Genomic DNA, 54,688 nt, shown 5'->3' with positions numbered 1-54,688 from the left:
TTTCTGCCGTGCCCGCCACGCCGGTGGGTGAGCGCCGTGCATCGGCAGGTCGGCCGCTCAGCGGCCAGAGTCAGCGGCCGGGCGGTGACTCTTCCTCGTCCTTAATGCGTCGTTGGATCGCCTGCACGGTGCGGTCTTTCGGGATGTGCTCGGGCCACAGGATCACGGCCAACAGCACTGTCAGGGGCAGGCCGACCGCGGCCACCCACCCGAGTGTGATCCATCCGCCGCTCATGGAATCGCGTTGTCCCGCACCGAGATCGGCTCTACATCGATCACTGGCATGGACACAGCGGCAATCGCTGACAGGGCATCGCCTCGAAGTTCCGTGTATTCGTCGGGGGTGACTGGCCATCCGTCTGGGCCGACCAGCGACCACGTGCCGTCGGAGTGCTGAAGGTAGCGCGGCCCGTCGCTCTTCGGTGCCAGCGCCAGCTTTTGGAGGTCTTCGTTGTCACGTCGTGCGGGAAGGTCCACCACACGCCCCCTTCGATTGCCGATTGATGAGCGTCCGCCGCCGGGGGCACGGGGCACCGTGCCTACTCGGTGGCGGGGGACGACCGATGACCGGATTGGGCTGGTCTCCCTGCACACAGCGTCTCGTCGATCATCGGGACGACGGAACCTCGTACGTTTCCCACTTTGGGACGTCCCGACTGGTGTACAACGTCCCTATGTCGAACGAGCGGCTACGCGCCGCCATGGCGGCGCGAGGATGGACCCACGCCGATTTGGCCGAGGCAGCGGGTGTGGACCCGAAATCGGTTGAACGATGGGTGAACCTCGGCCGAGTCCCGCGGCGGCGTACCGCAATCCAAGCTGCCGAGTGTTTGGGTGAGGATGTCAATGCGCTGTGGCCTGCTCTACAGCAGGCGCGTACAGCCCGCGCTGTCAGCCCCGAACTTGTTGCCCTCTACGACCAGAGAGCCGACGTTCCGGCATCGATGTTCGTCAACTTGTTCACGGCAGCGCGAGACCACATCGACGTCCTGGTCTACGCGGCCGTCTTCCTCCACGAGGCGTATCCGCGGCTCAACGATCTGTTGATCGAACGGGCCGAGGTGGGCTGCGCGATACGGATAGCCGTGGGTGACGCCGACAGTGCCAACGTTCAACAACGGGGGAGAGAAGAGAAATTCGGGTACGGCATCGAGTCCCGCTGCCGTCTGGCCCTGATGCACTACCGGGCTCTGCAAGCGACGCCGGGTATCGAGCTGCGGACCCACGCCACGACGCTTTACAACAGCATGTTCCGCGCCGACGAGGAGATGTTGGTCAATGCCCACGTGTGGGGTGTGAACGCGTACGGTGCACCCGTTTGGCATCTGCGCCGTACCCTCGACGGTGGCTTGTTCGACACCTACACCGACAGTTTCGACGCGGTCTGGCAGACGGCCCGACCGGTGGAAGGTTAAGCCGATGGCGCGCACCGAGTTCTACGACGATCCAGCCGCACCAGAGCCGAACAGTCTCGTCGTCGCGGCTTCCGCCGTGGTGCACGACGACGAGGGCCGCATCCTGCTTCAACGGCGCGCTGACAGCGGGCTATGGGCACTGCCCGGTGGCGGTATGGAGATGACCGACAGCCTCCCCGGCTGCGCTGTCCGAGAGGTCAAGGAAGAAACCGGTCTCGATATCGAAATCACCGGGCTCGTAGGCACTTACACCGATCCCCGCCACATCATCGCCTACAGCGACGGCGAAGTCCGACGCCAATTCAACGTGTGCTTCCTAGCCCGTGTCATCGGGGGCGATCTCGCCATCTCCGATGAGTCCACTGAACTACGGTTCGTAGCCCCGGCCGAGCTGGACAGCCTTGACATGCACCACACGCAGCGACTCAGGCTGACCCACTACCTCGAGGGGCGATCCACGCCATACCTCGGCTGAAGATTCGACGCAGGCGGATGGCACGTGGTGGGCGGCACTTCTTCCGCTCTGAGGGCGATTTCGCACGATGCGCGTGGGCACATTTTGGGCACAATCGGACGGAAAAGTGGGTGATTCACCGTGACTTACAGTGATGTGTTTTCGCAGGTAGAACCCGGATCAAACCCTCGGTTAGGGGCCTAATCCGGGTTCGATTCCCGGCAGCTCCACTCGCTACGAGGCCGATGCCCACTGAGGGCGTGGGCCTCGGCTCGTTTCGCGTGTTTTGTGAGGGCGAAGCCCCCACACCCCGCCCGGCGGGCTTCGCCCCCGGACCCCCTCCTCCGTTTGCCAATCCGCAGACGCGGACCGCGCCGGCAGCCGTTCAAGTCGGAGGCCGAGTCTCGGGTAGACGCTTGGATGTCCTTGGCCTCGATCTCGATCGTTGGCCACGGCGAAATGCGAACTGCGACCTTGATGTTCCGAACCGACGAGTCAGAGATCTTGGCGAGAATCGCAATCGTCAGCCAGCCTGCCCCAGCAATCAGAATCAACGTCAGAACAACGACGAACCATGGTCCACCCGAATACAGGACAGTCACAGGAACCAACTCCTTGACCGCCCAGGTGAATTGGATTCGTGAAGCCCCCCGGACGCGGCGGTCCTGCGTGTACGTACAGACTACCTCGACACCTACACCGACAGTTTCAACGCGGTCCGGCAGACGGCCCGACCGGTGGAAGGCTGAGCCGATGGCGCGCACTGAGTTCTACGACGACCCGGCCGCGCCGGAGCCGAACAGTCTCGTCGTCGCGGCCTCCGCCGTGGTGTGCGTATCACCGGGGGCGACCTCGCCATCTCCGACGAGTCCACTGAACTACGGTTCGTAGCCCCCGCCGAGCTGGACAGCCTTGACATGCACCACACGCAGCGACTCAGGCTGACCCACTACCTCGAGGGGCGATCCGCGCCGTACCTCGGCTGAGGATCCGGCGTAGGCAGAATTGCGTGTGGTGAGTCAAAGTCCGATATACCGTCCTGCTCTCCAGACCATGTGTTGGAACTCGCGAGGGGCAATGAGTTGCCGCGCAGGGACGTCCGACCCGGGAGGGGGGTAGGGCCAGTAGACACCGCCGCAGCGGTGGCAGTAGAAGCCACCATCCCAGAGGGCGCGAGCGGCGGGTCGGCCTCGATGGATTCGGTCGTTGTACCTGGTCCGCAGGGCGACCACGAACAGCGCGATCAATGCAGGGATTGCTGCGCAGAACAGTATAAAAACGGCGAAAAGGACGGTGCCGATCTTGTCGCCGGTCGAATTTGTGGGGTCTTCGAGCTCGGCGTTGGTGATGAGAAAGACGCCTGGAAGGACCGGAACCACGAGAAGGAGGAGCGCCAGCGCGATGGCGACCAAGCACCCGGTGGGGCGCAGAGTCGGTTCCGGGGCGGTGAAGGCCGCCAGCGCCGAAGTGTGGGTTTCATAGCTGGTGGCGGCGCCGAAAACCGGTACCGCACCATATGCGGTGAAGCCGATGGCGCTGTGCCGGGCAGTGCGCTCGACGGAGCGAACGCCGGTAGCTTGGATTGCGCGCATACTCTGCACCTGATCGGGCAGGTGGCAGCCCGGGCACGAGATGTCAATAGTCATCAGCCGCAACCTCTTTGCTCGTAGTCATGGAGCACGAACAAGGGGTGAGTTTAGGGTCGTTACTGCGACTCGCGCAGCGCATTGGTTGCCGTCGGGCAACTTCGCGGCAATCCATCGTGTGCGAGCTTTGGAGACGGTGGCCGAGGCTGGTGGAGTTCATTCGGTCTCGACGATGTCGAACAATAACCACAACCAGTACGAGCGGAGGCTTCGATGAGTGGAGCTGGGGCAGATGCGGTTCCAGGGGCAAAGTCGCGGCGGCACATGATGACCGGCGATGTGTACCTGGTACTTCGCCGTGGTGACAGCGTGTTGTTCGGTCGGCGCCGGAACACTGGTTTCGAGGATGGGGCGTGGCATCTTCCTTCTGGGCATCTCGAGTCGGGCGAATCCGTTGTCGTGGCGGTTATTCGGGAGGCAGGTGAGGAGATCGGGGTGACGATCAGGCCGGAAGATGTGCGGTTCGGTCATGTGATGCACAACGCCTCGTCCGGTGGGCGGGTGGTGTTCTTCTTCACCGTGGAGACATGGCAGGGCGAGCCTGACAACCGCGAGCCGGAGAAATGTAGTGAGCTGGCGTGGTTTTCGCGCGATCAACTGCCGGATCGCATGATTGCCTACTGTCGCGTGGCGATGCAGTCCATCGCAGAGGGCGAGAACTTCTCGGTATACGGCTGGTAGAACCCTGGTGCTCTAGTTCCGCCCAGAAGTGTGGCCGGCTGAGTTCGGTAATTCAACGGCGCGCCGACAGCGGGCTATGGGTACTGCCAGGTGGCGGCACGCAAACCGGCACGGGAACGAGCGCTGAGCTCAAGGCTCAGGCCTATGCTGCCGCGGATGCATTCTGGGCAAAATACATCGCCAACGGAGGAAAGTGAGCGCGTTGAGTAAATTCGAGGTCGACGACGTATTCAGAGTAAGCTTCCAAAAGCTGCCCATCGTTACCGGATTTGTCGACGGGGAGTTCACGGTCGGACAGGAAGTGGAGCTCGACAAGCTCGATGGCCGGGTTTACCGCGGGGTGATGACGGGGATGCATATTCACACATCATCGATCGCCCCGAATCACTTCTCGATCATTTTTTTCGAACCGATCTCGGACAACGTAGAGCCTGGCGATGTCATCACCACGATCGATCCCGATGGTGAGCAGCCCTGACGTGGAACCAAGCAAGTAACTTCGTACGTCCGGATAATCTGTAATATTTTTGGCCATTTCTTTACATGTCAGTACGTCTGTGGGATGGTTTGCATCATGTCCAACTGGAGCCCTGAGGTCCCATACAACGAACTTCCGCTCCCGCCCGCGGTGGACGAACTCGAGACGAAAGCCGTGCTCAAGGCTGCTATCGGTGCGAACGCAGCATTGGCCCAACTTGACCAAGCTGTCGTGTCGATCCCGAACCCCACAGTGCTGATCAACACGATCCCCTTGCTGGAAGCGCAGGCAAGTTCCGAGATCGAGAATATTGTGACGACTACCGACGCACTGTTTCAGCACCTCGCGGATGACGCGGGTGCGGACCCGGCGACGCGGGAGACGTTGCGCTACAGAACTGCGTTGCGGGTCGGTTTCGAGACGACTCTCGATCGTGGCCTAACCGCCGCAACGGCCGCAGCAGTGTGCAGCACCATCAAGAATCGCGAGATGAAGGTCCGCGCGATGCCGGGAACGCGGATCGGTAACACGGCTACGGGAAAGATCGCCTACAGCCCGCCAGAAGGCCAGGATCTGATCATTGAGAAGCTCAGCGAGTGGGAGCGGTTCATCCACGCTGACGACGGGATGGACGCGCTTGTTCGTATGGCGGTGGCGCATTACCAGTTCGAGGCGATCCACCCGTTCAGCGACGGCAATGGCAGGACGGGCCGAATCCTCAACGTGCTCATGCTGGTAGAGGCGGGATTGCTGCGTATGCCTGTCCTGTACCTGTCCCGATACATCATCGACACCAAGCAGGACTATTACCGACTCCTGCGCAGTGTGACTGCCGAGGGCTCGTGGGAAGAGTGGATTCTGTACGTCCTGACCGGAATCGAACGGACGTCACGCGCGACTCTGCGGAAAATTGATGCGATCCGCTCGCTGCAGGATGAGTTCAACCAGCGGGCTCGTGCAGCCTCGAAGGGCGGTTCCAACTCAGAGTTGCAATCGATCCTGTTCGAGCAGCCCTACTGTCGGATCAAGACCGTGGTTGAGCGCTGCAAGGTTTCACGACCGACCGCGACCGCTTGGCTGCAAGACCTTGTGACAGCAGGCCTGCTGCAGGACAGGAAGGTCGGCCGCGACCGGCTGTTCATCAACCGCGATTTCCTGAAACTGCTGGTCAGGACCGAGCTTGCTGACTAGAAAGCATATGGAAAGAAACTTCGCATGAGGGGCCAGACGTGTGAAGTTTCGGCCCAATTCCTTGCATGACAGCTAGGGAGTGTTTTGAAAGTCGGGTCAGCGTCGCCCCCTGGTTGTTGGCGGTGATGTGCATGGCGGCCGGACAGCGGACGGCAATCGAATCTGGTTGCGACGGAGTGGTTTTGCTTGAGCTGGTTGATATTGCGTTTGACGGCAAGGAGCGCCCACGTCTCGGCGACCCACACCCTGCGGTGGATCGCGCAGCGGTTCGCGGGGCATTTCCGATGCTCGTTGTCACCCATGGACGCGAGATCAGTCAGCACACCGACAGAAACCGTGACGTCGCTGGTTCCGTCTCAGTCTCCAGTCCTGCGGGCCGAGTTGCTCGCCGCGATTCGTTGCGATGCCAGGAAAGGGGTTGTGGCCGAGCAGATCCGGGGTGAGCACGGTGTCAGTTAGGCTGGCCCTGTGTTCGAACCGGCGGAGTCGGATGTGGATTGCACGAGGTGGGCAGGCTGTTGACCGATACGACGACCGAAGACGAGTTGTCCGTGCCAGACGAGGCGGACAGCGGTACGGATCGGGTGCTTCGCCGGCAGCGGATCATACGGATATCCGCTGTCCTTGCGCTTTTCGTGGCAGGAATCGCGGCAGTGCCCGCATGGTTTCTGTCAGGCCGCTTCTATCGATTCGACTGGATCCCGGTGTGGGCGCTGGCGGCGTGCTGGACGGCCGCTGTGGTGCTCCTTGTCCTGCCGTGGCTGGGTCGGCGCGGCACACCGGGGTGGGTTGCACTCGCTATCGCCCTGGGGGTGGTGATGATGCCGGTGTGGGGCGTTTCGATGTTCGTGACCTCGCTTGTCGCCGAGGACAGCGAGGTCGTGGCCATCGAGGTGAGTTCCGGCGGGCGCCACGAAGTCGTCACGGAATCGTACAAGATCTACAACAACCCTCCCGGTTGCCGCGTCTTGCTTCGTGAGCGTGGTGGGCTGTTCAGCAGACAGGCCACTGTGTGGAACGAGGACGTTTGCCCGCAGCGCGTGTTCTTCACGGGCGACACCACGATCAGCCTCACCCAGCCGGGCTCCGGGAAGCTCAAGACGACGACCTTCGACGCCGACCCGATGGAGGTAGCGCAGATCTTTTCTTCTGGTATCCACGGCTGATCGGCTGACACGAACAACTTTCGAACACGGCCGAGCCGCGGGCATCATGCTCCGGGCGTGGTGATGTTAGAGCGGTGCGACCAAGCAAAACCTTGAATACCGGAGACCTGGTGACCAGCGTATCGGTCGCGGGGCGTGCGGATCTGACCGATGCCCAGTGGGCACGGTTGGAGCCGTGGCTGCCCCGTGGTGTGAAGGCGGGCCGTCCGCCGAAGTGGACGAAGCGGCAGCTCATCGACGGGATCCGGTGGCGGACCCGCACCGGAACGCCATGGCGAGACGTGCCGGTGCGGTATGGGCAGTGGCAGACGGTCTATGGGCTGTTCCGGCGCTGGCAGCGTGGCGGGAGGTGGGCGTTGATCCTGAAAATGTTGCAGGCCTTCGCTGATGCCGTGGGTGCGATCATCTGGCAGATCGGCGTGGACTCCACCATCATGCGAGCCCACCAGCACGCCGCTGGCGCCCGCCGCGACGGTGATGGGCAGAAGCATCCACCCGGCGGGGGCGAGGTCGAACCCGCCGACCACGCGCTGGGTCGCTCGCGTGGAGGATGGACCACAAAACTGCACCTGGCCTGTGAGCAGGGCATGCGGCCGCTGGCGCTGCTACTGACCGGCGGCCAAGCAGGTGACAGTCCGCATTTCACCGCCGTGCTCACCTCTATCCGGGTGCCACGCCTCGGACTGGGCAGGGCGCGGGTCCGACCGGATCGGGTGCTGGCCGACAAGGCTTACTCGTCCCGCGCCAACCGTGCCTACCTGCGGCAGCGCGGGATCAAAGCCACCATCGCGATCCCGGGTGATCAGGCGACTCACCGCCGCAACCGTGGCAAGGCCGGTGGTCGGCCACCGGCCTTCGACCCCGAGGCTTACCGAAACCGCAATGCTATCGAACGCGGCATCAACCAACTCAAGCAAAACCGCGCTGTCGCAACCAGATACGACAAACTCGCCGTCCGCTACCTGGCCACGATCCACATCGCCGCTATCAATCAATGGCTCCGATGCCCCGACTTATGAAACAGGCCCTAGCTGTGCGGTGGCCGTGCTGATGCGGCACAGTCCGCGCAGCGGCGAGCGGATCCTTGAGGTGGTGCATGTCCACCGCCAAGGCCGGGTTCACACGGACCCGGCTTTTTCGTTCCGGGCGCGGCGCTCGGGCGACTGATACAACCAAGAGCTATTGTCCCAAACCTAAAGTGCCGCAATGGAAGACGGGGAAATTCGCGGGCTGTAAGCTGCTTGCGCCGACAGCGACGGTAAGGGGGATGCAATGGTCGATCCACGGGGTGTAGCGGTCGTCATCCGGGGGAAGGAAGACTGGGTTCCCCAGGACAAGACTCTGGAGATCAGTCGATTCGAACCAGGACCGACGCGGGTCCGAGTGTGGTTCGGCGGGGCCAGGGAGTACCCGTTCGGGTGGGATCGAGTCACGATTCTCCAACGGCCTGCGCCGGCGTCGTTGGGTGCGCACGTGGTGTTGTTCGTGGACGGATCCCCGGCGAATGTGGCCGAGGCGTACCTGTTCACTGGTCCGCCGGACATCGGTTCGTGGTGGCACGTGCTGACCAGTACTGGCGTATGGAAGGCCTACAGAGCGGATCGGGTGCAGGTGCTGCCAAATGCCGCCACCACCCCCGGTACTCAGGATGTGCTGACGTACTGGCGCACAGTGGCGGAAAAACTGACCGGCGATTCCGGTGTCTTGCTCCGTAACCATCAGGGCCTGAGCTTCATTCATCCCGCAAGCGCGTTGTCCCGGATTCTCGAGCAGGCACCGAGCGAGCCCAGGGCGGACGACGAGATACCGCTGGCGGTATATCCGTTCCGCACCAACATCAGCCAGAGTGCGGCGGTGCTCAATGCCTTGCGGTTTCCGATCTCGGTGATCGACGGCCCGCCAGGAACCGGGAAGACGCAGACGATCCTCAACATCATCGCCTCGGTGATCTGCCGGCCTGGCGCGACGGTGGGGGTGGTGTCGTTCAGCAACTCGGCCGTCGACAACGTTTTCGAGAAGCTGACCAAGGAAGGCTTCGGGATGGTGGCGGCCAATCTGGGGCGCCGCGACAAACGAGAGGAATTCTTCGCCGGCCAGCCGCGACGCAACGCCGAGGTCGATGTGCTGCTGCGCGCTGACACCTCGGCCACCACCGCCACCGCGGAGGAACTCGGCAAGGTGAACCGCCGCCTGGCCATGCTGCTGGAACAGGATCGCCTGCGCGCTCAGGTGCGCCAGCAGGTGCACGCCTATCGGCTGGAGCAACAGCACTTTCAGTCATACTTCGACCGCCACGAGGTGCCTGGCGACCTGCCGCTGTTGCGCCGCTACAGTGCGGGCAAACTGCTCGATTTCATCGCCGAAACCGATCCGCAGTGGATCCGTGACACGGGTTGGGGTCGACTGGTCGACACGATGAACCGGTACTTCAAATACCGGGCGCTGCGCAAGGTCGACGCCAGCGACACCGACGTGGTGCTGCGCATTCAGCGTCTGTACTACCAGAAGAAGATCGCTGAACTCGACCGGAAGCTCGAGCACCTGACCAAGACTCTGGAAAACAAGAAGTTCGCCGCGCTGGTGGCGGAGCAGGAGGGGCTGTCCCAGCAGCTGCTCCGCGACGCGCTGAGCACACGGTATGGCTCTTTGTCCCGGACGATTTACTCGCAGCAGTACAAGCAGCAGTTCGGGCAGTTCACCCGCGATTACCCACTGATCCTGAGCACCTGCCATTCGCTCCAGAACAGCATCGGGCGCTCGGCCCTCCTGGACTACCTGATCATCGACGAAGCATCACAGGTGGACCTGGTTACGGTGAGCCCGGTTTTGGCATGTGCGCGAAACCTCATCGTTGTCGGCGATCTGGAACAGCTCCCGCCGGTCACGAAGGACCTCGCTGATTGTCCGCCGGCGCCCGATCCGGTTTTCGACTACCGGCGCAGCGTTCTGTCCTCGATCATCGAACGGTTCAGCGATCAGGCGCCCCGGGTGATGCTGCGCGAACACTATCGGTGCGATCCGGACATCATCGAGTTCTGTAACCGGAAGTTCTATGGCGGCAAGCTGATTCCGTATACGCGCAGTACGCCGGGATTCGCCCCGATGACAGTGGTGCGGACCGCACCTGGCAACCACATGCGGCGCCGTTACGGCGACGACGATCCGAAGTCGAACGGCCGCAGCAATCAGCGCGAGATCGACGTGATCCAAAACGAGGTCCTGCCTTGGGTTTCCGCCGATATACCGCCGCACGCGGTCGGGGTCACCACTCCCTATCGTCGTCAGGCCGACAAGGTGACCGACGCCCTGATCGAGTCCATCGAATCCGACACCGTGCACAAATTCCAAGGGAGGGAGAAGGCCGCGGTCGTCATGACCACGGTCCTCGACGACACCCTCAGTAGCCGAGCCGCATTGCAGTTCGCCGACGACCCCAAATTGATCAATGTGGCCGTCTCCCGGGCGATGCGGTTGTTCGTCCTGGTCACACATCCATCCGAGTTGCCGAAAAGTCGGCATCTGCGCGATCTGATCGGCTATATCCGGTACCGAGACCCGGACAACGCGATCGTAGACAGCGATGTGGTATCGATCTTCGACCTGCTGTACACCGACTACGCCGAGCGACTGCGCACCCACCCGCATATCCGCTGGGGACGAACCGAGTGGCATTCGGAGGACATCGCCCTCGCGATGCTGGAGGAAGTGCTCGCCGAACCCGGCTACGGTCACCTCGCGATCCACCAGCAGGTCCTGCTGCGAAATGTGTTTCCACGCAGCCTGGACCGGCTCGACGGTCCACAGCGCGAATTCGCCCGGCGCCGATCGTCATTCGACTTCGTCGTCTACAACCGAATCACCAACGCGAACCTGGGCGCCATCGAGGTGGACGGCTATAGCACCCATGAAGCAAACCCGGTGCAGCTTACCCGCGACGCGTTGAAGGACGAGATCTGCGGTCGCTACGACTTCGAGCTGCTGCGCCTGCCGACTACCGGAAGCAGCGAAGCCGCGAGGGTCCGCAGGTTCCTCGACCGGCTGCCATGAACGCAGCAGTCCATCGTCGCAGTTGCGGCGAAGTTATCCGAATCCGACCCGGAGCCCGTACTCCGTGCCGCAATGCGGAGCTGGTAGCCCTGCTGGTCACTGCTCTTCTGCTGCCATCAGCGTTTCACAGCGTCCCGAATGTCGTTGGCGGCCTGCACGAATGCCTGGACCCTCTGGGTGAGTCCGGTGGTGAGCCAACCGAGGCCGAATTCCAAAGGCGGAGCGTCGTGGACGGGGACATAGGTGACGTCCGGGCGGAGATAGAACTGCGGCGCTTGTTCAGTGGTGATCCCGGGCGATGCCACCGGAACATATCGGGCCGAGGCTCGGGACACTCCCATCGCCGATGCCAACGGTGAAAGTCGCATCAGTGTCGGTGATTACGCCTTCGCCATTGTCGACGCACTCCAGAACGGGTCCTTCGTCCGTCAGCGCTTCACCGTCTCGTACTGAACCCGACGCCTGTCCGTGTGAACGGACGGGCGCTTCGGCGACCGCCGCGCCGCTCGTGACTGTTGATGTGTTGTGATTCGACGGACATTCGACGTGGGCAACGGCTGGAGGTAGGGGATGGCGGGAGCAGGCTTCGAGACCGCACTGAGTCGCCGCGCTGTTCTCGCCTCGGCCTTGGCTGCCGCAACCTTGGTGCTGGCGGATTGTTCTTCGGACAATAAGCGCCGGGACGCGGCGGGAGATCCCGCACATACCGACGTGTTGTTCGTCGGCGCGCATCCGGACGATGAATCGAGCAACCTCGCGACCTTCGGCCAGTGGCACGAAGATCTGGGTTGGACCACCGGCGTCGTCACCGTCACGCGTGGCGAGGGTGGCGGCAATGCGGTAGGTCTGGCGGAAGGACCCGAGTTGGGCCTGATTCGCGAAACCGAGGAACGGAAAGCGACCGCCCTCGCCGGGATCGAGAACATCTACTATCTCGACAAGCCGGACTTCTGGTACACCCTCTCCGCGCCGCTGACCGCACGCATCTGGGACGAGCAGGACACGTTGGCCAGACTGGTGCGTCTGGTCCGCCTGACGACCCCGCACACGATCGTGGTGATGGATCCTCGACCGTTCAATCAGCATGGTGGCCACCAGCTTTCGGCTCGCCTCGGGATCGAGGCGTTCCGGCTGGCCGGCGACCCGCACGCATACCCCGAGCAGATCACCGGCGAGGGGCTGGCACCGTGGCATCCCACCCGGCTCCTTGCTCAGAACTACGGGTTCGACTCGTTGCTCGGACCGGACGCAGCCGAACAACGGCGCACCGATCCGACGTCCGGGTTGCCGGTGATGGGCGTGTGGTCCGGTGTCCGCTCGCGGCGATACGACATGACCTGGGCACAGGTCGGGCGCGACGCGACTCGCCTATATTTGACACAGGGTTTCGCGGCGAAGCCCGCGCAGATGCCGACGGATCCGCAGCAGCTCGCTTCCGACTGGTTCACCGTGCTGGCCGAGGACGGCAGGTACGTCGAGGTGCCGGTGCAGCGGCAAACGGGACTGAAACCGCTGTACGCCGAGTTCGCTGACTGGGCCGACCGGACCGGGTTGCCCTGGTTGGCCAACCGAGTGCAGCCGGACTACCCGCCGAACCCGACCACCACGATCCCGGCCGTTGCGACCGCGCCGGTCCTGAACGGCATCGAGGGGCCGGGAGAGTATCCGGGACCTGAACTGCCGCTTGCGGTTTGGCAGGGCGGCGGTAGTTGCTCGGCGACCGCGAAACTGGCGAGGCACGACGACGACCTTTACGCGTTGGTGAACGTGACCGACGATCGAAAGGGAGCCGAACTGGCGGCCGACGACATCAAAAGGCATTGGCGCACAGACTCGGTCGAGATCGCCCTCGATCCACGTGGTGAATCCGACGACACCTCAACCACTTTCAAAACCGGCATCCTGCCGTACACCCGAAACGGCCCGGTGGCCGAGCGCGACGCCGACAACCATCAGGGCGCGACGCCGCCGGGGATGCAGGTGGCCGCGAACGTCACCGAGCCGTACCGGGGCTACTCGGTCGAGGTGAAGATCCCGCTCACCGCGCTGCCCGCACCGGTCGATCCCGCCAAGTTCGCGATGAACATCCTCGTCTACGACTCCGATACCGACGACAAGACCGGCCAAAGCCGTCTCGCCTGGTCACCATTCGGCAGCGCCCAAGCGGATCCCTACGTATGGGGCACCGCGACACTCGCTGACTATCGGCCGCCGCCGACAGCCGAAATACTGCCCGCCATACCGCAAACCGCCGCGCGCAGCGCCGACTCCCCTGCCTCGCTTGCCCAGGCCAAGCGCACCGGAGTCCCGATCGCGGGCAACCCTCGGCCCACCCGCTAGGTCGGCTCGCGTCACCTGAACCCGGTACCGTGAAAACACCGCCGAGTAAGGGATTTTGGTACGTCATGACTGAGCAGCAATCATGTGTCGTCGACATCGAGACGATGCCGCGCGGCGGCCCGCGCGCCTCATGGCTGGACCGGCGGATGCAGACCGACGTGCTCGAGTACATCGACCGCTACGACGTGCCGGACCACATCAAACAGGTGGTCATCAGCGAGCTGGACCGTCAGGACTGGCATGAGGACAACGCCCGCACCGCGCTGGCATTGGTCGCCGACATCGACAGTCCGCGAATCCTCGAACTCGGTGCGGGCCACGGGAAACTGTCGGCGAAGATCCTCGAACTTCACCCCACCGCCACGGTGACCATCACCGATCTGGACCCCACCTCCGTCGCCAACATCGCCGCGCACCAACGCGCCACCACTCGGGTGATGGACGCCACCGCCATCGACGCCCCCGAAAACAGCTATGACCTAGTCATTTTCGCGATGTCGTTCCACCACCTACCCCCGGCGCAAGCCTGGCGCGCCATCGCCGAAGCCACCCGCATCGGCACCAAATTCCTGGTGATCGACCTCGCCCGACTACCAACCCCGATGCTCCCGCTGATCCCCGCGCTGGGACTCGTCATCGCGGCGCCGGGCGCATTCCGCAAGGGCCCGTTGACGATCCTGCCGTTCCTGCACGACGCGATCATCAGCATGCTCCGCGCCTACCGCCCGCAAGCGCTGACCGCCCTCGCCGCAGCCGCCGACTCGGCGATAAAGGTCGAATTCCTACCAGCACGTCCCCCACTCGTACGTGCAGTATTTTCTCGCCCATGATCGAGTGCCGGCACGGTCTCTTGCTCGAAACTCCTTCCACGCCACGCGGTCAGCTTGCTGGGAGGTCGGGTTTCGAGACCCAGTCGGTGGGTTGGAGGAAGCGGGCGGTGTCGGCTTCCGGGGTGTCGGGTGCAGGGGTGGTGTGGGACTGCCAGGTGGCGATGGGTGGGAGGGACATCAGTACCGCTTCGGTGTTGGCGTGGGTTTGCAGGCCGAAGCGGGTTCCTCGGTCGTGGACGAGGTTGAATTCGATGTAGCGGCCGCGGCGGAGTAGTTGCCAATCTCGTTCCCGTTTGCCGTAGGGGATAGGGCAGCGGCGGCGGAGGATCGGTAGGTAGGCGGGGAGGATGGTGGTGATGCCGTCGGTGATCAATGCCAGGAGCGGGTCGAATTCACCGGTGAGGCGGTCCAGGAAGACTCCGCCGATGCCGCGCATCTCGCCGCGATGAGGGATCTGGAAGTACTTGTCGCAGGCGGCTTTTCCTGTCGGGTACCAGTTGGGTCCGTGGCGAGAGCACCAGTTCTGGAGGGTGCGGTGGAAGTGGATTGCGTCTTCGTCGAATCCGTAGGCGGGGGTGAGGTCGCAGACGGCGCCGAACCACCATGTGGTGGCGTCGATTTCGAAGTAGCGGAAGTTCGCGTGGAAGGATGGCGCGAAAGGATTGGCCGGATGCAGGACCAATGAGATGCCGGTTGCGGTGAAAGGCCTTCCTGCGATATCCGATCCGGTGACTTCCGGCAGACCTTTGCCGCTGACCAATGAGACGTTCACGCCGGCCCGTTCGAAGACCTGACCGTCCGCTAAAACGCAGGCCAGTCCGCCGCCGAGTTCCGGGCGTTGCCAGGGCGCGGGGCGGAATCGTCCTGTCTCATCGAACTTTTCGAAAGCCGCCACCAACCGTTGCTGTTCCACCAAGAGTCGATCGGCGATGTGTCGCGCGCGTGAATTCCCCACCCGGCCTCCTCGGTCTCCCATCCGCTTCGGCTCGTATCCAGCATCGCACGGGATGAGGATGTACGTGACACCCGAATTCTCGTGGCATCAGCCCACGTGATCGGCTCGACGCGGTGACTGCCGGAGGCTAGGCCAGTCACGCAACCCTCCGTCGTAGACAGCTCGCCCGTCGCCACCGGTTGTTGCGGAAGCGGGGATAACGGCCCAGGCGTGATGTACGCCATAAATCGGTTGTTGAATCGTGGATCACCGGCTCCAACCTGGACTGGTCGGGTGTCCAAATGGTTAACGAGTGGTCACGGCGGCTATTAGACGCAACCTGGTGGTTGCCAAATGTTAGCTACATGAGTTTTCCTTGACTCGGAGGGGAACGCCGCGCTGCCTGATTTGGGCTGAAACTCGACGTGACAAGGATGGATTTAGATGAACAGGGTTGCGTTTCAGCGAAGCGGTGTCGCGGCGGTGCTGTGCACCAGCTCGATAACAGTGGGATTGCTAGCCAATGGGCAGGGAGTCGCGTCGGCGGACGCTGTCGCAGACAAGGCGCGTGTCGTCGCGACCGATGACGGTTGGACGTTGACAGTCACCAAGACCGCGGAAACCCTGGACCGCTACCCGAACCTGGCCGCGACGATGTTCACCCGCGAAGGGTTCGTGTCGTTGAAGGCGATCGCCGAAGTCACCGGCAAAGGCACTCAACCCGTCAAGGCCGCGGTGGTCAGTTTCGGCTACCAAATCGGCTGCCAGATAGACGTTTCCAGCGGTCTGACCACAAGCCTGGGAATGTCGTTCGGCCCCAACGCTTCCCTCAACATCTCCTACCCACCCAGCGTCAGCCTCGGCGTCAATGCCTCGGTCTCGCCGAATGTTTCGACGACCCTCAAGCCCGGCTCGATCGCGACCGTCGAATTCGGCAAGAAAGCCTTGGCTTCCGGCCGCGCCTCGATCGCCATGGACCAGGTCGAGGTCAAGGTCGATGCCTGCATGGGCCCGGTCTCGTTGCGCTCCTTCGCCACCGCGACCATGTCCACCCCCACCGCGGACAACACCACCACCGCCTACGGCGACCCCATCTGGCTCTAACCCTCACCCGGACAACGTATTCCAATGCGGTAGCAGGATCCGAGAAGGAGACCCAACAGTCATGACCAGCACCGATCGCACCGCAGCGGAACCGAACAATGCCGCATGGGCACCGATGGCCCTGCTGGCCGGGCTGTTCCTGCTCATCGCCGCCTTCGCCCACCTGAACCGGATGCCTGGCTGGGCCGACGACCACGGCGCGATCCTGGTCTACCTCGCATTCTTCCTCTACATGTCCATCGCCGGACGCCTCACCTGGTGGGGCATCGACACCACCTACACGCAAGTAAAGGCCCGCCGGAGCGGCCGATGACCCGCCCGACGAGAATCAACCGGCTGGCCGGAGCCGCCCTCGCAGCCACCGTGGCGGGCATCAGCGTCGGATTCGCATCCTTCGCCACTCCCACCGCTTCCGCTGTGCCGTGCGCGGAATGGCAGCAGATGCACCCGGGCTGGCCCTGCATCGACACACCTTCGCTCCCGCCGACACCACCGCCGGGTCCGCCAACCGCACCGCCACCCTTGCCTGAGCCAGTGCTGCCTGGCCAACCGCCGAGCGCCGATAGCGGCGGCAGCCAGGCCGGAGCACTCACACCACCGGCACTACCGCCCGGCAACGGCGCACCCATCGTCGCCGTGCCAGGAACTCAATCGCCCGTGCTGCCCGGCAACCAGCCCACCGTGCAGGCACCTTCGCCGATCCCGTCCAAACCGCCTGAGCCCGCGCAACTTCCGCTTGCGCCTGTGTCACCGGCAGAGCTACCGGCGGCCACGCAGAGTCCGGCAACAACCGGGTCCGGCCTGCCGCCAGATCGTCCAGGGCCCGAGCAACTCTCGCCGAATAACGATGTCGGGAACGGGACCGATGGTCGAATCCCGTTGTTGCTGTTGGCAGGAGCGGCCGCCTTTGCGGTTGGTGGTCTGCGGTCGCGAGGACTCTGGTCTTCGCGGCAGCTGAACGTCTCCCAGGTTCGCGCGGAAGCCGAAAGCGGTCCGGGCCTGCTGACCTCTGGTCAGCCGGCACACACGTATACCGGTGTCGACGGCGATGGCAACCACTCGCAAGTCACCGTTCCTGCCACCCCCGATACGGTCACCACATTCACGCCTCGAGAATCCACTCCGACCACCAGTACCGGTCCTGGCCTGCTCACCTCTGGTCAGCCGGAGCACACGTATACCGGTGTCGACGGCGATGGCAACCACACCCAAGTCACCGTCCCGGCAACGCCGGATACCACTACGACGTTCGCACCGGGCACCGACGACGAGGACCCATGGGCGGGCAGAGCCGCTACCGGAGCTGCCGGTGGCACCCAGGAACTGGGCACCCGCATGGTCGAGACCGTAGATCCCTCGGGCAGCCATGCGTGGGTTCCGGCGACAGCTGAAGAGGCCGAGCGAATGGGCGCGGTCTTCAAGGGCGTCGGCCGTGCCGGTTTCGGTGTCGGAATCGGGTTGAGCGTCTACGACGGCGTCAGCGGATACCAGAACGGCACATATGACGCCGGCGAAGCCGGTGCCGTAATCGGCGGTGAAGTAGTCGGCGGCGCGTTGGGTGGTGCGCTGGCGGGGGCAGCCGTAGGGTCGATGGCCGGGCCTGTCGGTACCGCGATCGGAGCGGGTATCGGCGCCGCCATCGGTTCCGAAGTCGGGAAGAACGCCGCGCTTGGTGTCAAACATTTCCTATTCGATAGGTGACGCGATGAGCCGACATGAAAGACCGCGCAGGTTCCGGAACCTGAAACTCGATACCGACTACCTGAGCTATCGGTTGGACACCGTTATCTACGGTTTGTCGGCCGCAGCGGGATTCTTGATCGTCTTCGTGTTGATCGAACACTTTGCACCTTGCGTGTTGTGAGAGTGAGGACCACCATGACTGCGACTGCGGATGCGCCACTGTTGACCCGACTTGCCGCAGCTGGAACAGGATTCCGGCTCGCACCGCCGCCGGGCAGCCTCGCCACGATCATCGGCTGTGCGGAACCGTTGGCCGGCTGGTCGACGGCCAGCGAGTATGCAGAGTTCCCCGGCGTGCTCAACTGCGAGGTACATCTACCGTCGCTCGACGATGATTTCGCAGCTAACTCGGTTCAGACCTCATTCGTGTTCGACTACCTCACCGAAGCCGAAGGCATCCTGAACACGGCCGCCGATTTTGCGAACCTGGGCAGCACCGACGTCCGCCATGAGCCATTGGCACGGATATCCGACCAGGTGCAGCGAACGACCTATTTCGGTACCTACCCGCACGAACACCGAAAACTGCGCTGCTGGATCGACTACTACCTCATAGGCGCAGGCACCGACAGCGGCGGATACCTACTCCAGCACGCGAAGACTTCAACCGAAACCCAATGGTCGACAGTGGAAGCCGACTTCACGCGCAGTACCGCCCGCTTCGAAACATTCGTCGAGATGGCCGTATCGCACGATGGATCGACGCGATGATCGATCCGTTCTCGCGACGACGGCGGAATGAGCGCGGTGGACTTTCCCGACACATCGTGCGCATGGCGGCCAGCGGGCTGATCACCGGTGCCGCCGCAGCGGGCCTACTCGAGATCGGCTGCCATATCTGGCATCTCATTCAGCGCTGAGGAAGTGTGGCTCATATAGGCGGGCTGGGAAAGTACAGTCGAGCCGACTGCACACTCCGAGCCTTGAAGGGGCGTCGATGCTGGTTGATCAGGTTGTCGCGAAGTTTCATGCGGTGGATACGACTGCGCTCTGCGATGCCGACAAGTCGATTCGGGTGATGGACAGTGGGATTCGGCTGCGGTCGGCCGGGGTGCGGATTGTCGGGTCCGCGTTCACCGTGCAGTGTCGGGGAGACTTCTTCGGTGTGCTGCGGGCGATCGAGTCCGCGGCGCCCGGTGACGTCATCGTCGTCGACGGTGGTGGGAGTGAAATCGCCTTCGCTGGGGAAATTTTCGCGCGCGGCGCGGTTATCCGTGAGCTCGGCGGGATCATCGTCGACGGAGGTTACCGCGATATCGGGTACGTTCGCGGCTGTGAGCTGCCGATCTACAGCCGATTCGTCACACCCATGGCGGGGAGCACATCTCAGCTCGGCGCGCTCCAGGTTCCGGTGACCTGCGGCGGCGTCGCGGTCTCGCCCGGTGACCTGATCCTCGCGGACGAAGAAGGCATCGTCGTCGTCGGTCCCGATCGAGTCGAGTCGCTGTTCGAGGCCGCGACGGCCATCAAAGCAGCCGAAGCCCGAGTCATCGCGAAACTGGATGCGGGCGCGACGTTGAGCGACGGGATCAACGTCGCCGCGCACACCGCCGCCCTGCAAAATAGGGAGCACTCCGCACTCCAGTTCCTGGCGTGAACGTGGTCTACAGCTGAGGTCCGATCTCGCGGATGACCTGGACAAGCAGGTCCGCCTCGGGCTCGGTGATGCGCCAGTTCACGAAGGTCGGGCGCAGCGCCGTCATGCCTCGATAGGTGGTGGTGCCGACGTAGACGCGGGCGTCCTCGAGGATGGCCGCGCCCAGGCGGGCATTGAGGGCGTTCAGCTCGGATTCCGGCACGCCCGGTGGGCGGTAGCGGAAACAGGTGACGCACAACTGGACTGGGGCCAAGAGCTCGAAATCTGGTGCCTCGTCGACGATTCGGCCGAGATGAGCCGCCACGTCAAGATGACGTTCCACCATTTCTCGGTAGCCGGCCCGGCCGTAGGCGCGCAAGGTCGCCCAAATGGGGAATGCTCGTGCCCGGCGGGAGGATTCGGGCCCGTGCATGTTGTAGCTGATCTGGTCGTCGTCGAGCGTCGGCAGGTAGGCCGCACCCCAGCCGCCGAATGTCTTGCCGAGCAGGGAGTTGTCCTTGATGAACGAAAACCCGCTCTCTTGAGGAACATTCAGCCATTTATGACCATCTGCAGTGATCGAGTCGGCCCGCTCGACGCCGCGGGCGAGGTGTGCCGTGCGCGGTGACAGTGCCGCGAACAGTCCGAACGCACCGTCGACATGGAGCCAGGCACGATACTGCTCGGCCAGATCGGCAAGGTCATCGATGGGATCGGAATCGCCGGTATTCACCTCACCGAGGTTGCCGACGATCACCGCAGGCGCGCCGTCGAGTTCGACCAGCGCCCGCTCCAGCGCCGCCAGATCGATCCGCCCGGCATCGTCGCGGACGAAGGTGCGCAAGGTATCTCGGCCGCAGCCGAGGATCTGCAGCGCCTTGCGGGTACTGGCGTGCACGTAGCCACTGGTCAGCACCGGCAGCTGCGGCAGTCCCGCCAAGCCGTCGGCGACCACGTCCACTCCGTGCCGTTCGGCCCACCAGTAGCGGGCGGCCGCCAGCCCGGTCAGGTTCGCGAAGGTGGCGGAGGGCGTGAGTACCCCGCCGAATTCGGCCGGCAGTCCGAATAGATCTTTGAGCCACCCGAGCACCACGGTCTCGGTGCGCGACGCCAGCGGCGAGGTGACCCACAGCCCCGAGTTCTGGTCCAGCAGTGCGGTTACCCAGTCACCGGCCAGCGCCGCCGGGGTCGCCCCGCCCACCACGAGATGGAAGAAGCGCGGTCCGGAGGTGTGCACGGCCGCCCTGGTGCCGACCGCGAGCAACTCCTCGACCGCCGCCAGCGCGCCGGTGCCGTGCTCGGACAGTGGCCCGCCGAGGTCATTGATGCTTGGATCGTGGGTGGCGTCGTGCACCAGACGCTCCGGCAGACTCGCCAGGTACGGTCCCGCCGCCTGGTTCACCAATGCCAGCGCCTGTGCCGCGACGTCCTGTTCTTCGAGCGGATCAGCCATGCCTCACCGAACCGCGCATCGGCCCCCTTTGTAAATAGCCAGTCGGCCAAGGTGATTGGCCACCGGCCACCGCGGCACGCCGAAACCGCAGGTGATCTTCAACCGCCGAATAACCGGCAAACCGCCGAAATCACCGCATCAAGATTTGAGTGTCAAAGTAACTTCGTAGGAGACTGCAAGTAGCTGGCTACACTGTGCTGCGTGACAGCGGACCAGCCTGAAGCGGACCTGGGTTATCGCCTGCTCGCCGAACTCCGCACGGTATCCGACCAGCTCGACGCCGCACTCGTGAGCGTCCTGCGTGAATTGGATCTCACCGTGCCGTCGGCGAATGTGCTCTGGCACCTCACCCCGACGGCCGCGCTGCCGTCGATGTCCGAGCTCGCCCGCCGCACCTGCAGCGACCCGTCGACGGTCACCTTCATCATCGACAAGCTGGAGAAACGCGGCACCGTCGAGCGACTACCCGGCCCGGACGACAAGCGGGTGAAAGTGGTCGCCCTCACCGCCGCGGGCTTTGCCCACCGCGAGAAGCTGGTCGACGCGATGACCCAGCATCTGCCGCTGCGCCGACTGTCCGCCAGGGAGCAGCGGCAGTTGCACCGGCTGCTGTCGAAGGCCAATTCCATCACCTGATCAGTGGCGAGAGCTATTAGCTATCAATGGGTTTCGCGGTGGCGAGACCGTACTCGTCGATCGCCCGCACGAGAATCTTTCTGGCGCTTGGAGTTACGAAACGCCCGCTAATCTGAACCCATGATCACGCTCAAGAAAGAAGACGGCGCCGCGGATCTCGCCGGCGTCACCAAGCTGAGTGTCGGCGTGAGCTGGGATCCGTCGGCGGGGACCAGCGGCGGGGCACTCGGCTGGGCACGCCGCAAGAAAGGCGTCGACCTGGACCTGATCGCCATCCTCATGCAGGGCGCCGAGCCGGTCCGCTTCGCCGGACTCGACTCCCTCGACCCACTCGGCAACGGTTCGGTCCTGCACAGCGGTGACGAGCAGACCGGCGCCGCCGCGGGCGATGACGAGACCGTGCACGTCACGTTCTCGGACGTGCCGGGCGGCATCGACGCCATCGTCTTCGTCGCGGCCGCCTTCAAGAAGGGCAGCTCGTTCGAGAAAGCCAACAACATCAGCTTCAAGGTCTACGACGCGAGCGGCGGCAGCAGCCAGCAGGTCGCCGACATCTGGCCGTCGCTGCTCGGCGCGGACAACGCCAACGCCGTCGCCCGCGCCTTCCGCTCCGGCTCCGCCTGGCAGCTGGAAGTGCTGAACCGCAAGGGCAAGATCAAGCAGGGCGACAAGCAGGCCCTGCTGCGCTTCGCAATGGCCTAGACCAGGTCTCTCACTCGATGTGCTCGGCCTTCGCGACGGAGATCGGGTCGCCCGCGGTGAAGACGTCGAGGAGCAGGTCTTCGTCGTGGTAGCCGGCCAGGGCGGTCAGACCCTGGGTGGTGCGGGCGATGGCGTGCACGTGGTCGCCGGAGAGGGGGTATTCGGGGACTTTTCGGCGCCAGTGCACGCAGAGCAGGGTGCCGTCGAGTTCGAGGTGGTCGACGGCGTGGCCGAAAGCGGTTCGCAGGCTGACGGAGTCGAGGTAGTAGGCGACTTCGCTGAGCACGATCAGGTCGAAATTTTCGTCGGGCCATGGCTCGCCGAGCGCCCAGCGGCGGAATTCGACTGCGCCGCGCGCGGATTCGGGCAGCCGGTCGATGCGCTGGCCCGCCGAATCGAGGGCCTGGGCCGCGATGTCGGTGCAGACCAGCCGATCGCAGCGGTCGGTGAGTTCCGCGGAGAGGGTGCCGATCGAGCAGCCGGGCTCGAAGGCGCTGCGGTAGCGCGGTTTCGGCAGCGCGGCCATGGTGAGTGCGCGCTTGCGCTGCTCGTACCAGCGGGTGGTGAAGCCCCACGGGTCCGGATCGCGAGCGTACATGTCCTCGAAATAGTCGGCGGCCAAGCCGGTCTCGCTCATACGAAGAACGTTTCCGTGTTGCCGGTGAACCGGTCCAGCACGTGCGGCGGCAGGATCGGCTGGTCGGCGGGATCCGCCGACATCGGCAGGATCTGGCTGTGGAACTGCGAGAGGGCGCGCAGCTTGGCGTCGACCGCCGTCGCGGGCAAGGTCAACGTGCGGGCCCGGCTGGCGGGGACCACCGGATGTTCGGGAGTTGCCCAGTGCCACATCCACACCGGGAACTCCAGTAGTCGGGTCGCGGTGCCCGCGCACGCCGCGGCGGCGGCCCGGCCGACGGCTTCGTGGTCGGGGTGACCGTCGCGTCGCCAGGTCGTCGCGCACCACGCGCCCGTGTGGCCGCAGTCGGCGAGGATGCCGGACAACGCGTCGGTCACCGCCGCCTCGTCAGCGGCCACCCGGCCGTCGCCGATACCGAGCCGAATCGGCGCTTCGACATCCAATTCCCGTGCGGCCCGGTGAGATTCGGCCACCCGCAGCTCTGCGATCTCGGTCGGTGAACAGGTGGGCGAGCCCGGGTGGGACGCCTCGCCGTCGGTCACCGTGACGACGGTGACCGGCAGATCATGCGAGCGGGCCAGCGCGATGAGGCCGCCGACGCCGAGCACCTCGTCGTCGGGGTGCGGCGCGACGACGATCAAATGCCGCCATCCGGTCAGCGACAGTTCCGGGCGACGGTTACGCCACCGGGTCCAGGTGCGCTCCGGCGTGCCCCGGGCGGCGAGATCGATCAGCGGTTCGGCAACCATGAGAACTCCTTTTCCGCGTAGGCACGGCCGAGGTCGGCCAGATCCCGCTCCGCATGGCTCTGGCGGAGGTAGACGGTGAGGTCGGCGACGCGGCGCGCGTGCTCGGCGTCGGCACACAGGGGACCGGCCCCCAGCGCGCGCCCGACCCGGTCGATGGTCGCCGTCGCCGCGTCCTCGACCACCGCCCGCACGGTTCCGGCGCGGATCCGCGCCAGGCCGGAACGGTCGGTGGGGTCGGCGTCGAGCTGGTGCGCGGCATCGGTCAAACACAGTGCGGCGGCGTGCAATCCGCTCAGCACCGCGCCGAGGTGGGCCAGGGCGTGCTCGTCGGTGGCGCGGTCGTGCAGGGTGCGGGCGACGGCAGCGGCGCCGCCGTACCAGCAGGCGGCGACGCCGATGGCGCCGTGCCAGAAGCCCGGCCGGGTCAGGTACGCGTCGGGACCGCCAACGGGCTCGACCACGGCATCCATGAAATCGACTGCGCCGGAATCGGATTCCTGCATCCCCACGGCGTGCCAGGTGCCGGGCACCGCGCGCACCGACGACTGACCGAGGTCGACGGCGAACAACCTGCGCTCGTCCCCGGCCCGCGCGGTGACCAAGGCATGGGTGCAAATCGTCGCGCCGGAACACCACGGCTTGCGCCCCGCCAGGATCCATCCACCCGACCCGAAGCGCGCCTGCAGCACCGGCTTCGGCGGCTCGGCGGCCCACACTCCCCAGATCTGCCCGAGCTCGACGACACCGCCGTCGAGCTCCGCCAGAATCGCCGCCGCGTCGGCGTGCGCCTCCACCATCCGCCCGACCACCACATTGCCGAACGCGAGATCGGCGAGGCAGCGCCAGCGCTCGATGGTGCGCCCTGATCCGGGATACGGCAGCTCGAGTCGACCGGAATCCGCGAGCCGCCGCAGCGCGCCCGCCAGCGCGCTGGGCGCGGCGGAAGCATCGAGGAGCTCGGTCGGCGGCATCAGGCACTCCTACTCTCGGCGCGATACGTACGCTCAATTCTCCGCAAATGAGCAGCGAACCCTTGCGGTGCCCGGCCAACACGGCGCGCCGAGGTGGTGACGAGGACGTCTTCGGCCCACGCGATCGATGCCCCACCGGCCACCATGCGCGACACCAGGTCGACGTCCTCGCCGGTCCGCAGCTGCTGGAAGCCCCCGACTCGCCAATAGGCATCGGCTCGGAAGCCGAGATTCGCGCCGTGCACATGTCCGTGCGCGCCGCTCGTGCGGTACTGCTGCTCATATTTCTGCCGGGTGGTCGCGGCATGATCTGCCCACCCGCGCACGCCGACGATGCCGGCAACCACATCGCTTCCGGTATGCGCGTAGTCGAGCTGGGCACGCAACCACAGATCATCGACTTCGGAGTCGGCATCGGTTGTCGCGAACCAGGTCTCGGCCGCACAGGTCGCGCCGGCCTGCGCGAATCCGAGTGCACGGGCGGCACCGACGTTGCGCTCATCGATCGCCATCACCTCGACATCCGAGGTGGGCACGCACGCGGAATCGTCGGTGCACGCATCGAGCACGAGTTGGACGCGGACCGGAACATCGACGTGCCCCGCCGCCCGCGCCAACGCCGATAGGCAGGCGGGCAGCAGGCGCTGTTCGTTGCGCACCGGAACGACGACCAGAATCCGTGCGACAGCACCACCGAGCGCGGCATCGTCGGCGTGCGGGATAAGGACTCTGTCGCGGGGACGGGAGTCAGTCATGGTTCCCGGCTACCCGGCGGCGGCACCGGCAAACGGTCAGCGAGTCTCGATGTGGTGAACCTCGCCGCCCTGCTTGGTCTGCCGGTTCGGGGGTATGACCGGCGCAGCGCGCTTTTCCGGCGTGCCAACGACAGGAGGACATCATGCTGGGTCTCGGCATTATCGGGTGGATCATCATCGGCGGTCTGGCCGGATGGATCGCCAGCAAGATCATGAAGACGGACGCTCAGCAGGGCATCCTGTTGAATATCGTCGTAGGCATCGTCGGCGGTCTGCTCGGCGGCTTCTTGCTCGAGTTGTTCGGCGTCGACGTCGAGGGTGGCGGGCTGTGGTTCAGCTTCTTCACCTGTATCGCCGGCGCGGTGATCCTGTTGTTCCTGGTGGGTCTGGTCACCGGTCGGCGAGTGTCTCGATGACAGCGGCCGCCCAGCAGAACCGTCTATGACGCGGAGGAGTCGACTATGACCACGGTTGCGGAAATGATCGTCACCGCGCTGGCCGACGAGGGCGTCACCCAGATCTGGGGTGTCGTCGGCGACGCGCTCAATCCGATCACCGACGCGATCCGTCGCGAGGATCGGATCGAATGGATCGGCGTGCGACACGAAGAGGTCGCCGCGTATGCGGCGGGGGCACAAGCCCAGCTCACCGGCACCATCGGGGTGTGCGCGGGCACCGTCGGACCTGGTTCGATCCATCTGCTGGGCGGTCTCTACGACGCCAAGAAATCACACGCACCGGTACTGGCGATCTGCGGTCAGGTGCCGACCTCCGAGATGGGCAGCGAGTACTTCCAGGAGGTCGACAACGACGCCGTCTTCCGCGACGTCTCGGAGTTCACGGCAACGGTTACCAACGCCGCACAGATGCCGAGGTTGCTCGAACAAGCGGTGAACGCGGCGGTGTCCCGGCAGGGTGTCTCCGTGCTCACCATTCCGGGTGATATCGGTGGTCTGAAGCTGGACACCGACGTGCGCCCCAGGTTCGTCGCGCGCGACCGCACGATTGTCCCCGGCACGACCGAAATCGTGCAGGCCGCGGAGACACTCAACAAGGCCGCCAAGGTCACCTTGCTCGTCGGCATCGGGGCCAGGGAGGCGCGCGAAGAGGTACTGCGGCTAGCTGAACAGCTTTCGGCACCGATGGTGCTCACCATCAAGGCCAAGGAAGGCCTCGAGCACGACAACCCGTACGCGGTCGGCCAAACCGGTTTGATCGGTAACCCGGCTGCCAATTCGGCGCTCGAGGACTGCGACGTGCTGTTCATGGTCGGCACCGATTTCCCGTACCGCGACTGGTATCCCACCGGCAAGACCGTCATCCAGCTCGACGCACGCCTCGACCACATCGGTCGCCGCACGCCGGTCGACGTCGCGCTGGTCGGTCACACCGGTCCCGCGTTGCGTGAACTCCTGCCGAAGCTGGACACCAAGGCCTCCGACAAGCACCTGACGAAGGCGCAATCGGAGTACCACCGCTGGACCGAACTCCAGCAGCGCCTGGCCGACCCCAAACACGACCGCAAACTCCTCGGCCGCATCCGCCGCCACCTGGACAACCCGGACCAGCTGATCCGCCCGGAGGCAGTGGCCGCCGCGGTCAACACGCACGCCGCCGACGACGCGATCTTCACCTCGGACACCGGCATGTCCACAGTGTGGCTGTCCCGATTCCTCAGCCTGCGCGGCTCCCGGCGGTTGATCGGCTCCTACAACTTCGGGTCGATGGCCAACGCGATGCCACAGGCGCTCGGCGCGCAGATCCTCGACCGCGAACGCCAGGTCGTGGCGTTCTGCGGGGACGGCGGACTGATGATGCTGCTCGGCGATCTGCGCACCGCGGTCACCTACGATCTGCCGGTCACGCTGGTGGTGTTCAATAACGGGCGCCTCGGCATGGTCAAGCTCGAGCAGGAGGAGGGTGGCCTGCCCGAGTTCGGCACCGTGCTCGACAATCCGGATCTGGCCGCCGTCGCGGCCGCGATGGGCCTGGAATCGCGCCGGGTGACCGACCCCGAGGACCTGGACAAGGCGGTCGCGGACGCTTTCGCGTCGCGTCGGCCCGTGCTGCTCGATGTCGTCACCAACCCCGACGAGATCTCGATCCCGCCGAAACCGACCTTCGACCAGGCGTGGGGCTTCGCGATCGCCAAGGTCAAGGAGACCCTGGAGAGTCGCGCCTGACAATTTGTCGAGTGTGGCGACGCGCCCCTGGTCCGATCATCGGTGGATCCCAGGACAAGTGGTCTCGGAATGGTTACTGTCCGAGGACATTCCAAGGTGATCGGGTTGGGACGCGTGCGGTTGTCGCGTGTCCCGGTGGGTTCCGGTGGCCTGTTCGAAATCGGGAGAACGCGTGAGATTCACAAGAGCTGGTGCGCTGCTCGCGGCGGCACTCATGGCCACAAGCCTGGGGCTGACCGCATGCTCGTCGGATGACGGTACCGATGCCGACATCGTCACGACCAATGGTGGGGAGCCGCAGAACCCGTTGGTGCCCACCAATACCAACGAGAACATGGGTGGCCGCGTCGTCGACCGGCTGTACGCGGGGCTGAAGTACTACGACGCCAACGGTGAGGCGCACGACGAGCTGGCGCAGTCCATCGAGACGACAGACCGGAAGAACTACAAGATCACCATCAAGCCGGACTGGAAGTTCTCCGACGGCTCAGCGGTGACGGCTAAATCGTTCGTCGACGCGTGGAACTTCGGCGCCCTCGGCAGCAATGCTCAGCTGCAGAGCTACGTGTTCGCTCCGATCGTCGGGTTCGACGAAGTGCAGGCGAAAGACGCCAAGGCGCAGACGATGTCGGGATTGAAGGTGGTCGACGACCGCACCTTCACCGTGGCGTTGAAGCAGCCGTCGATCGACTTCGAGACCGAGCTCGGCTTCACGCCGTTCTACCCGTTGCCCGATGCCGCGTTCAAGGATATGAAGGCTTTCGGTGAGAACCCGATCGGCAACGGCCCGTATAAATTTGCGAAGAACGGTGCGTGGCAGCACAACGTCCAGATCGACCTGGTTCCGAACCCCGAATACAAGGGGGGCCGCGCGCCCAAGAACAAGGGCCTGCGGTTCGTGATGTACCAGTCCTACGACACGGCCTACGCCGATCTGCAGGCGGGCAATCTGGACACCCTCGACGTCATCCCGGAAAGCGCGATGACCAGCTACAAACAGGATCTCGGCGACCGCGCGATCAGCAAGCCGATCGCGTACAAGGTGAATATCGGCATCCAGAGCAATGTCCCGCACTTCGCGGGCGAAGAAGGCGTGCTGCGCCGCAAGGCCATCTCGATGGCGATCAATCGAGAGCAGATCTGCGAGAACATCTTCCACGGCGCCAGGATCCCGTCCCGTGACTTCACCGCGAGCACGCTGCCCGGGTTCAACGGGAACCTGCCCGGCTCCGAGTTCTTGAAGTTCAACCCGCAAGAGGCCAAGAAGCTGTGGGCGCAGGCTGACGCTATTTCCCCGTGGTCGGGCAAGTACGAGATCGCCTACAACACCGACGGCGGCCATCAGGGCTGGATCGAGGCTACGGCGAACAGCATCAAGAACACCCTCGGTATCGAGGCGATCGGCGCGCCGTATCCGACATTCAAGACCATCCGCGACGCGATCAACGCCAAGACCATCGGCAAGGCGTTCCGTGGCGGCTGGCAGGGCGACTACCCGACCATGCTGCAGTTCCTGACCTCGCAGTACTACAGCTTCTCCGAGACCAACAACGTCAGCTACAACAGCCCGGAGTTCGACGCCCTGCTCAACGCCGCACTGGCCGCCCCCACCCTGGAGGAGTCCTACAAGATCGTGGCGCAGGCCCAGGCGCTGCTGTTCAAGGACATGGCCGAAATCCCGGTGCTCGATTACAACGCTGCTGCGGGTCGTTCGGACAAGGTGAAGAAGGCCGAGCTGGCGTGGAACGGTTTCTTCGACTTCGAGCATATCGAGAAGTAGCGATCCACTGTTCGGTCCCGAGGCCCGCTGGCGCGCGAATGCGCCAGCGGGCCTTCGGGTCCGGGTATCAGCCCTGTTGGGTTGGTACGACGATCATCTCGGCGATGTTGACCCGCTTCGGTGCGGCGACCGAGTAGGCGATCGCGTCCGCGATGTCGTCGGCGACAAGGATTTCCATCTCGGTGCGCCATCCGGCGAGGACGGTCTTCTGGTCCTCGTCGAGCATGCCCGCGCCGAGTTCGGTGCCGACGAAACCGGGTTCGATGGTCCGCACACGAACACCGCGCGGCCCGAATTCGGTGCGCAGATTGCGGGTCAGGTGTGCGACGGCGGCCTTGGTGGCGCAGTAGACGCCGTAGTTGGGGAACGCGACGTGTCCGCCGATCGAGCCGACGTGCACCAGGTCGGCACGTTCGCCGCTGCTTGCCGCGGCGAGCAGGTCATCGATGAAAGCCCTTCCGGTGTAGAGCAATCCGTTGATGTTGGTACCGATCATCTGGTCCCACTCGTCGGTCTGCGCCGACTCGTAGGGTGCGCCGAGCATGACGCCCGCATTGGCGACCACGAGGTTGATCGGCCCGAACGCGGCCCGCACGGTTGCCGCGGCGTCGAGCACCGACTGTTGCACGGATACGTCGGCCTCGACGGCGAGCACCTCGCCACCGATCCGGGCGGCCAGCTCTTCGAGCCGATCCTTGCGCCGTCCGAGCAGCGCGACCTTCGCGCCGTCGGCCGCGAGCCGCTGGGCGGTGGCGGCGCCGATTCCACTGGATGCTCCGGTGACGACCGCGACGCGGCCGGTGAGGTTGTTTGTCATGACGACTACATTCGCGCTGGTCACGGGCCCGTGCCAGGGTACGGTCTTCCTGGTAGTGGCAGGGCCACCCAGCCTGCCCGGTGCTGTCCTACCCTCGAAGGATGGATTCCGACAACCGACTGGGCGCCTTTCTCCGGGCACGGCGCGAGCTGGTGCGCCCGGAGGATTTCGGGATGTCCGGCGGCGGCCAGCGCCGGGTGGCCGGGCTGCGCCGCGAGGAAGTCGCGATGCTGGCCGGGATGAGTGCGGATTATTACGTGCGACTCGAGCAAGGTCGGGACAAGCATCCGTCCGAGCAGGTGGTGGTCGCGCTGGCGCGGGTGTTCGCGCTGGACGAGGAAGGCGTCGCGCATCTGCGGGAGCTGGCGCGCCCGGTGGTGCGGCGCAGGCGCGCGCCGCAGCGTCCCGAACGGGTGAGCCCTGGCCTGCTTGCCCTGATGGAGGCGTGGCCGAACACGCCCGCGCTGGTGCTCGGCAGACACCTGGACGTGCTCGCCGCGAATCCGCTGGCCGTCGCGGTCAATGCGTGTTCGGTGCCAGGCATCAATCAGGTCAGGATGATGTTCCTCGATCCGGAGGCGCGAAATGTCTACCCGGACTGGGCCATCCACGCCGCGGAGACGGTGGCGAGTCTGCGCGCCTCGGCGGGCGATCTGGACGATCCGCGGTTGACCGAGCTGGTCGGCGAGTTGTCGTTGAAGAGCGACGATTTCCGAAAGCTGTGGGCGCGGCACGACATTCGGGCGAAAACCGCTGGAACGAAACGCTTCCTCAATCCGATGGTCGGCGAGCTGAAGCTGTCGTACGAAACGTTCTCCGTGAACGGCGCACCCGGGCAGCTGCTCATCGCCTACCACCCCGAACCCGGCTCGGAGTCGGAGCGCGCACTGGCGTTGCTCGGCAGCATGGTCGCGATCGAGGATCCGGTGCTCCGGGAAGCACAGTCGGTCGACTAGTCGACGGTTCGGTCAGCGGTCCGGCTACTGGCAGCGGCTGCGACGGCCGGACATACTCGGTTATGGGCGTGGGCAGACCCGTGTCGTTCGCCGGGAACGCGATTCCCGGCGTCGGCGATCGATAATCGGGTTACTCTGCTGCTGCGGGCAGTGACGCCAATTCGATTGCGGCTGGACCTGATTGGGGCAATGGTGACCGGAGAAGCTTCGTCGGCGAAAGAACTGCTGGCAGCCGCGCGCGCGTTCGCGCCGGAGGTGGCCCAGCGACGGCAGGAGATCGATGCGGCACGGCAGCTGCCCGCCGACATCGTCGAACGGCTACGCGCCATGGGCATCTACGCGATGGGATTCAGTGCTGAGCTCGGTGGGCCGGGCCTGACCTCGTTGGAGCAGATGGAGGTGTTCGAGGCGTTGGCCTACGGCGACACCGCCACCGGCTGGTGCGCGATGATCGGGGCCGCAACGGGCATCTACGCGGGTTTCCTCGACAAGCAGGCGCTCGCCGAGTTGATGCCGACGCGTGATTTGATCACCGCGGGGCTCATCGCACCGGCCGGGCGGGCCGTGCGTGTCGACGGTGGCTATCGGTTGACCGGCCGTTGGAAACTGGGCAGTGCCATCAACCATGCGGACCTGGTGGTCGCTGGTGCCATGATCTTCGAAGGCACCGAACTGGCCATGGCCGACGGTGCGCCGATCGCGAAGATGTTCTGCATGCGCCGCGATCAGGTCCAGGTGTTCGACACCTGGAACAGCACCGGCCTGCGCGGCAGCGGCAGCAACGATTACGCGACCGACGACCTGTTCATCCCCGAACATTACTGCTTCGACTTCTACGAACCGAGAAGCGGCACTGGCAAACTCGCCGAACCGGAGACCCTGGCCCGGGTGATGCCCGGCATTCCGCTCGGCGCGACGCGGGCCGCGCTGGACTACGTCCGGGATCTCGCGCAGGGCAAGGTCATCGCGGCCACCGGGCAGAAGTGGGCGGACAACTATCGGGCGCAATACATTCTGGGTGAGTGCGAGATGGAGTACATCGTCGCTCGCGGCGCGGTCGTCGACAGCCTGCGCACGCTATGGGATGCGTTGGACGACAACCGTTTCGCCGAGATTCCGCCGGATATCCGGGTGCAGACCTTGCTGACCCGCACCCATTCGTACCGCGCCTGTCGGCACATCATCGCGCGGCTGTGCGAGCTGGTCGGCACCGAATCCGTCTATAAGCCGAACCCGCTCGACGTCTGGTTGCGCGATATGAGCACCATGACAACCCATCTCATGGCGCACGATCAGATGATCCAGACCGCAGGCGCGTTCCTGCTCGGCGGGCAGCCGGAATTCCCACTCGTGCTCGGCGTGCGCTGAGCGGGGTCAGTCGACGCGCTTGACGTAGCGGCGGCACGGCACGTCGATCGAACCCGCCGGGCCGGGGATCTCGTTGGTGTACGGACCATCGTCGGACCAGCCGTTGTTCGAGTAGAACTTCCGGGCCCGTGCGTTGCCGGGCACGACGGCCAGCCAGGCCTGTGGGTGACCGTTGGCGCGGACGCGGCTCTCCGCGGCGGCGAGCAGTGGCACGGCGATGCCGGAACCGCGGTGGTCACCGGAGACGTACACCTGATTCACTTCGTCCTCGACCACCATCACGAACCCGGCGACCGCAGCACCCACCGTCGCCACGGTGGTGATCGGGACCCGTTGTGCCGCACGCGTATCGAAGGATTCACGGGTGCGGAGCGTGATCAGCTCGTCGGGAACGTTCCCGAGATGCGCGTCGCCCCAGCCCTCGTACCAGATCTGCGCGACCGTCCGCGCGTCCTCAGGGCGGGCCGCCCGTAGCACCACTTCCGCATCACCATCCGTCATTCGCGCACTCTACGAGATGGCGCCGACGATCCGCACCCGCTCCTGAGATCCGCACCGGCTGTGGGCGCTCAGCGCGTGCGGGGTGCGGTCGGGTCTGCTGTCGGCAGACACAGCGACATCCGGGGGTTCGGCGGGGATAGACCTGACCCATGATCGAAACATCGCACCTGGACTACCGGGGACAACTAGCCGACAGATTGTTCCGCCATCGGACGATCCAACTGACCGGTGAGGTCGACGACGCGATGGCGGAGCGGGCCTGCAGCGAACTGGTGCTGCTGGCCAGCGAGGACGACAAGCGCGACATCGTCCTCTACATCAATTCGCCGGGCGGGTCGGTGCTCGCCGGGCTCGCCATCTACGACACGATGAAGCTGATCCCGAACGACGTGGCGACCGTTGCCGTCGGATTCGCCGCAAGCATGGGGCAGGTGCTGCTCGCCTCGGGCACCAAAGGCAAGCGAATCAGCTTGGCGCACAGCCGGATCATGATGCATCAGCCGTCCGCGGGTATCGGCGGCACCGCGATGGACATCGCGATCCAGGCGGAGAACCTGGAGTACATGAAGCTGCAGTCGGAGCAGATCCTCGCCGCGGAGACGGGGCATTCGCTGGAGGAAATCCGCTCGGACAGCGACCGTGATCGCTGGTTCACGCCGGAGCAGGCGCGGGAATACGGCATCGTGGACGAGATCGCCGCCAACTTCGCTCAGATCGCACCATTCACCAACGCACACCGAGCGGGGTTGTGACACATGAGTGAGCGAAGCGATCGAATCAACAACACAGCCGCCTTGGGGCATGACGGAGCCGAGCGCCAGCGAGGCGTAGTCATGTCCCAGTACACGATTCCGCATGTCATCGAGCGCACTCCGAACGGCGAGCGCTCCTTCGACGTCTTCAGTCGGTTGCTCAACGACCGAATCATCTTCCTGGGCACCGAGATCGACGACGGCGTCGCGAATGTCGTGATGGCGCAACTGCTGCACTTGGAGTCGGAGTCGCCGGATCGCGAGATCAGCCTGTACATCAACTCGCCCGGCGGCTCGAACACGGCGATGCTGGCCATCTACGACACCATGCAGTTCCTGCGGACGCCGGTCGAGACCTATGCCATGGGGCAGGCGGTGTCGGCCGCAGCGGTGCTGTTATCGGCGGGTACGCCAGGACGACGGTATGTCCTCAACCACTCCCGCGTGCTGCTGCATCAGCCGTCCGCGCAGGGGCAGGGCACCATCTCGGACCTGGCGCTGCAGGCGGCGGAGGTAATGCGGATCCGCTCGCAGACCGAGGCGATCCTCAGCAAGCACACCGGTCAGAGCGTCGAGCAGTTGCGCAAGGACACCGCCCGCGATCGCGTGTTCACCGCGCCGGAAGCGGTGGAGTACGGCCTGGCCGACGAGTTGATCTTCACTCGCGACCGCTGACGATCAGGCCGCAAGCAGTTCGACGCGCGCCTCGGAGACCGGGCGGCTGAGATGCCGCAGTGCGCCCAGTCTCCGAGCGCCGCGAAAGAGCAGCGTTTCGATGGACAGTTTGAGCGCCCCGCAGATCGAATGCAGCATCTCCGAGGACGCTTCCTTGCGCCCCCGCTCGATCTCGGACAGGTACTGCTTGGACATGCCGACCTCGGCCGCGACCTCGGCCAGCGTGCGGTCCTGATCCTGGCGCTCATCGCGCAGCACCTCGCCATACACGGCACGCAGCAGCGGCGACGCGGCATCCACCGGATCCCGGCGTGGCTCAGGCGCAGCGACCCGGCGGCGCGGCTGGCCACGACGGTGCGCATCGAGATCAACTACGACGCCATCCTCTTCTGCTGCCATATCGACGAGTCTTACACCTCGCCGATCCGATCCGGCCGATGTTCGCCCACGGCAGACAACTACGCCGCGACGAGCGTCAGCCGGGCGGCGCAGGTGCGCAGCAAGTCGATGAGGGCCGGGTCGTGCACGGCGATGCGGCCGGTCGTGCCGATCGCCGCCAACGCGCCGACGAGCGTGCCGTCGGCGGCGCGCACCGGCACGGCCAGCGCGCTGCGGCCCACCCGGCATTCATCGACCTCGGTGGCGACGTCGGTGTCGGCGACTCGGCGCAATTCCGCGGTGAGGACGGTGGGGGAGGTGATGGTCGCGGCCGTGACTCGGCGCAGCGGACCACCGGCGAGTTCCGGGTGTGCGGCAAGCAGCAGTTTGCCGATGGCCGAGGCGTGCGGGTGCGTGCCGAGCAGCTGTTCGCCGCTGAGTTCGTGGTCGGGGTCCTTGTCCACCAACCGAACTCGATGGTCGGTGAACGCGGCGAGGTAGATGCCGAAGCGGAGTTGGCCGCGCAGTTCGTCGAGGATCCGGCCGTTGTCCGCGGGTGGCGGTGCCGCACCGGCGAGTTCGCGGGTGCGGCGGCCGAGGGCGAAGCCGGACAGGTCCTCGATGCGCACCAGGTAGCCGTCGGCGACGAGCAGATTCAGCAGCCGATAGGCCGTGGCGGGCGGGATACCGGTATGGGCGGCAATGCTTTTCGCGGTGGCGCCGACGCCGAGCTTGGCCACCGCCTCCAGCAGCGCCAGCGCCTTCTGCACGGCGCGCGGTTCGTGGCCGCTCGGCGCGCCGTGGCGCTGCTGCGTGGTCACGGCCCGCTTGCGTCGGTGCGTCGCGCGCCGACCAGGGCGATGGTGCCGCGCGCGTTGACGGCGAACACCCCGGCGCCGGGCAGCACGTCGGCCGATTCGGGACTGTCGAAAACCCCGATGGTACTGAGGCTTCGAGGGTGAGCATCACGTAAGTAGCGGTGCCACAGCCACCCGGTGCTGACCACGGCGAGAGCCGTTACGGTGCAGGCGATAACGCTGCTCGGGGTGCCGAAGACGAGCAGGGCACCGAATATCGCGATGATCGCGGCGGCACCAACCATGGCGAAATAGGCGTCGAGAGGGCGCATTTCGTGAATCCGGCGCAGGAACCGCACCGATGCCACCGCCACCAGCAGGTAGGCCGCGGCGAGGGCGGTGCGGACCACCATCTTCGCCTCGTTCGGTACTCCGTCGAGTGCGACGAACATCAGTCCGCCTCCGGCCACCACGAGCACGATCGCCGCGAGCGCGATGTGCGGGGTGCGCAGGTGCCGGTTCACCCGCGTGAACACCCGTGGCAGCACGCCTTCCAGGCTCATCGAATAGACCAGCCGCGACGCGGCATTCGACGACGCCATCGCGGACGCCAGCCAGGAGCAGGTGAGTCCGGCGTCGAGCAGGATCACCACCAGCGGACTGACTCCGGTCGCGGTGCCGTGCAGGTAGGCGTTGACCAGCACACCGGCCCGGCCGGACCAGGCGGCCCAGGCGGCGAAGATGAACAGCGCGCCGCAGAGCACCGGCGTCAGCAGTACGGTGCGCGGCACCGTCACCAGCGGTCGCCGCGTCTCGGGTGCGAAGAAGGTGGCGCTCTCGAACCCGGCGAGCGCGAACAGGGCCGACAGTGCCACCAGCAGGACACCTGGTCCGTCGGGGCTCGGTGCCGTGATCGGGACTTCTTCCGGCGGGCCGGACAGCAGCATCAGCCCGGTGATGAAGGTCAACGAGCACACCTCGACCGCGAGGATGACCACCGCGGCGAACCGCACCCCACGGATGAGTGCGCCGCCGATGGTCGCCGCGACGAACAGATAGACAGCGACGACCCACCAACCGTGCAGCGGGAGACCGAGCTGTGCCGCGACCGCGATCGCCGACTGCCCGCCGAAATACATCGTGAGCGCCGCACTCCCGAGGTATTTCACCAGCATGCCGACGCCGCAGGTCAGTGCCGCCCGGGTACCCATCCCCTGGAACACGAACGTGTACAGACCGCCGGACGCGGCGAGCCGCCGCGCGAATTGCGCGACGCAGCAGGCGATCAGCGTGGTCACCACCGTCGCGACGACGATGGTGATCAGCCCGGGCAGCAGCGTCTCATGACTGAGCATGGTGACCGGCAGCAGCACCATCGACGCGGCAGGCGCCGTGGTGGCGACCGACTGGCCCAACAGCTCCGCACCCGACAGTTGCCTGCGCCCCAGGGCGCGCAGCGGCGAAACCGCCGGGCGCTCCGGCTCATCCGCCGAGAACGACCGCGCGACGGCGTCGGCCAGAGCAGTCATCGCCACACACCTCCTGGGAGCGCTTGCGAGCGCGAATGCGCGAGGCCGCACGCACCTTTTGTCCGGTGAGGTTATCGGCGGCGCGTTTCGCGGATATTGCGGTTGCGCTTCGGTTGCCCGTCGGCGAGTGGGAAATACGGTCCACACCGCTCCCACTCGATGATCGGCGGATCGTTGCCTCGCCGTAGCGGTGCCGACTCGCCTCCGTCCGACGATTTTCCCAGCACGGACATCTCGGCGGATGGAGCTCGAATTGACTGTCACCAGGCGATCTTTGATACAGGGTCTCGGCGTGACCGGTGGCGCGGGACTGGCCTACGGCGCGTTGTCGACGCTCGGCCTGGCGCCCGCGCTGGCCGAGGCGCCGCGGCGCTTCGACCCGCCCGCGATGGGCGATCTGATCGGCCGGGCATCCGGCAAGAGCTCGGTCGTTGTCCTCGGTGGCGGACCTGCGGGGCTGTGTGCGGCCTATGAATTGCGTAAGGCGGGTTACGACGTCACGGTGCTCGAGGCCAGACAGCGTCCAGGAGGACGGGTGTGGTCGATTCGCAACGGGACCACCGAGACCGATCTGAACGGTGAGACCCAGCACTGCACGTTCTCCGACGGGCACTTCTTCAACCTGGGCGCCACCCGGATCCCGCAGGGGCACATCACCCTCGACTACTGCCGCGAATTGGATGTCCCCATCCAGCCTTTCGGCAATCAGAACGCGAACACGTTGGTGCAGTACAAGAGTGACACCGCGTTGTCCGGGCAGCCGGTGCAGTATCGGGCGGCGAAGGCCGATGTGTACGGCTACATGGCGGAGCTGCTGCAGAAGGCGGCGTCCAGGGGAGCGCTCGATGACGTGTTGTCGGTCGCGGACAAGGAGGCGCTGTCGTCGTTCCTGCGGGACTTCGGCGATCTGTCCAGTGACGGTCGCTATCTCGGATCGGCCCGGCGCGGTTACGATTCCGAGCCCGGCGCGGGTCTGAACTTCGGCGCGGCCCGGCAGCCGCACCCCATGTCCGACGTGATTCGCGGCGGCCTCGGCCGGAACTTCAGCTTCGAATTCGATTACGACCAGGCCATGATGATGATGACCCCGATCGGCGGGATGGATCGCATCTACTACGCCTTCCAGCGCCGGATCGGTCTGGACCGCATCAAGTTCGGCGCCGAGGCGACCGCGCTGCACAATACGACCGACGGGGTTCGGGTCGAATTCACCCAGGGCGGCAAGAAACAGGCCGTCACCGCGGACTACTGCGTGTGCGCGCTACCGCCGAATCTGGTCGGCCGCCTCACCAACAACCTGCCCGCCGAGGTGCTTTCGGCGCTGAAGGCGGCGGTGCCGGTCTCCTCCGGCAAACTCGGTATCGAGTACTCGCGGCGCTGGTGGGAGCTGGAGGACCGGATCTTCGGCGGTGCCAGCAACACCGACCAGGACATCGCCCAGATCATGTTCCCCTACGACCATTTCAATGCCGATCGTGGCGTGGTGGTCGGCTACTACAACACCGGCAAACGGCACCAGGCCTTCGAATCCCTCACACACAAACAGCGTTTGGCCAAGGCGGTCGCCGAGGGCAAGACGATCCACGGCGAGAAGTACGGCCGCGACATCAGCTCGTCGTTCTCCGGCAGCTGGCGGCGCACCAAGTATTCCGAGGGGGCCTGGGTCGGCTGGTCCGGCAGCGACTCGCACGGCGGCGTCGCCACCCCGGAGTACACCAAGCTGCTCGCGCCGGTGCAGCGCATCTACTTCGCCGGCGACCACCTGTCCAACGCGATCGCCTGGCAGCACGGCGCTTTCACCTCGGCCCGCGACGCGGTGACCGCATTGCACACCCGCGTCGCCGCCAGCTGACCTCAGTCAAAGGAGTACCGAATGACCCGACCGTATGCCGCCGCCGCCCTCGTGGCTGCCGCGCTCGCGCTCACCGCCTGTTCCGCCGACTCCGAGGAGACGGCGGCGCCTGCCGTGCGCACCAAACCCGTGCTCGAAGCGGGACAGCCGAATCCGATGATCGCGCAGGGCGTGGTGATCGCCAATGGTGCCGCGCTCTACAAGACCAGCGGCATCGGACCCATCGTGACCAACAAGGCGGCCCGGGAGGGCAGTCCCGAGTTCTATATCGACACAACACAATTCACCGGCGGGGTGCTGCCGCCGGGCGTCACTGTCACGGAAGCGCAAGGCATGGCGGTGCTTTCGCGGATCAAGGAGAACCTGGAAGCACAGGGCCTGGCCCTGGACAACGTGACGACCATGCGGGTGTTCCTGGACAACGCGCCCGGCGCCGACCGTGCGGACTACGCGGGGTGGAACCGCGCCTACCGGCAGTATTTCGCCAACACCAATCTGGACAGTGGCGATACCGAACTCGTGCCCCTCGGCACCGCGGTCCCTGCGGCACCGGTGGTCCGCAATGCCGCGCGACCGACCCGGTTCGCGCTGGAGGTGGCCAGCCTGCCGGTCGCCGGTTGGCTGGTCGAAGTCGAGGTGGACGCCGTTTAACCGGTGCCGGGCGCGCAGTCGTAGGGTCAGGCGCCGTTGCCGTCGATGTACTCGATGCCGGTGATGATGTCCGGATCGATCACGATCAGTTGGCCGTCCAGCACGACTTCCGGCTGCAGGTGCAGCTGGTAGTGCGCGAGCTCCTGCTGGTCGGTGACGGTGTCGGCGACGCCGGTGATGATCACGCAGCGGCCGAGGCTGGTCTGGTGATCGATGGTGTCGACCTCGTAGGCGACGACCTGTCTGTGTAACGTGCGGATCATGGCCGGGTCGGCGGCGATCACGATGCAGCCGTCGACGACCGTGTGCCGGACCGGGCGGATCGCGGGTAAAGCATGCCGCGAGAACGCGATACGGCCGAAGCGGACGGTGTGGAGCAGGTCCAGGGAGTCCTCTACCGACAGCTCGCGCGTCTCGCTTGCGCGGTTGGCGGGCATGTCCCCATTGTCCCACCTGTTGCGGGTCGTTTCGGGGCATGGACAGCCGATGGCGAAAATTGCCCGAGTATCCGTAAAATTAGGCAACGCTTGGAGTCCCGAAGGGTGGCTCGAGAGTCTGGCGTCGAGCCATGTATCGATCGAGGAGGACTACATGCCGTATTCCGCGCGGCTCGGCTACACGGGCAACCCGACACGCGTCCGCCTGCAGCACCGAGCCGTCGACGTGTCCCTCGAAAAGCCGGGCAGCAGCGCCGAATTCGCCGACGCCAGCGACCGACTGGTTCGCCACCTGTTCGACGTCGGACTCCAACTCCACCACGTACTCGACGACCTCGACCCCGTCGCCCAGCCACAGGTCCGCGACACCATCACCGCCCTGGTCGACGACCTCGACATGCTGATCCGCGACACCGGCCTGGCCATGCTCGCCCTCGCCAGCGAACGCCAGGGAGCGACCTCCAGCGACGGCCAGGTCCCTCGAGCCCGTCTCCGCCGCCGCTGATCCGAGGGCGAGGCGGTTACCGCTGCCGGACTGCGTAGGTCAGGTGGGTCACCCGCTGCGTCGGCTCCGAGCGGATCGGCTCCAGCGCCACACGGCTCGCGTCCACGCCCTCGAACAGGCGGATTCCGGAGCCGAACAGCACGGGCGCGAGTGCGATCGAGAACTCGTCGATCAGGCCCGCGTTCACGTACTCCAGGATCGTCGCGCCGCCGCCCGCGATGCGGACGTCTCGGTCGCCCGCGGCCGCGCGGGCCTGGTCGAGTGCGGTCTCGATGCCGTCGTTGACGAAGTGGAAGGTGGTGCCGCCGGGGCGTTCCCAGGGATCACGCTGCTCGTGCGTCACGACGAAGATCGGCGTGTGGAACGGCGCCTCCTCCGGCCACATCTGCTCGCCCGCGTCGAACATGCGCTTACCCAGCACGCTCGCGCCGGTGCGCTCGAACGTCGCCCGCACGATGTCGTTGTCGGGCCCTTCCTCGCCGCCCTCGCCGAGCTTCAGGTTCTCCCGGAAGAACCGCTGCGGGAATACCCACTGCTGCAACTCCATCCACTGCTGGCCCATCAGTTCCGTGGCGGACTCGGGGGCGATGAAACCGTCCAGCGACATCGACACGCTGAAGAAGACTTTCCCGGCCATCAGCACTCCACCCCCTTCTGAATGATCTCGGTGACATAGGCAGCCAGGTTGTTCAGGGTCTGCTCGCCGCCCTCGATCGCGTGGTACTTCTCGGCCGCCTCGTCGCGCAGTTCCTTGGTGGGGAACAGGGTTCGCATCTCGATCCGGGTCCCCGCGCCGTCAGTGGCGAACGTCAAGACCGACTCGAAGGCGTTCGGGTCGGCGCGGAACTCACCGTGCCGCAGCGCGATTCGCTCCGGCGGGGTGATCTCGGTCCAGGAGATCCACTCCTGGTAGTCGGTCCCGTCCGGTCCGTGCATCACGAAGTCCCACGCGCCGCCGACGCGGAACTCGAATGCCCTTGTGGTGGTGGTGAATCCGTTCGGGCCCCACCACTGCGACAGGTGCCGGACTTCGGTGAACGCCTCGAACACCAGGTGCCGTGGGGCACTGATGGCCCGGGTGATCACGATCTCGCGGTCGGCGGTATCGACGCCCGCCGTTGCTATTTCTGCCGAACCCATCGGGTTTCCCTTCGTGTGACTTCTCGTGTGGTCATTCCTGCTGCCGTGCTTGCTCGAGGTCCTGCACGTACGCGTCCAGCCGGTCGAAGCTCTCGTTCCAGAACCGCTCGAACCCGCCGGTCCACTCGTGCACCGGTCGCAGCCCGCGGCCGTCGAGGCCGTACACGCGCTGCTTACCTACCTTGCGGTCCCGCACCAACCCGACCTCCCGCAGCACTCGCAGGTGTTTGGACGCCCCCGGCTGAGTCATCCCCAGCTCCTGGGCCAGCTCGGTCACCGGCCGCTCACCCGCCCGCAGCAGCACCAGGATCTCCCGGCGCTGCGGTTCGGCGATCGCGTTGAAAACGTCCGATGTCGTCGCTGCTCGTGCCATGTGTCGATCATATTCCCATATCGGTATGCGTCAAGCCGTCAACGATCTAGAAGTCAGGAACACGGCTCTGATCAGGTGCGCGCGACCGTGAAAGTCTGCCTAAGCTGATCCTGTATCCCGGTATGGGAACGCTGGAGCGCCATGCCGGTCAGGTGGATGGGGGAGGACACGATGACATCGCAGACAAGTGCCGCTGATCGGACTTATGTGGTCACCGGCTCGGCGTCTGGCATCGGCGCGGCCACCGCCGTATTGCTCCGTCAGCGCGGTGCCAGGGTCATTGGTTGCGATCTCACCGATGCCGATATTCATGCTGACTTGTCCACACCCGAGGGGCGGCGATCCCTTGTCGCTCAGGTAAGTGAGTGCGGCCGCATCGATGCCGTGCTCGCCATCGCCGGTGGCGGCAAGACCGGAATGCTGGAGACCAATTACTTCGGCGCGGTAGCGACATTGCAGGGCCTCCGTCCACTGCTGACGCAGAGCCCCGCGCCCCGGGCGGTAGCCGTCTCCTCGACCTCGTCGCTGGCACCGGCCGACGAGGACCTCATGCGGGCATGTCTGGAGGGCGATGAAGCCGGTGCGGTGGACTACCTCGCCGCCAACCCCTCGGCCGGAGGCGCGACCTCGGGTTACGGTACTGCCAAACGAGCCTTGAACCGCTGGGTACGCATGGCCGCCCCGACCGCCGAGTGGGCCGGATCGGGCATCGCTCTCAATATCGTCGCTTCCGGTGTCGTCGACACTCCTGCGGCTGCGTGGATCTTTGCGGATGACAACGTTCGCAAAACGATCGAAACCGCTGCGCCGCAGCCCTTCGGCGGATTCCCGGGGCGACCGGAATGGGTGGCCGAACTCATCTGCTGGCTGGCCGGCGAGGACAACCGGTTCGTCACGGGCCAGGTCGTCTTCGCAGACGGAGGGTCGGAAGCGGCAGCGCTCGGCGACCATCACTGGCGATGATCAACATGTGCCGGACAGGGCCTGCCCCAACCTCGCAGTCCGAGCGCAATCGATTCGGCATGAGCGCGCATTGAGAAGCGCTGTCAACCAATCATTTTGGACGATTGACCAACGCGCGGTAGGCGGCAATGGTAGGGGAAACCTCAAGCCACAGTGAACCCATCGGCCCGTATTTGACGCCGTCGCCATCTCGCACAAGGAAGTCGTAGTGGCCCGGTTTGGTGGTTGATTCATCACTCGTTCGCGGTTGGTGACACGTAAGGAACGTGTCACCAACTACACGCTGTCATGCCCGGTCGAACGGCGAGTCAGGGCTTGAACCTCAGCTGTACACGACCGCCATCAGGGTGAGCGTCGGCACTGATCCCGCCGCGCTTGGCGGAATCGCCGCCGGCGCCACCCTGACCACCCAATCCCATGGCCCCGAATGTGTCTGAGGCGCCACCCCGCGGTCAAGATCGGCCGAGGCTGCGACATGCCGCCGGTGTCAATGACAGTCGGGTCGGTGTCGAGTCCGTACCCATCTGCGGGGCTGGTGGTGACGAATCCACAAAAGGTACTCACTTGGCCCACGAATGCGTCGTCACAGCGAGAAGCATCGGTGCTGGCTTCAACGAAAGGTAGGCATGTCACACACGGTTCGTCGTCTTTCAGGTATCTCACTTGCTGCAGTCAGTGCAGCGCTGGCTGGTGGAGTGCTGGCTGGTGCAGTGCTGGCTGGACCCTCCACAGCAGCGTCCGATTCAGCAGATGCGCAGCTCAGGAAGGCGATCCAGGAGTGCGCCACCCGGGGATCGAATCAACCAGGAACAGGAGGCGATTACTTCGCCTCGTGCATGTACACGAGGATCAGGGAGCTGAAGTAGCTCTTCCGTGCGGCCCAGCCCAGAGCTGCGCGCCGGACTGAAGCCTCGCCGGATCGAGTGATAGGGCGACCGGTCCGGCAAGGCTTGTCCGATCGCCCGCACCAGATACCTCGCCTACCTGGGCATTTAGACAACACTGCGCGCAAGCTGGCCGATGCTCTGCATGTCTATACAAAGTCCGGTCGAGGACTCCCGCGCGCAATATGTGCGGCCGCGCACGAAATTGCTGGAGATAACGTGCGCGCGGCCATGACTTGTGCACGGCATCTGGCGGTTTTCGGTCGGCGGGATGTCCGGTGGGTGGGATTGGGAGGCGACGGAAGGGGACGCGGGGTGTTAGGACGGGCGGTGTGAATCCGATCGGGCCGCTCGGCGTTGCCGACGAAGGTTTTAATCATCAGATTGTCGATACCGTTGCGACGGTTGGCACCAGTGACTTGGCGTGGGCCGAGAAGGTTTGTGCGATGGCTTGTGCGCCGGATGGGTCGGTGCAGTTGGGGTTCGGGTTGGGGCAGTACAAGAATCGGAATGTGCTCGATGGGTATGCGGGGGTTTCGCGCGGGGTCGAGCAGATTACGGTGCGGGGGAGTCGGACGTTGATGCCTACGCCGGAGGATTTGGCGGTGGGGCCGATCGAGTACGAGATCGTGCGGCCGCTGCGGCAGATTCGGTTCAGCTTGGCGGAAAACGATTGTCAGCCGGTGGCTTTCGAGTGGACCTTCGAGGCGGCGTTGCCTGCGCAGCTGGAGGATCGGACGCATATGCGGCGGGGGTATCGGGTGATGTCGGATCTGGTGCGTTATCACCAGATCGGTACTGCCACAGGGTGGGTCAGTATCGACGGGGTGCGGACCACGTTCGAGGATTGGGTGTCGACCAGGGATCACTCGTGGGGTGTGCGGTACGACGTCGGGGTGCCGCTCGGTGATGTGGAGTCGATGGATTTGCCGCCGGAGGTGTCGTTCCGGATGATCTGGGCGCCGATTCTGATGACTCGGCCGAACGGGTCACGGTACGGGCTGCACCTGCACTACCAAATCGTGCAGATGGACGGGTTTTTCAGCAAGACGGTGATGGGTGGGGTCGAGTATGCGGACGGTCGGTTCGAGAAGTGGAAGGATCTGGTGCCCGAGCTGTCCTTCGACCCGGACAACCGGCGGCTGCTCGGCGGTGAGATCCACGCGACGACGGAGGACGGGACCGAGCGGGTGCTGAAGGTAGAAGCCCTGTCGGACACCGGGTTTCATCTCGGTGCCGGCCTCTACTTCGGATTCGAAGGGCGGCACCACGGTTCGTGGCTCGGGCCGGGGCTGCACGTGGACGGCGAGCGGATCGAGGACTGCTCCACCTATGAATCCGCCCGCCGCCTACATCAGATCCGCGACACCGTGGTCCGGGTCACCGATTCCACCGGTGCGACCGGTATCGGCAACTGTCAGCCGATCATCACCGGTGGCGACGAATCGCTCGGGTTGACCCAAGCATCGTCTTTCATGTGAATCTCGGACCACGACGGAGGGTTCGGGAGGGACCAGCCTGTGGTAGCCCGCCCGAGCTTTCGGCTAGTCGGCGGCAACCCACTTCAGGCCGCTGTTCTTCGAGTTGAACTGGATGTCATCGCTGAATGCCACTGTCACGGTGCCCATTCCGGGCTTCGACCAGTTCCCGGTATCTGGTTTGACGTCGACCAGCACCGTGTGCATCGTTCCATCGCAGGTCGACTTCTTGTCCTCACCAACAGGGATAGCCGCGAATCCGGTGCCTTCAATAGGATCGGCGGCTTTCTCGCCCTCCTTGGCCTCTTTGGCGTCTTCTGCGACTACGACGCTGATCTTCGTATGCTTCGCGCCTTCGGCGCACGTGTAGAGGACGTTGACCGTCAGCTTCTCTCCCTTCGAGTCGGCAGCGACACCGGCGATGCCGATGGACTCTCCTGCCCCGGCTGACGCCATGCCACCCATACCGATCTGCATCGCCGCGGCGATCGCCAGCGCGCTGCCGGCCAGAACCTTCGATGTACGCATAGAAACGCTACCTCCCATTGCTGTTTCGGCGACGCCGGTAGCCGAGCCAAGAGCCACCTGCGCGTCATGGATTCCTGGCAAAACTGCCATCTGAAACTGTGAAGCAGACTCTGGCGTGCTCATGAGAATTTTTGAACAGCGTCCATCGCATTGTCCGGGGCCCGATTGCAGGCATGAATAACAGGCTGCAAGGGCAGGCTATGTGCGGCGGCCACATGCCTTACCAGCGGAATCAGATGGATCGCGGAAAGGTTAGCGCATCCGGTGAGGTGCGGCAAAATGCCAGCTCAGCAGGGGTATTCGTGAATAAGCGAAATGCTCTGAAATGACTGAAAATTACACCCATCCAGAACTGTCGTGGCAACGAATACCTTATTGGAGTTCGAATTGTCTGCCGACTGATTACCCCGCCAGCGCGGCGCGGATCTCCCCGATGCTCGGGTTCACCAGTGCACGCCCGTTCACGAGCACGGTCGGCGTGATCTCGTCCCCGCCGGTGATCGCCCGCACCTCGGCCGCCGCCTTTGGATCACGGATGTCGACGCGACGGAACGGGATTCGCGCAAGCCGCAGTCGGGTGCCGAGCCGCAGGCAGAAGGGGCAACCCCAGCGCCAGTAGACGGTGATGGGATCGGACGGTCCGGAATCGGTCATCGCTAGTCCTCGGTGCGTTCGTTGTCCTGGGCGGCCGGTGCGGGTCTTTTCGAGCGTATACCTGCGCTTTCGTTCGTGTCAGCGCCGTATCAGCGGGTGCCGCGACTCTTTCGATCATGCCGAGGCGCCACCGGGGCGCAGCCGCTGACCAAGGAGCACGAGATGAGCACCGACACCCTGCGGAAGTTCCGTCCGACCACCGTCACCCTCGCCGCGGTCGCGCAATTCCTGGTGGCGGGGGCATTCCTGAGCACGCCTGCCATCCGCGCCCGCTTCGGCGCCGAATCGCAGGCGGCGGCGGTCGCCGATATCGAACGACAGGGACACGACGGACAGGTGCTGGTGGACACCAACATTCGCTTCGACGCCAGTGGTTTCGAGTCGGCCATTCCGGGATCGGTGGCGGCGGCGCTCGCCGCGCTCGCGGCGCTGAATCTGTCGGGCAGCCGGGTCGGCCGGATCGTGTCGCTGGTGTTCGCGCCGATCGTGATCGCGGGTAACTACGCGATCATGGCTAGCAACAAGGGCGCCGCCCAGGCGGTCGAGCAGGTCTTCGAGAAGACCGGGGACGCCAGCGTGCGCGAGATCGACATCCAGTCGTTCCTGGATGCCGCCGAATCGGTGTACCCGAGCTGGCTGCCCGCGCTGGTGCAGGGGCGGTCGGCGACCATTACCGTCGGTTCGGCCCTGGTCGTCTTGCTGCTGACGCTCGGTTCGGCGCGGGCCTACTTCCGCAAGGAAGTCTGACGTACATGCGAGCGCAGGAATTCCGTTGCCGCGGTGGGCGTCAGCGTGGCGGTGCGGTCGAACGCCGCAGCGAAGGCGTCGGCGCCGAGCAGCTCGCGGGCGCGGTCGGCAGGGGCGAGCAGGTTGTCGTAGCCGCGGCGATCCTCGGTGCCGAGCAAGGCGGCCGCGACACCGACCAGGTGGGCAGCCGTGGTCGGATCGCCAACGCGCACAGCGAGTGCGGCGTGCAGGTGCGTCTGCCCGGCGAGGTCCTCGGCTTGCGCGCCGTCGAGGTCGGCGGTGGCCAGCACGCGGCGGGCGGTGATCGGATCATCATCCAGTATCGCGATCTGCGCTCGGAAAGCCGTGCACCACAGGCGGACCCGCGCTCCGGACGGCGTGCGCGCGAGTCCGGTCTCGATGCCGTCGAGCTCGCGCAGTGCCGCCGTCCGCTCACCTTGTCGCAGCAGGAGTTCGGCGGCGGCGAGCCGAACGTAGGCCACGGTGCGCGGCTCTCCGGCCTGTTCGGCGTGCTGCTGGGCACGAGTCAGAGCGCTTTGCGCACGGTCGAGTTCGCCGAGCCGGGCCAGTGCGGTGGCGAGTTCCGCGCCCGCGGCGGCGGCGTCGCCCGCGCTGCCGAGTTGCTCGATCGCTTCGGCGGCGCGGCTGAGCCCGCTGATGGCCGCGCGGAACTCGCCGCGGCGCAGTTGATAGTCGGCGATCGAGCGCAGTGTGGTCGAGAGTCCGAAGCGGTCGCCGGCGGCCTCGAATTCTCGTTTGGCTTCGGCCAATTGAGTGTCGTCCTCGGCGGAGAGCAACAGTGCCATGCCGCGTTCCCAGCCGGACAGTTCGGTGCGCGACGACCATGTGGTGACGTCGCGGTTCTCCAGAAATGCCGGGGCGACGAGCAATAACGTTCGTCCGGGCGAATCCGGCCTGCCCATTTCGATTCTCGCAGTGACATCACCCGCCTCGATCGCCCCGGTTTCGTAGCGAAGTAGCCCGTCGAGCACTGTCCTTATGGCACAAAGACTTTCAGATGATTCGCCGGGAACCTCCAGCACCGCCCGCGTCCAGCGCAGTCGCTCGGTGTGAATGCCACGCAGTGTCCAGTACCAGAACAACGCGGCGACCAGCCGGAGGCCGAGATCGGCGTCGGCGGTGTCGACCGCGAATCGCAGTGCGGCCGAAAGGTTGTCGCGTTCGGCGTCGAGGCGGGCGAGTGCGGTCAGCTGGTCTGCGGTGCGCAGTTCCAGCTCGGAAGTCTCGGCGAGACGCAAGATATAGCGCGCATGCTCGGCGCGGACAGCCTGCTCGCGACCGGACTCCGCCAGACGTTCCACTGCGTAGGACCGGATCGTCTCCAGCATCCGATAACGCTCACCGTGGCGCTCCACCAGCGACTTGTCCACCAGATCGGTGAGCGCGTCCGGGTCGGCCACGGCATCGAGCGTCGCCCCTGCGGGAAAGACCGCGAGCCACATCGCCAGTGCGCGTTCGGATTCCGACAGCGGTGCCCAACTCCACTCGATGACCGCGCGCAACGTGCGATGCCTCGCGTCGGCGGTCCGGCTCCCTCGGTCGAGCAGGGCGAACCGGTCGTCCAGCTTGGCGGCGATCTGAGCGACGGAGAACGTGCGTAGCCGAGCCGCTGCGAGCTCGATGGCGAGCGGCAGTCCATCGAGCCTGCGGCAGATTTCGATCACCTCGGCCGTGTTGTCCGCGGTGCACCCGAAGTCGGGGCGAACCGATTTCGCGCGCTCGACGAAAAGCCTTATGGCAGAGAAAGTTTCGGGCGCTGCGGTGGTCTCAGTCGGCCAAGCGAGCGGGCCGACCTGGTGCAGGTGTTCGCCGTCGATCAGTAACGGTTCCCGACTGGTGGCGAGGATATGCAGCTCGGGGCACGCGCCGAGCAGCCGGTCCGCCAGGTCCGCGACCGCCTCGACCAGGTGCTCACAGTTGTCCAGCACCAGCACGACCTGCTGGCGCGCGAAGAACTCCGCCAACCGATCCACCGGATCGCCGCTCGGCTGCTCCAACAGGCCGACCTCGCGGACACCGATCGTGGTGAGCAATGCGGAACCGACCTGAGCCGGGTCGGTCACCGCGGCCAATTCGACAAACCAAACGGCCCCCGCGGCTTGCTCGGCCACCTCGATGGCAAGCCGCGTCTTGCCCGCCCCACCGGGGCCGACCATGGTGATCAGTCGCGCGGTGTCCAGGAGCGCGGCCAACTCGGCCACCTCCGCCGCACGGCCGACAAAGCTGGTCACCTGCGCCCGCAGGTTCGTCCGCCGTCGCGGCCGCTGTGGTTCCTGCCGCAGGATCGCCAGCTGCAACTCGGCCAGCTCGGGCGACGGATCGACGCCCAACTCATCAGCGAGCCGTTCCTTCACCCACTCATACGCATCGAGCGCAGCAACCTGCCGCCCACCCGCGTACAGCGCCCGAATCAACAACGCGTGCACCGGTTCCGCCAGCGGATGCGCCTCGGCCAGCCCACGCACTTCGTCCAGCACGTCATGACCGGCGGCGATTTCGAGCCCGAGCCGCTGCTCGGTCGCCGCCAACCGCAGCCCGTCCAACCGCACCGCCGCCTCACCCGCGAACCGCAACTCCCGCAAATCACTCAGCGCGGGCCCCCGCCACAACCCCTCGGCCTCCCGCAAGGTAGCCAGGTCCGCGGACTCCCGCCCCGCCGCCACCAACTGCTCGAACCGAATCAGATCCACCTGCACCGGATCGACCACCAGCCGATACCCAGGCGCCCGCCCCTCCACCAGTTCCGCACCGATCGCCCGCCGTGCCCGAGACACCAACGCCTGCAGCGCATTACCGCCCTTCGCAGGCGGCCGCTCCGCCCAAATCGCATCGATCAACGTCTCCGCCGAAACCACCCGCCCCGCCGCCATCGCAAGCCGAGCCAGCAATGCCCGCACCCGAACCCCCGGAATCTCCACCGGCAGCCCGTCCGCCCCCCACACCTCGAACGACCCCAACAGCAACACACGCACGTACTACAGCCTGCCGCACCGTGGACTCAGTGGATGGGCCGCCTGGAAATTCGGTCGACCGGCGAGGTCGCCCCAACTACGGTCGGGTGCGTGTTCGATCGACCTCTTGATGAGGAGCAGGCCACCGAAATCCTCCGTCTCGTATGGCCGGATGTGGTCCAACCGCTTTCCCACATCAGCGCCTATCTCGACGACGCGCAGATCGCCCACGTCTACCGGCAGTTGGGCGCGACCCTCGCGGCGATCCATCACATCGAGCAGTCCGCCTACGGCTATCTGACGACCCGAATACTCGATCCGGAGCCGGACAACACCGCCTACATGACGCGCCAGTTCGCCAAGAAACTCGCCGAGTTCGAGGAACTCGGTGGCGACTCCGCACTGCACGCGGCTATCTGTGCCTACGTCGCGAAACGAATTCATCTATTCCGTCGCCGCGCGGCTCCGGCGTTGTGCCACAACGATTTCCACGAAGGCAACATTCTCGTACAGCAAGACGCAGGCAACTGGACGGTGACCGGTTTCGTCGATGTGGAGAACGCTGTTGCCGCGGACCCACTCCTGGATCTCGCGAAGACCGACTACTACGCCATACGCGGTAACCGGGTAAAGCGAGCTGCGCTGGAGCAGGGCTATGGCCCGTTGCCCGACGACTGGTCCGAGCGATCGACGCTCTATCGCCTCTATCACGCCCTCGAGCTGTGGGACTGGTTCGCGTCCCTCGGCGAGACGACGCCGTTGCCCGGTATTGCCGACGACATTCGCGGACTGATCTGAAGCATTCGGCCGTTTGTGTCACAGAAGTGGGCTGGGGGAGTGAGGATGCAAGGTATCTCGCTGGGGCGTGGTGCTCCGGCGCCCAGGACTTAGGACCGAATTCATGGCGGATCGAACCATCTGGATGCGAGTCGGGGTTATTGCGGGAATGGTCGGGGCCGCGGCGGTGGGTGTCATGCCGGGCGCGGGTGCGACGGTGACGCAGGTCGGTATGTCGCCGGGGATCAATTTCGGTTCGGCGACCAATTATGGGACCGGTTGCACTTATCAGGCGAAAGCGAAGTTGACCGATGTGGTGCAGCCGGTTGTGTTCTACGACAACGGGATTCCGTTCGCCACGGTGAAACCGTCCGGCGGCGTCGCGCTGGTGGATTGGGTGCCCGCGACGCCGGGGTCGCACACGATCAGTGCCGTGCAGGCGCCCGATGACAGCGTGGCCGCGAGCGTGGACCTGCGGGTCGGCAACGGCGTGCATCTGGGGTACGGCTGCAATGTGTTCGGCGGCTGAGCGCTACTCCTCGTCGACCAGGTGGCGCAGGTAGCGGTCCGGATCGGCGAGGAAGTCCCTGGTCAGGCGGACCGGTAGCGCCTGGTCGTAGCTGACCTCGCCGATGTCGCCGTCCTCGGCGATCTCGTAGATGGTGGCGCCGGGCAGCGCGAGCAGGATCGGCGAGTGGGTCGCGACCACGAATTGGCAGCCCTTCGCGGTCAGGTCCGACAGCAGGGCGAGCACGGCCATGCAGCCACGGGGTGACAACGCCGCCTCCGGCTCGTCCAGCAGGTACAGACCGTTCGGGAAGAAGCGAAGCCGCATCAGGTCCACGAACGACTCGCCATGGGAGCGCTCGTGCGGCGATACGCCACCGAAGACCGCCAGCTGCTCAGGCCCGAGCTGCTCGGTCTGGGTGGCGACGTTGTAGTACGACTCGGCGCGCAGAAAGAACCGGCTGCGCGGCTTGTCGATGCCCCACTTCACCACCAGATGGTCGCCGAGGACCGACTCGGTCGAGCGGGTGGTGAAGCGATAGTGCTGGCTGCCGCCCTCCGGATTCATGCCGAGGGCGACCGCGAGCGCCTCGACGAGCGTCGACTTCCCGCTGCCGTTCTCGCCGACGAAGAACGTCACGCCCGGCGACAGCGCGAGGCCACCCAGCTGGGCGAGATGCGTCACGGCGGGCAGGCAGAACGGATATTCGTCCATGTCGACGCCGTTCGACGCGAGCCGTATCTCGCGGAGGAATCCAGGTCTGTCGACGTCCTTGCGCACGCCCCATGGTAAGTGCGAAGACCGCATGCGGAATTGCCTGGTCAGAATTTGTTTCGCCGAGTGGTGGGCGCGGCGTCCCAGGGCTACCATCTCCCCATTCAGACGCCGAGCGGAGGCCAGTGCTGTCGCGGACTCCGCTCGGGACTTCCGTGAGCGGCGCGCTGTCGTCAGGGGGACGGTAATGATCAGGGTCGAACTCGACATCCATTCCGACAAGCCCAATCCGAAGTGGCAGTTGGCGCCGGGGGACGAGGCGCAGCTACACGGTTTGATTGCCGCGGCACCGCGGTCGACGGTGGGCGATGTCGAAAACGCCAGTGCCTACCGGGGTTTCATCGCGCGGTTGTCGGACGAGGAGATCCTGCGCGTGCGGCGCGGCATCATCGAGATCGCGCGCGGCGAGCAGCGCACGTATCGCACCGACGGCGATCGCGCGGTCGAACGGTGGCTGCTCGCGACCGGGCGGCCGACGCTCGAATCGGGCGACTATCAGACTGTCGTTGCGGCACTGTGGGATTGACCCACCCGTAGCCCGTCAAGGCTCCTGTCCTCGTCGGAATTAGTTGACACACTCTTGACGCTTTGAACAAATTGACGCAATATGTTCAACATGAGCAGCGCGGCGCAGGACGCACCCTGGGGAGAAGCCTCGATCGAACTGGTCCAAGGTGCGGCGGAATGCGTTCGGCGCTTCGGGGTCAACGGTTTTCGGCTGACCGAGGTCGCCAAGATCGCCGGAGTGTCGCGCGGGACGGTCTACAACGGCTTCGGCGACAAGGAAACCGCGATCAACGCCGGGCTGGCGTACCTGTGCAACGCCTTCATCGAGGGACTGGCGGCGGGCGTGCGGCCGCTGCCGACGCTGCGCGATCAGATCGGCGCGGCGGCGGCGATGATCTACGACCACGTCAAGACGCCGCAAGCCTTTTCGCCCGCGCTGCGCACCGAAAGCATCATCGTCACGCTGCTGGAGCATTACGGCGACAACCTGTGCCTCAGCTGGGCCACCTTCTGGGCGACGCTGGTCACCGAGGCGCAAAACCGCGGCGAAGTGGATCCCGGGCTGGAGCCGCTGCATGCGGGTGACTGGATCGTGCGCGTGCTGCTCAGTTTGGAGATCTTGCCGTTCGCGGTGGCCGGTTTCGGCAGCGCGGACGACGTGCGGGCGCGTACCAGCGACTTCCTGCTGAACGGTCTCGCACCCCGTGTCACCTAGAGAGTAGAAACAATGGCAAGTGCAGACTTCGAGGTCGCGATCATCGGAGCCGGGCCGGGTGGTATCACCGCGGCGCATCACCTATTACGTTCCGGGATAACGAATTTCGTGATTCTTGACCGTGCTGGCGATTTCGGCGGCAGCTGGCGCGACAATGTGTATCCCGGCCTGGCCGTCGACATACCGACCCTGTTCTATCAATTCCCCTTCGCCCGCAAGGCCGACTGGTCGCGGCTGTTCCCGGAGGGCGCCGAGATCCAGCGATACAACCAGCAGGTTGCCACGGATCTCAACCTGTACAAGTACTTTCGCGGCAACTGCACGGTAGAGCGTGAAGTGTGGGACGACGAAGACCAGTTCTGGGTGCTCGACATCGCCGGGGATGAGCCGGTCCGGGCACGGTTCGTCATCAATGCCGTCGGCGGATACATCAATGCGAAATCGACCGACACCATCCCGGGCACCGACGAATTCGGCGGGACGATACTGCGGCCGAACGCCTGGGATGCCGGATACTCCTGTGCGGGTAAGCGAGTGGCGGTGATCGGCACCGGATCGAGTTCGGTGCAGATCGTCGCGGCGGTCGTCGACGAAGCCGAGCAGGTAGATGTCTATCAGCGAACACCCTCCTGGATCCTGCCCAAGCCCGACTTCGCTTTTTCGCCACGCGCGCAACGGATTCTGGCGCTTCCCGGCGTCGGCGCGGTGATCAACGGATCCGTGCTGGCGATCATGGAGCTGCCGCTGCAACTGATCTGCAACGTGCTGCCGGTGCTGCCGCGCAAACTGCTCGCCACCGCGCTGCCCCAGTACGACAAGATCTGGCGTGGTCTATATCGAATCCTGTTGCGGAGCAAGGTAAGCAATGAAGCAGACCGGAAGTCGATGGTGCCGCGCTACGGCATTCTCGCCAAGCGACCCGTGCTGTCGAGCAGCTTCTTCACCGCGCTCGAATCGGATTCGGCGTCGCTAGTGACGA

General features: G+C 65.2%; 60 protein-coding genes and 1 tRNA gene (1 of these 61 running past the window's edge). 38 read left to right on the top strand and 23 right to left on the bottom strand.

Features of this window, described 5'->3' with window-relative positions; translation table 11 throughout:
- Positions 1 to 70: 70 nt before the first annotated feature.
- Both ACIBK2_RS33745 and ACIBK2_RS33740 read right to left on the bottom strand, forming a co-directional pair.
- Positions 71 to 205: a hypothetical protein gene (locus ACIBK2_RS33745; RefSeq protein WP_396973627.1), complete on the bottom strand. Its 135-nt coding sequence runs from the start codon at positions 203 to 205 to the stop codon at positions 71 to 73.
- A 26-nt stretch (positions 206 to 231) separates the two neighbouring features.
- Complete coding sequence (locus tag ACIBK2_RS33740) at positions 232 to 477, bottom strand: hypothetical protein (protein WP_396973625.1); 246 nt, start codon at positions 475 to 477, stop codon at positions 232 to 234.
- Between the two features lie 197 nt (positions 478 to 674).
- Between ACIBK2_RS33740 and ACIBK2_RS33735 the strand changes: the two genes are divergently transcribed.
- The 4 genes from ACIBK2_RS33735 (at position 675) to ACIBK2_RS33720 (ending at position 2,760) form a co-directional block, all read left to right on the top strand.
- A complete protein-coding gene (locus tag ACIBK2_RS33735) occupies positions 675 to 1,415 on the top strand; it encodes a helix-turn-helix domain-containing protein (protein ID WP_396973272.1) in 741 nt (246 codons plus the stop codon).
- Between the two features lie 4 nt (positions 1,416 to 1,419).
- Positions 1,420 to 1,890 (top strand): NUDIX hydrolase, encoded by a 471-nt coding sequence (locus ACIBK2_RS33730; RefSeq protein ID WP_396973270.1) that lies wholly within the window; start codon positions 1,420 to 1,422, stop codon positions 1,888 to 1,890.
- Between the two features lie 96 nt (positions 1,891 to 1,986).
- A tRNA-OTHER gene (locus tag ACIBK2_RS33725) sits at positions 1,987 to 2,099 on the top strand.
- Between the two features lie 523 nt (positions 2,100 to 2,622).
- Entirely contained in the window at positions 2,623 to 2,760 is a 138-nt protein-coding gene (locus ACIBK2_RS33720) for a hypothetical protein (protein WP_396973268.1), read from the top strand.
- Positions 2,761 to 2,888: 128 nt separating this feature from the next.
- On the opposite strand, the gene ACIBK2_RS33715 is transcribed toward ACIBK2_RS33720, so the two are convergent.
- Positions 2,889 to 3,515 carry a hypothetical protein gene (locus ACIBK2_RS33715; protein ID WP_396973266.1) on the bottom strand — a complete coding sequence of 209 codons (627 nt, stop codon included), beginning with the start codon at positions 3,513 to 3,515 and terminating at the stop codon, positions 2,889 to 2,891.
- A gap of 267 nt (positions 3,516 to 3,782) precedes the next feature.
- On the opposite strand from ACIBK2_RS33715, the gene ACIBK2_RS33710 reads away from it, so the two are divergent.
- From ACIBK2_RS33710 to ACIBK2_RS33685, 6 genes are all read left to right on the top strand, one after another.
- Positions 3,783 to 4,196: an NUDIX domain-containing protein gene (locus ACIBK2_RS33710; protein WP_396973264.1), complete on the top strand. Its 414-nt coding sequence runs from the start codon at positions 3,783 to 3,785 to the stop codon at positions 4,194 to 4,196.
- Between the two features lie 202 nt (positions 4,197 to 4,398).
- Entirely contained in the window at positions 4,399 to 4,674 is a 276-nt protein-coding gene (locus ACIBK2_RS33705) for a hypothetical protein (RefSeq protein ID WP_396973262.1), read from the top strand.
- 96 nt (positions 4,675 to 4,770) lie between these two features.
- Positions 4,771 to 5,865, top strand: coding sequence for a Fic family protein (locus tag ACIBK2_RS33700; protein WP_396973260.1), 1,095 nt, complete (start codon positions 4,771 to 4,773; stop codon positions 5,863 to 5,865).
- A 518-nt stretch (positions 5,866 to 6,383) separates the two neighbouring features.
- Complete coding sequence (locus tag ACIBK2_RS33695; RefSeq protein WP_396973258.1) at positions 6,384 to 7,031, top strand: hypothetical protein; 648 nt, start codon at positions 6,384 to 6,386, stop codon at positions 7,029 to 7,031.
- Between the two features lie 107 nt (positions 7,032 to 7,138).
- Positions 7,139 to 8,050 (top strand): IS5 family transposase, encoded by a 912-nt coding sequence (locus tag ACIBK2_RS33690; RefSeq protein ID WP_396973597.1) that lies wholly within the window; start codon positions 7,139 to 7,141, stop codon positions 8,048 to 8,050.
- A 253-nt stretch (positions 8,051 to 8,303) separates the two neighbouring features.
- Positions 8,304 to 11,078: an AAA domain-containing protein gene (locus ACIBK2_RS33685; protein WP_396973256.1), complete on the top strand. Its 2,775-nt coding sequence runs from the start codon at positions 8,304 to 8,306 to the stop codon at positions 11,076 to 11,078.
- 116 nt (positions 11,079 to 11,194) lie between these two features.
- On the opposite strand, the gene ACIBK2_RS33680 is transcribed toward ACIBK2_RS33685, so the two are convergent.
- A complete protein-coding gene (locus tag ACIBK2_RS33680; RefSeq protein WP_396973254.1) occupies positions 11,195 to 11,383 on the bottom strand; it encodes a hypothetical protein in 189 nt (62 codons plus the stop codon).
- Between the two features lie 265 nt (positions 11,384 to 11,648).
- Here ACIBK2_RS33680 and ACIBK2_RS33675 point away from each other — a divergent pair, with 265 nt between their 5' ends.
- Both ACIBK2_RS33675 and ACIBK2_RS33670 read left to right on the top strand, forming a co-directional pair.
- A complete protein-coding gene (locus ACIBK2_RS33675) occupies positions 11,649 to 13,418 on the top strand; it encodes a sugar-binding protein (protein WP_396973252.1) in 1,770 nt (589 codons plus the stop codon).
- A gap of 65 nt (positions 13,419 to 13,483) precedes the next feature.
- The gene (locus tag ACIBK2_RS33670; protein ID WP_396973250.1) at positions 13,484 to 14,248 is read left to right on the top strand and encodes a class I SAM-dependent methyltransferase; all 765 of its coding nucleotides are present in this window, start codon (positions 13,484 to 13,486) and stop codon (positions 14,246 to 14,248) included.
- A gap of 49 nt (positions 14,249 to 14,297) precedes the next feature.
- On the opposite strand, the gene hemF is transcribed toward ACIBK2_RS33670, so the two are convergent.
- Positions 14,298 to 15,203 (bottom strand): oxygen-dependent coproporphyrinogen oxidase, encoded by a 906-nt coding sequence (gene hemF / locus ACIBK2_RS33665; RefSeq protein WP_396973249.1) that lies wholly within the window; start codon positions 15,201 to 15,203, stop codon positions 14,298 to 14,300.
- A gap of 423 nt (positions 15,204 to 15,626) precedes the next feature.
- Between hemF and ACIBK2_RS33660 the strand changes: the two genes are divergently transcribed.
- From ACIBK2_RS33660 to ACIBK2_RS33635, 6 genes are all read left to right on the top strand, one after another.
- Positions 15,627 to 16,286 (top strand): MspA family porin, encoded by a 660-nt coding sequence (locus ACIBK2_RS33660; protein ID WP_379285305.1) that lies wholly within the window; start codon positions 15,627 to 15,629, stop codon positions 16,284 to 16,286.
- A 61-nt stretch (positions 16,287 to 16,347) separates the two neighbouring features.
- Complete coding sequence (locus ACIBK2_RS33655; RefSeq protein ID WP_396973246.1) at positions 16,348 to 16,599, top strand: hypothetical protein; 252 nt, start codon at positions 16,348 to 16,350, stop codon at positions 16,597 to 16,599.
- Positions 16,600 to 17,168: 569 nt separating this feature from the next.
- The gene (locus ACIBK2_RS33650; protein ID WP_396973244.1) at positions 17,169 to 17,987 is read left to right on the top strand and encodes a glycine zipper domain-containing protein; all 819 of its coding nucleotides are present in this window, start codon (positions 17,169 to 17,171) and stop codon (positions 17,985 to 17,987) included.
- Positions 17,988 to 18,278: 291 nt separating this feature from the next.
- Positions 18,279 to 18,740 (top strand): hypothetical protein, encoded by a 462-nt coding sequence (locus ACIBK2_RS33645; RefSeq protein ID WP_396973242.1) that lies wholly within the window; start codon positions 18,279 to 18,281, stop codon positions 18,738 to 18,740.
- Positions 18,737 to 18,889 carry a hypothetical protein gene (locus ACIBK2_RS33640; RefSeq protein ID WP_396973241.1) on the top strand — a complete coding sequence of 51 codons (153 nt, stop codon included), beginning with the start codon at positions 18,737 to 18,739 and terminating at the stop codon, positions 18,887 to 18,889. The genes ACIBK2_RS33645 and ACIBK2_RS33640 overlap by 4 nt, the downstream gene beginning before the upstream one ends.
- A 77-nt stretch (positions 18,890 to 18,966) precedes the next feature.
- On the top strand, positions 18,967 to 19,626 hold the full coding sequence (locus ACIBK2_RS33635) for an RraA family protein (protein WP_396973239.1): 660 nt from the start codon (positions 18,967 to 18,969) through the stop codon (positions 19,624 to 19,626).
- 7 nt (positions 19,627 to 19,633) lie between these two features.
- Here the strand turns inward: ACIBK2_RS33635 and ACIBK2_RS33630 are convergent, their stop codons facing one another.
- Positions 19,634 to 21,058 (bottom strand): pyridoxal phosphate-dependent decarboxylase family protein, encoded by a 1,425-nt coding sequence (locus ACIBK2_RS33630; protein ID WP_396973237.1) that lies wholly within the window; start codon positions 21,056 to 21,058, stop codon positions 19,634 to 19,636.
- A 201-nt stretch (positions 21,059 to 21,259) separates the two neighbouring features.
- Here ACIBK2_RS33630 and ACIBK2_RS33625 point away from each other — a divergent pair, with 201 nt between their 5' ends.
- Both ACIBK2_RS33625 and ACIBK2_RS33620 read left to right on the top strand, forming a co-directional pair.
- Positions 21,260 to 21,694 (top strand): MarR family winged helix-turn-helix transcriptional regulator, encoded by a 435-nt coding sequence (locus ACIBK2_RS33625; RefSeq protein ID WP_396973235.1) that lies wholly within the window; start codon positions 21,260 to 21,262, stop codon positions 21,692 to 21,694.
- A 120-nt stretch (positions 21,695 to 21,814) separates the two neighbouring features.
- A complete protein-coding gene (locus tag ACIBK2_RS33620; RefSeq protein ID WP_379285289.1) occupies positions 21,815 to 22,396 on the top strand; it encodes a TerD family protein in 582 nt (193 codons plus the stop codon).
- 10 nt (positions 22,397 to 22,406) lie between these two features.
- On the opposite strand, the gene ACIBK2_RS33615 is transcribed toward ACIBK2_RS33620, so the two are convergent.
- Genes ACIBK2_RS33615 through ACIBK2_RS33600 form a run of 4 tightly spaced genes read right to left on the bottom strand, consistent with a single transcriptional unit; the run spans position 22,407 to position 25,508 of the window.
- Entirely contained in the window at positions 22,407 to 23,033 is a 627-nt protein-coding gene (locus ACIBK2_RS33615; protein ID WP_396973233.1) for an SAM-dependent methyltransferase, read from the bottom strand.
- Positions 23,030 to 23,782, bottom strand: a complete 753-nt coding sequence (locus tag ACIBK2_RS33610) for a PIG-L deacetylase family protein (protein ID WP_396973231.1) — start codon at positions 23,780 to 23,782, stop codon at positions 23,030 to 23,032. Before ACIBK2_RS33610 ends, ACIBK2_RS33615 begins: the two co-directional genes overlap by 4 nt.
- Complete coding sequence (locus ACIBK2_RS33605) at positions 23,764 to 24,753, bottom strand: acyl-CoA dehydrogenase (protein ID WP_396973228.1); 990 nt, start codon at positions 24,751 to 24,753, stop codon at positions 23,764 to 23,766. Before ACIBK2_RS33605 ends, ACIBK2_RS33610 begins: the two co-directional genes overlap by 19 nt.
- Positions 24,753 to 25,508 (bottom strand): glycosyltransferase, encoded by a 756-nt coding sequence (locus tag ACIBK2_RS33600; protein WP_396973226.1) that lies wholly within the window; start codon positions 25,506 to 25,508, stop codon positions 24,753 to 24,755. The genes ACIBK2_RS33605 and ACIBK2_RS33600 overlap by 1 nt, the downstream gene beginning before the upstream one ends.
- A gap of 143 nt (positions 25,509 to 25,651) precedes the next feature.
- Here ACIBK2_RS33600 and ACIBK2_RS33595 point away from each other — a divergent pair, with 143 nt between their 5' ends.
- From ACIBK2_RS33595 to ACIBK2_RS33585, 3 genes are all read left to right on the top strand, one after another.
- Complete coding sequence (locus ACIBK2_RS33595) at positions 25,652 to 25,924, top strand: GlsB/YeaQ/YmgE family stress response membrane protein (RefSeq protein ID WP_396973224.1); 273 nt, start codon at positions 25,652 to 25,654, stop codon at positions 25,922 to 25,924.
- 45 nt (positions 25,925 to 25,969) lie between these two features.
- Entirely contained in the window at positions 25,970 to 27,691 is a 1,722-nt protein-coding gene (locus ACIBK2_RS33590) for a thiamine pyrophosphate-dependent enzyme (protein ID WP_396973222.1), read from the top strand.
- Between the two features lie 214 nt (positions 27,692 to 27,905).
- Positions 27,906 to 29,471, top strand: a complete 1,566-nt coding sequence (locus ACIBK2_RS33585; RefSeq protein ID WP_396973596.1) for an ABC transporter substrate-binding protein — start codon at positions 27,906 to 27,908, stop codon at positions 29,469 to 29,471.
- A 67-nt stretch (positions 29,472 to 29,538) separates the two neighbouring features.
- Here the strand turns inward: ACIBK2_RS33585 and ACIBK2_RS33580 are convergent, their stop codons facing one another.
- Positions 29,539 to 30,288, bottom strand: a complete 750-nt coding sequence (locus ACIBK2_RS33580; RefSeq protein WP_396973220.1) for an SDR family oxidoreductase — start codon at positions 30,286 to 30,288, stop codon at positions 29,539 to 29,541.
- 101 nt (positions 30,289 to 30,389) lie between these two features.
- Here ACIBK2_RS33580 and ACIBK2_RS33575 point away from each other — a divergent pair, with 101 nt between their 5' ends.
- Together ACIBK2_RS33575 and ACIBK2_RS33570 are read left to right on the top strand one after the other, a co-directional pair.
- Entirely contained in the window at positions 30,390 to 31,244 is an 855-nt protein-coding gene (locus ACIBK2_RS33575) for a helix-turn-helix transcriptional regulator (protein ID WP_396973218.1), read from the top strand.
- A gap of 189 nt (positions 31,245 to 31,433) precedes the next feature.
- Complete coding sequence (locus ACIBK2_RS33570) at positions 31,434 to 32,612, top strand: acyl-CoA dehydrogenase family protein (RefSeq protein ID WP_396973216.1); 1,179 nt, start codon at positions 31,434 to 31,436, stop codon at positions 32,610 to 32,612.
- 6 nt (positions 32,613 to 32,618) lie between these two features.
- Here the strand turns inward: ACIBK2_RS33570 and ACIBK2_RS33565 are convergent, their stop codons facing one another.
- Positions 32,619 to 33,113 (bottom strand): GNAT family N-acetyltransferase, encoded by a 495-nt coding sequence (locus ACIBK2_RS33565; RefSeq protein ID WP_396973214.1) that lies wholly within the window; start codon positions 33,111 to 33,113, stop codon positions 32,619 to 32,621.
- 149 nt (positions 33,114 to 33,262) lie between these two features.
- Here ACIBK2_RS33565 and ACIBK2_RS33560 point away from each other — a divergent pair, with 149 nt between their 5' ends.
- On the top strand, positions 33,263 to 33,865 hold the full coding sequence (locus ACIBK2_RS33560) for an ATP-dependent Clp protease proteolytic subunit (RefSeq protein WP_357380468.1): 603 nt from the start codon (positions 33,263 to 33,265) through the stop codon (positions 33,863 to 33,865).
- Between the two features lie 81 nt (positions 33,866 to 33,946).
- Positions 33,947 to 34,540, top strand: a complete 594-nt coding sequence (locus tag ACIBK2_RS33555; protein ID WP_396973212.1) for a ClpP family protease — start codon at positions 33,947 to 33,949, stop codon at positions 34,538 to 34,540.
- A gap of 3 nt (positions 34,541 to 34,543) precedes the next feature.
- Here ACIBK2_RS33555 and ACIBK2_RS33550 read toward each other — a convergent pair whose 3' ends face one another.
- From ACIBK2_RS33550 to ACIBK2_RS33540, 3 genes are read right to left on the bottom strand one after another with little or no spacing between them, the layout of a single operon-like run.
- Complete coding sequence (locus tag ACIBK2_RS33550) at positions 34,544 to 34,939, bottom strand: helix-turn-helix domain-containing protein (protein WP_396973210.1); 396 nt, start codon at positions 34,937 to 34,939, stop codon at positions 34,544 to 34,546.
- A 59-nt stretch (positions 34,940 to 34,998) separates the two neighbouring features.
- A complete protein-coding gene (locus ACIBK2_RS33545) occupies positions 34,999 to 35,739 on the bottom strand; it encodes an IclR family transcriptional regulator (RefSeq protein ID WP_396973208.1) in 741 nt (246 codons plus the stop codon).
- The gene (locus ACIBK2_RS33540; protein ID WP_396973206.1) at positions 35,736 to 37,244 is read right to left on the bottom strand and encodes an APC family permease; all 1,509 of its coding nucleotides are present in this window, start codon (positions 37,242 to 37,244) and stop codon (positions 35,736 to 35,738) included. The genes ACIBK2_RS33545 and ACIBK2_RS33540 overlap by 4 nt, the downstream gene beginning before the upstream one ends.
- A gap of 277 nt (positions 37,245 to 37,521) precedes the next feature.
- On the opposite strand from ACIBK2_RS33540, the gene ACIBK2_RS33535 reads away from it, so the two are divergent.
- Both ACIBK2_RS33535 and ACIBK2_RS33530 read left to right on the top strand, forming a co-directional pair.
- Positions 37,522 to 39,096, top strand: a complete 1,575-nt coding sequence (locus ACIBK2_RS33535; RefSeq protein ID WP_396973594.1) for a flavin monoamine oxidase family protein — start codon at positions 37,522 to 37,524, stop codon at positions 39,094 to 39,096.
- A gap of 21 nt (positions 39,097 to 39,117) precedes the next feature.
- Complete coding sequence (locus tag ACIBK2_RS33530) at positions 39,118 to 39,747, top strand: Rid family hydrolase (protein WP_396973204.1); 630 nt, start codon at positions 39,118 to 39,120, stop codon at positions 39,745 to 39,747.
- Positions 39,748 to 39,773: 26 nt separating this feature from the next.
- Here the strand turns inward: ACIBK2_RS33530 and ACIBK2_RS33525 are convergent, their stop codons facing one another.
- On the bottom strand, positions 39,774 to 40,184 hold the full coding sequence (locus ACIBK2_RS33525; RefSeq protein WP_396973203.1) for a pyridoxamine 5'-phosphate oxidase family protein: 411 nt from the start codon (positions 40,182 to 40,184) through the stop codon (positions 39,774 to 39,776).
- Between the two features lie 154 nt (positions 40,185 to 40,338).
- Here ACIBK2_RS33525 and ACIBK2_RS33520 point away from each other — a divergent pair, with 154 nt between their 5' ends.
- Positions 40,339 to 40,689, top strand: a complete 351-nt coding sequence (locus ACIBK2_RS33520) for a hypothetical protein (protein WP_396973201.1) — start codon at positions 40,339 to 40,341, stop codon at positions 40,687 to 40,689.
- A gap of 16 nt (positions 40,690 to 40,705) precedes the next feature.
- Here the strand turns inward: ACIBK2_RS33520 and ACIBK2_RS33515 are convergent, their stop codons facing one another.
- The 3 genes from ACIBK2_RS33515 to ACIBK2_RS33505 are packed head-to-tail and all read right to left on the bottom strand — an operon-like array spanning position 40,706 to position 42,202.
- Positions 40,706 to 41,326 (bottom strand): dihydrofolate reductase family protein, encoded by a 621-nt coding sequence (locus tag ACIBK2_RS33515; protein WP_396973199.1) that lies wholly within the window; start codon positions 41,324 to 41,326, stop codon positions 40,706 to 40,708.
- Positions 41,326 to 41,829 carry an SRPBCC family protein gene (locus tag ACIBK2_RS33510; protein WP_396973198.1) on the bottom strand — a complete coding sequence of 168 codons (504 nt, stop codon included), beginning with the start codon at positions 41,827 to 41,829 and terminating at the stop codon, positions 41,326 to 41,328. The genes ACIBK2_RS33515 and ACIBK2_RS33510 overlap by 1 nt, the downstream gene beginning before the upstream one ends.
- Before the next feature lie 31 nt (positions 41,830 to 41,860).
- Positions 41,861 to 42,202 carry an ArsR/SmtB family transcription factor gene (locus ACIBK2_RS33505; protein WP_396973196.1) on the bottom strand — a complete coding sequence of 114 codons (342 nt, stop codon included), beginning with the start codon at positions 42,200 to 42,202 and terminating at the stop codon, positions 41,861 to 41,863.
- A gap of 207 nt (positions 42,203 to 42,409) precedes the next feature.
- On the opposite strand from ACIBK2_RS33505, the gene ACIBK2_RS33500 reads away from it, so the two are divergent.
- Together ACIBK2_RS33500 and ACIBK2_RS33495 are read left to right on the top strand one after the other, a co-directional pair.
- Positions 42,410 to 43,165, top strand: a complete 756-nt coding sequence (locus ACIBK2_RS33500; protein ID WP_396973194.1) for an SDR family oxidoreductase — start codon at positions 42,410 to 42,412, stop codon at positions 43,163 to 43,165.
- Between the two features lie 1,330 nt (positions 43,166 to 44,495).
- Positions 44,496 to 45,530: a hypothetical protein gene (locus ACIBK2_RS33495; protein WP_396973192.1), complete on the top strand. Its 1,035-nt coding sequence runs from the start codon at positions 44,496 to 44,498 to the stop codon at positions 45,528 to 45,530.
- Positions 45,531 to 45,593: 63 nt separating this feature from the next.
- Here ACIBK2_RS33495 and ACIBK2_RS33490 read toward each other — a convergent pair whose 3' ends face one another.
- Complete coding sequence (locus ACIBK2_RS33490) at positions 45,594 to 46,178, bottom strand: hypothetical protein (protein WP_396973190.1); 585 nt, start codon at positions 46,176 to 46,178, stop codon at positions 45,594 to 45,596.
- A 279-nt stretch (positions 46,179 to 46,457) separates the two neighbouring features.
- Positions 46,458 to 46,709 carry a glutaredoxin family protein gene (locus tag ACIBK2_RS33485; RefSeq protein ID WP_396973188.1) on the bottom strand — a complete coding sequence of 84 codons (252 nt, stop codon included), beginning with the start codon at positions 46,707 to 46,709 and terminating at the stop codon, positions 46,458 to 46,460.
- Positions 46,710 to 46,871: 162 nt separating this feature from the next.
- On the opposite strand from ACIBK2_RS33485, the gene ACIBK2_RS33480 reads away from it, so the two are divergent.
- On the top strand, positions 46,872 to 47,456 hold the full coding sequence (locus tag ACIBK2_RS33480) for a hypothetical protein (RefSeq protein WP_396973186.1): 585 nt from the start codon (positions 46,872 to 46,874) through the stop codon (positions 47,454 to 47,456).
- On the opposite strand, the gene ACIBK2_RS33475 is transcribed toward ACIBK2_RS33480, so the two are convergent.
- The gene (locus tag ACIBK2_RS33475) at positions 47,435 to 50,449 is read right to left on the bottom strand and encodes a BTAD domain-containing putative transcriptional regulator (RefSeq protein ID WP_396973184.1); all 3,015 of its coding nucleotides are present in this window, start codon (positions 50,447 to 50,449) and stop codon (positions 47,435 to 47,437) included. The two genes, ACIBK2_RS33480 and ACIBK2_RS33475, sit on opposite strands and share 22 nt — an antisense overlap.
- 90 nt (positions 50,450 to 50,539) lie before the next feature.
- Here ACIBK2_RS33475 and ACIBK2_RS33470 point away from each other — a divergent pair, with 90 nt between their 5' ends.
- Together ACIBK2_RS33470 and ACIBK2_RS33465 are read left to right on the top strand one after the other, a co-directional pair.
- Entirely contained in the window at positions 50,540 to 51,226 is a 687-nt protein-coding gene (locus ACIBK2_RS33470; protein ID WP_396973182.1) for a phosphotransferase family protein, read from the top strand.
- Positions 51,227 to 51,329: 103 nt separating this feature from the next.
- Positions 51,330 to 51,734, top strand: a complete 405-nt coding sequence (locus ACIBK2_RS33465; protein WP_396973181.1) for a hypothetical protein — start codon at positions 51,330 to 51,332, stop codon at positions 51,732 to 51,734.
- 3 nt (positions 51,735 to 51,737) lie between these two features.
- Here the strand turns inward: ACIBK2_RS33465 and ACIBK2_RS33460 are convergent, their stop codons facing one another.
- On the bottom strand, positions 51,738 to 52,493 hold the full coding sequence (locus tag ACIBK2_RS33460; protein ID WP_396973179.1) for an AAA family ATPase: 756 nt from the start codon (positions 52,491 to 52,493) through the stop codon (positions 51,738 to 51,740).
- A gap of 181 nt (positions 52,494 to 52,674) precedes the next feature.
- On the opposite strand from ACIBK2_RS33460, the gene ACIBK2_RS33455 reads away from it, so the two are divergent.
- The 3 genes from ACIBK2_RS33455 to ACIBK2_RS33445 all read left to right on the top strand — a co-directional run.
- Positions 52,675 to 53,013: a hypothetical protein gene (locus ACIBK2_RS33455; protein WP_396973177.1), complete on the top strand. Its 339-nt coding sequence runs from the start codon at positions 52,675 to 52,677 to the stop codon at positions 53,011 to 53,013.
- Positions 53,014 to 53,103: 90 nt separating this feature from the next.
- Complete coding sequence (locus tag ACIBK2_RS33450) at positions 53,104 to 53,709, top strand: TetR/AcrR family transcriptional regulator (protein WP_396973175.1); 606 nt, start codon at positions 53,104 to 53,106, stop codon at positions 53,707 to 53,709.
- Between the two features lie 12 nt (positions 53,710 to 53,721).
- On the top strand, positions 53,722 to 54,688 hold the 5' portion of the coding sequence (locus ACIBK2_RS33445) for a flavin-containing monooxygenase (protein WP_396973173.1). It continues 563 nt past the right edge of the window; only the first 967 of its 1,530 coding nucleotides appear in the window; its start codon is at positions 53,722 to 53,724; its stop codon lies beyond the right edge, outside the window.

The organism is Nocardia sp. NPDC050175 (assembly GCF_044459885.1).
GTDB lineage: Bacteria > Actinomycetota > Actinomycetes > Mycobacteriales > Mycobacteriaceae > Nocardia.
This window is presented reverse-complemented; position numbering and strand designations above follow the sequence as displayed.

Excerpts from the sequence above, each read along its gene's own strand:
- ACIBK2_RS33735 (WP_396973272.1), top strand. The coding sequence starts at position 675 with ATGTCGAACGAGCGGCTACGCGCCGCCATGGCGGCGCGAGGATGGACC.
- ACIBK2_RS33730 (WP_396973270.1), top strand. The coding sequence starts at position 1,420 with ATGGCGCGCACCGAGTTCTACGACGATCCAGCCGCACCAGAGCCGAAC.
- ACIBK2_RS33720 (WP_396973268.1), top strand. The coding sequence starts at position 2,623 with ATGGCGCGCACTGAGTTCTACGACGACCCGGCCGCGCCGGAGCCGAAC.
- ACIBK2_RS33715 (WP_396973266.1), bottom strand. The coding sequence starts at position 3,515 with ATGACTATTGACATCTCGTGCCCGGGCTGCCACCTGCCCGATCAGGTG.
- ACIBK2_RS33710 (WP_396973264.1), top strand. The coding sequence starts at position 3,783 with ATGACCGGCGATGTGTACCTGGTACTTCGCCGTGGTGACAGCGTGTTG.
- ACIBK2_RS33700 (WP_396973260.1), top strand. The coding sequence starts at position 4,771 with ATGTCCAACTGGAGCCCTGAGGTCCCATACAACGAACTTCCGCTCCCG.
- ACIBK2_RS33685 (WP_396973256.1), top strand. The coding sequence starts at position 8,304 with ATGGTCGATCCACGGGGTGTAGCGGTCGTCATCCGGGGGAAGGAAGAC.
- ACIBK2_RS33675 (WP_396973252.1), top strand. The coding sequence starts at position 11,649 with ATGGCGGGAGCAGGCTTCGAGACCGCACTGAGTCGCCGCGCTGTTCTC.
- ACIBK2_RS33670 (WP_396973250.1), top strand. The coding sequence starts at position 13,484 with ATGACTGAGCAGCAATCATGTGTCGTCGACATCGAGACGATGCCGCGC.
- ACIBK2_RS33660 (WP_379285305.1), top strand. The coding sequence starts at position 15,627 with ATGAACAGGGTTGCGTTTCAGCGAAGCGGTGTCGCGGCGGTGCTGTGC.
- ACIBK2_RS33655 (WP_396973246.1), top strand. The coding sequence starts at position 16,348 with ATGACCAGCACCGATCGCACCGCAGCGGAACCGAACAATGCCGCATGG.
- ACIBK2_RS33640 (WP_396973241.1), top strand. The coding sequence starts at position 18,737 with ATGATCGATCCGTTCTCGCGACGACGGCGGAATGAGCGCGGTGGACTT.
- ACIBK2_RS33635 (WP_396973239.1), top strand. The coding sequence starts at position 18,967 with ATGCTGGTTGATCAGGTTGTCGCGAAGTTTCATGCGGTGGATACGACT.
- ACIBK2_RS33630 (WP_396973237.1), bottom strand. The coding sequence starts at position 21,058 with ATGGCTGATCCGCTCGAAGAACAGGACGTCGCGGCACAGGCGCTGGCA.
- ACIBK2_RS33620 (WP_379285289.1), top strand. The coding sequence starts at position 21,815 with ATGATCACGCTCAAGAAAGAAGACGGCGCCGCGGATCTCGCCGGCGTC.
- ACIBK2_RS33615 (WP_396973233.1), bottom strand. The coding sequence starts at position 23,033 with ATGAGCGAGACCGGCTTGGCCGCCGACTATTTCGAGGACATGTACGCT.
- ACIBK2_RS33610 (WP_396973231.1), bottom strand. The coding sequence starts at position 23,782 with ATGGTTGCCGAACCGCTGATCGATCTCGCCGCCCGGGGCACGCCGGAG.
- ACIBK2_RS33605 (WP_396973228.1), bottom strand. The coding sequence starts at position 24,753 with ATGCCGCCGACCGAGCTCCTCGATGCTTCCGCCGCGCCCAGCGCGCTG.
- ACIBK2_RS33600 (WP_396973226.1), bottom strand. The coding sequence starts at position 25,508 with ATGACTGACTCCCGTCCCCGCGACAGAGTCCTTATCCCGCACGCCGAC.
- ACIBK2_RS33595 (WP_396973224.1), top strand. The coding sequence starts at position 25,652 with ATGCTGGGTCTCGGCATTATCGGGTGGATCATCATCGGCGGTCTGGCC.
- ACIBK2_RS33590 (WP_396973222.1), top strand. The coding sequence starts at position 25,970 with ATGACCACGGTTGCGGAAATGATCGTCACCGCGCTGGCCGACGAGGGC.
- ACIBK2_RS33585 (WP_396973596.1), top strand. The coding sequence starts at position 27,906 with ATGGCCACAAGCCTGGGGCTGACCGCATGCTCGTCGGATGACGGTACC.
- ACIBK2_RS33580 (WP_396973220.1), bottom strand. The coding sequence starts at position 30,288 with ATGACAAACAACCTCACCGGCCGCGTCGCGGTCGTCACCGGAGCATCC.
- ACIBK2_RS33575 (WP_396973218.1), top strand. The coding sequence starts at position 30,390 with ATGGATTCCGACAACCGACTGGGCGCCTTTCTCCGGGCACGGCGCGAG.
- ACIBK2_RS33570 (WP_396973216.1), top strand. The coding sequence starts at position 31,434 with ATGGTGACCGGAGAAGCTTCGTCGGCGAAAGAACTGCTGGCAGCCGCG.
- ACIBK2_RS33565 (WP_396973214.1), bottom strand. The coding sequence starts at position 33,113 with ATGACGGATGGTGATGCGGAAGTGGTGCTACGGGCGGCCCGCCCTGAG.
- ACIBK2_RS33560 (WP_357380468.1), top strand. The coding sequence starts at position 33,263 with ATGATCGAAACATCGCACCTGGACTACCGGGGACAACTAGCCGACAGA.
- ACIBK2_RS33555 (WP_396973212.1), top strand. The coding sequence starts at position 33,947 with ATGTCCCAGTACACGATTCCGCATGTCATCGAGCGCACTCCGAACGGC.
- ACIBK2_RS33550 (WP_396973210.1), bottom strand. The coding sequence starts at position 34,939 with ATGGCAGCAGAAGAGGATGGCGTCGTAGTTGATCTCGATGCGCACCGT.
- ACIBK2_RS33540 (WP_396973206.1), bottom strand. The coding sequence starts at position 37,244 with ATGACTGCTCTGGCCGACGCCGTCGCGCGGTCGTTCTCGGCGGATGAG.
- ACIBK2_RS33530 (WP_396973204.1), top strand. The coding sequence starts at position 39,118 with ATGACCCGACCGTATGCCGCCGCCGCCCTCGTGGCTGCCGCGCTCGCG.
- ACIBK2_RS33525 (WP_396973203.1), bottom strand. The coding sequence starts at position 40,184 with ATGCCCGCCAACCGCGCAAGCGAGACGCGCGAGCTGTCGGTAGAGGAC.
- ACIBK2_RS33520 (WP_396973201.1), top strand. The coding sequence starts at position 40,339 with ATGCCGTATTCCGCGCGGCTCGGCTACACGGGCAACCCGACACGCGTC.
- ACIBK2_RS33515 (WP_396973199.1), bottom strand. The coding sequence starts at position 41,326 with ATGGCCGGGAAAGTCTTCTTCAGCGTGTCGATGTCGCTGGACGGTTTC.
- ACIBK2_RS33510 (WP_396973198.1), bottom strand. The coding sequence starts at position 41,829 with ATGGGTTCGGCAGAAATAGCAACGGCGGGCGTCGATACCGCCGACCGC.
- ACIBK2_RS33505 (WP_396973196.1), bottom strand. The coding sequence starts at position 42,202 with ATGGCACGAGCAGCGACGACATCGGACGTTTTCAACGCGATCGCCGAA.
- ACIBK2_RS33495 (WP_396973192.1), top strand. The coding sequence starts at position 44,496 with ATGGCTTGTGCGCCGGATGGGTCGGTGCAGTTGGGGTTCGGGTTGGGG.
- ACIBK2_RS33490 (WP_396973190.1), bottom strand. The coding sequence starts at position 46,178 with ATGAGCACGCCAGAGTCTGCTTCACAGTTTCAGATGGCAGTTTTGCCA.
- ACIBK2_RS33485 (WP_396973188.1), bottom strand. The coding sequence starts at position 46,709 with ATGACCGATTCCGGACCGTCCGATCCCATCACCGTCTACTGGCGCTGG.
- ACIBK2_RS33480 (WP_396973186.1), top strand. The coding sequence starts at position 46,872 with ATGAGCACCGACACCCTGCGGAAGTTCCGTCCGACCACCGTCACCCTC.
- ACIBK2_RS33465 (WP_396973181.1), top strand. The coding sequence starts at position 51,330 with ATGGCGGATCGAACCATCTGGATGCGAGTCGGGGTTATTGCGGGAATG.
- ACIBK2_RS33455 (WP_396973177.1), top strand. The coding sequence starts at position 52,675 with ATGATCAGGGTCGAACTCGACATCCATTCCGACAAGCCCAATCCGAAG.
- ACIBK2_RS33450 (WP_396973175.1), top strand. The coding sequence starts at position 53,104 with ATGAGCAGCGCGGCGCAGGACGCACCCTGGGGAGAAGCCTCGATCGAA.